The organism is Bradyrhizobium lablabi (assembly GCF_001440475.1).
GTDB lineage: Bacteria > Pseudomonadota > Alphaproteobacteria > Rhizobiales > Xanthobacteraceae > Bradyrhizobium > Bradyrhizobium lablabi.
The window spans coordinates 74666-127368 of sequence record NZ_LLYB01000065.1 but is presented as its reverse complement, the minus strand read 5'-3'; the positions used below and the strand labels follow the sequence as shown (position 1 = coordinate 127368).

The 52703-nt window shown below is 63.7% G+C and carries 50 protein-coding genes, 1 pseudogene and 1 riboswitch; of the genes and pseudogenes, 23 read left to right on the top strand and 28 right to left on the bottom strand.

Annotated features, from left to right (window positions below; all coding sequences use genetic code 11):
• Positions 1–231 (bottom strand): hypothetical protein (locus CQ14_RS45285; protein ID WP_210183161.1); only part of this gene is annotated, 231 nt, incomplete at its 3' end.
• Positions 232–1266: 1035 nt separating this feature from the next.
• Positions 1267–2130 carry a TIGR02594 family protein gene (locus CQ14_RS15555; RefSeq protein ID WP_057858735.1) on the bottom strand — a complete coding sequence of 288 codons (864 nt, stop codon included), beginning with the start codon at positions 2128–2130 and terminating at the stop codon, positions 1267–1269.
• A gap of 259 nt (positions 2131–2389) precedes the next feature.
• On the opposite strand from CQ14_RS15555, the gene CQ14_RS15550 reads away from it, so the two are divergent.
• Positions 2390–3262, top strand: coding sequence for an alpha/beta fold hydrolase (locus CQ14_RS15550; protein WP_057858807.1), 873 nt, complete (start codon positions 2390–2392; stop codon positions 3260–3262).
• Between the two features lie 96 nt (positions 3263–3358).
• Here the strand turns inward: CQ14_RS15550 and metW are convergent, their stop codons facing one another.
• Entirely contained in the window at positions 3359–4027 is a 669-nt protein-coding gene (metW, locus tag CQ14_RS15545; protein WP_057858734.1) for a methionine biosynthesis protein MetW, read from the bottom strand.
• Between the two features lie 8 nt (positions 4028–4035).
• Entirely contained in the window at positions 4036–5289 is a 1254-nt protein-coding gene (metX, locus tag CQ14_RS15540; RefSeq protein ID WP_057858733.1) for a homoserine O-acetyltransferase MetX, read from the bottom strand.
• Between the two features lie 81 nt (positions 5290–5370).
• Positions 5371–5450: riboswitch (SAM riboswitch) on the bottom strand.
• Between the two features lie 163 nt (positions 5451–5613).
• Here metX and CQ14_RS15535 point away from each other — a divergent pair.
• The 4 genes from CQ14_RS15535 to CQ14_RS15520 all read left to right on the top strand — a co-directional run bounded on the left by CQ14_RS15535 (position 5614) and on the right by CQ14_RS15520 (position 9035).
• The gene (locus CQ14_RS15535; RefSeq protein ID WP_057858732.1) at positions 5614–6462 is read left to right on the top strand and encodes a chorismate mutase; all 849 of its coding nucleotides are present in this window, start codon (positions 5614–5616) and stop codon (positions 6460–6462) included.
• A gap of 27 nt (positions 6463–6489) precedes the next feature.
• Positions 6490–7587: a histidinol-phosphate transaminase gene (hisC, locus tag CQ14_RS15530; protein WP_057858731.1), complete on the top strand. Its 1098-nt coding sequence runs from the start codon at positions 6490–6492 to the stop codon at positions 7585–7587.
• Positions 7584–8522, top strand: a complete 939-nt coding sequence (locus CQ14_RS15525; RefSeq protein ID WP_057858730.1) for a prephenate/arogenate dehydrogenase family protein — start codon at positions 7584–7586, stop codon at positions 8520–8522. The genes hisC and CQ14_RS15525 overlap by 4 nt, the downstream gene beginning before the upstream one ends.
• Positions 8523–8621: 99 nt before the next feature.
• A complete protein-coding gene (locus tag CQ14_RS15520) occupies positions 8622–9035 on the top strand; it encodes a hypothetical protein (protein ID WP_057858729.1) in 414 nt (137 codons plus the stop codon).
• Positions 9036–9250: 215 nt separating this feature from the next.
• On the opposite strand, the gene CQ14_RS43595 is transcribed toward CQ14_RS15520, so the two are convergent.
• Complete coding sequence (locus CQ14_RS43595; RefSeq protein WP_156435014.1) at positions 9251–9475, bottom strand: hypothetical protein; 225 nt, start codon at positions 9473–9475, stop codon at positions 9251–9253.
• A gap of 324 nt (positions 9476–9799) precedes the next feature.
• Here CQ14_RS43595 and CQ14_RS15515 point away from each other — a divergent pair, with 324 nt between their 5' ends.
• The gene (locus tag CQ14_RS15515; RefSeq protein ID WP_057858728.1) at positions 9800–10381 is read left to right on the top strand and encodes a hypothetical protein; all 582 of its coding nucleotides are present in this window, start codon (positions 9800–9802) and stop codon (positions 10379–10381) included.
• Between the two features lie 9 nt (positions 10382–10390).
• A complete protein-coding gene (locus CQ14_RS15510; RefSeq protein WP_057858727.1) occupies positions 10391–10948 on the top strand; it encodes a hypothetical protein in 558 nt (185 codons plus the stop codon).
• Between the two features lie 70 nt (positions 10949–11018).
• On the opposite strand, the gene CQ14_RS15505 is transcribed toward CQ14_RS15510, so the two are convergent.
• Positions 11019–12206, bottom strand: a complete 1188-nt coding sequence (locus tag CQ14_RS15505) for a DUF2125 domain-containing protein (protein WP_057858726.1) — start codon at positions 12204–12206, stop codon at positions 11019–11021.
• Positions 12207–12316: 110 nt separating this feature from the next.
• On the opposite strand from CQ14_RS15505, the gene CQ14_RS15500 reads away from it, so the two are divergent.
• Positions 12317–12916: a gamma-glutamylcyclotransferase gene (locus CQ14_RS15500; protein WP_057858725.1), complete on the top strand. Its 600-nt coding sequence runs from the start codon at positions 12317–12319 to the stop codon at positions 12914–12916.
• 1 nt (position 12917) lies between these two features.
• Here the strand turns inward: CQ14_RS15500 and CQ14_RS15495 are convergent, their stop codons facing one another.
• The 3 genes from CQ14_RS15495 to ftsE all read right to left on the bottom strand — a co-directional run bounded on the left by CQ14_RS15495 (position 12918) and on the right by ftsE (position 15343).
• Positions 12918–13631 carry a YdcF family protein gene (locus CQ14_RS15495; RefSeq protein WP_057858724.1) on the bottom strand — a complete coding sequence of 238 codons (714 nt, stop codon included), beginning with the start codon at positions 13629–13631 and terminating at the stop codon, positions 12918–12920.
• An 88-nt stretch (positions 13632–13719) separates the two neighbouring features.
• The gene (locus CQ14_RS15490; protein ID WP_057858723.1) at positions 13720–14691 is read right to left on the bottom strand and encodes a cell division protein FtsX; all 972 of its coding nucleotides are present in this window, start codon (positions 14689–14691) and stop codon (positions 13720–13722) included.
• The gene (ftsE, locus tag CQ14_RS15485) at positions 14684–15343 is read right to left on the bottom strand and encodes a cell division ATP-binding protein FtsE (RefSeq protein ID WP_057858722.1); all 660 of its coding nucleotides are present in this window, start codon (positions 15341–15343) and stop codon (positions 14684–14686) included. Before ftsE ends, CQ14_RS15490 begins: the two co-directional genes overlap by 8 nt.
• 198 nt (positions 15344–15541) lie before the next feature.
• Between ftsE and CQ14_RS15480 the strand changes: the two genes are divergently transcribed.
• Positions 15542–16438 (top strand): MJ0042-type zinc finger domain-containing protein, encoded by an 897-nt coding sequence (locus CQ14_RS15480; RefSeq protein ID WP_057858806.1) that lies wholly within the window; start codon positions 15542–15544, stop codon positions 16436–16438.
• 41 nt (positions 16439–16479) lie between these two features.
• Entirely contained in the window at positions 16480–16857 is a 378-nt protein-coding gene (locus CQ14_RS15475) for a response regulator (RefSeq protein WP_057858721.1), read from the top strand.
• A 159-nt stretch (positions 16858–17016) separates the two neighbouring features.
• On the opposite strand, the gene CQ14_RS15470 is transcribed toward CQ14_RS15475, so the two are convergent.
• Positions 17017–19620 (bottom strand): TIGR02302 family protein, encoded by a 2604-nt coding sequence (locus CQ14_RS15470; RefSeq protein ID WP_057858720.1) that lies wholly within the window; start codon positions 19618–19620, stop codon positions 17017–17019.
• Positions 19621–19785: 165 nt separating this feature from the next.
• Here CQ14_RS15470 and CQ14_RS15465 point away from each other — a divergent pair, with 165 nt between their 5' ends.
• From CQ14_RS15465 to CQ14_RS15455, 3 genes are all read left to right on the top strand, one after another.
• Positions 19786–20166, top strand: a complete 381-nt coding sequence (locus CQ14_RS15465) for a carboxymuconolactone decarboxylase family protein (protein WP_057858719.1) — start codon at positions 19786–19788, stop codon at positions 20164–20166.
• Between the two features lie 47 nt (positions 20167–20213).
• Positions 20214–21122, top strand: a complete 909-nt coding sequence (locus CQ14_RS15460) for an NAD(P)-dependent oxidoreductase (protein WP_057858718.1) — start codon at positions 20214–20216, stop codon at positions 21120–21122.
• Between the two features lie 123 nt (positions 21123–21245).
• Entirely contained in the window at positions 21246–22751 is a 1506-nt protein-coding gene (locus CQ14_RS15455) for a L,D-transpeptidase family protein (RefSeq protein WP_082649886.1), read from the top strand.
• 418 nt (positions 22752–23169) lie between these two features.
• Here CQ14_RS15455 and CQ14_RS47835 read toward each other — a convergent pair whose 3' ends face one another.
• Positions 23170–23550, bottom strand: a complete 381-nt coding sequence (locus CQ14_RS47835) for a hypothetical protein (RefSeq protein WP_347337138.1) — start codon at positions 23548–23550, stop codon at positions 23170–23172.
• Positions 23551–24354: 804 nt separating this feature from the next.
• On the opposite strand from CQ14_RS47835, the gene CQ14_RS15445 reads away from it, so the two are divergent.
• Both CQ14_RS15445 and CQ14_RS15440 read left to right on the top strand, forming a co-directional pair.
• Positions 24355–25674, top strand: a complete 1320-nt coding sequence (locus CQ14_RS15445) for a hypothetical protein (RefSeq protein WP_057858716.1) — start codon at positions 24355–24357, stop codon at positions 25672–25674.
• A complete protein-coding gene (locus tag CQ14_RS15440; protein WP_057858715.1) occupies positions 25671–27923 on the top strand; it encodes a caspase family protein in 2253 nt (750 codons plus the stop codon). The genes CQ14_RS15445 and CQ14_RS15440 overlap by 4 nt, the downstream gene beginning before the upstream one ends.
• A gap of 129 nt (positions 27924–28052) precedes the next feature.
• On the opposite strand, the gene CQ14_RS15435 is transcribed toward CQ14_RS15440, so the two are convergent.
• Positions 28053–29645 (bottom strand): L,D-transpeptidase, encoded by a 1593-nt coding sequence (locus CQ14_RS15435; protein WP_057858714.1) that lies wholly within the window; start codon positions 29643–29645, stop codon positions 28053–28055.
• A 375-nt stretch (positions 29646–30020) separates the two neighbouring features.
• On the opposite strand from CQ14_RS15435, the gene CQ14_RS15430 reads away from it, so the two are divergent.
• Positions 30021–31052, top strand: coding sequence for an N-acetylmuramoyl-L-alanine amidase family protein (locus CQ14_RS15430; RefSeq protein WP_347337137.1), 1032 nt, complete (start codon positions 30021–30023; stop codon positions 31050–31052).
• A 42-nt stretch (positions 31053–31094) separates the two neighbouring features.
• Here the strand turns inward: CQ14_RS15430 and CQ14_RS15425 are convergent, their stop codons facing one another.
• The 6 genes from CQ14_RS15425 to argH form a co-directional block, all read right to left on the bottom strand.
• Positions 31095–32120, bottom strand: a complete 1026-nt coding sequence (locus tag CQ14_RS15425) for a hypothetical protein (protein WP_199805539.1) — start codon at positions 32118–32120, stop codon at positions 31095–31097.
• A 205-nt stretch (positions 32121–32325) separates the two neighbouring features.
• Entirely contained in the window at positions 32326–33966 is a 1641-nt protein-coding gene (locus CQ14_RS15420) for an acetolactate synthase large subunit (RefSeq protein WP_057858712.1), read from the bottom strand.
• Entirely contained in the window at positions 33963–34508 is a 546-nt protein-coding gene (gene msrA / locus CQ14_RS15415) for a peptide-methionine (S)-S-oxide reductase MsrA (RefSeq protein WP_057858711.1), read from the bottom strand. The genes CQ14_RS15420 and msrA overlap by 4 nt, the downstream gene beginning before the upstream one ends.
• 182 nt (positions 34509–34690) lie before the next feature.
• Entirely contained in the window at positions 34691–35956 is a 1266-nt protein-coding gene (gene lysA, locus CQ14_RS15410; RefSeq protein WP_057858710.1) for a diaminopimelate decarboxylase, read from the bottom strand.
• A 13-nt stretch (positions 35957–35969) separates the two neighbouring features.
• On the bottom strand, positions 35970–36236 hold the full coding sequence (gene lptM, locus CQ14_RS15405) for an LPS translocon maturation chaperone LptM (RefSeq protein ID WP_057858803.1): 267 nt from the start codon (positions 36234–36236) through the stop codon (positions 35970–35972).
• A 107-nt stretch (positions 36237–36343) separates the two neighbouring features.
• On the bottom strand, positions 36344–37735 hold the full coding sequence (gene argH, locus CQ14_RS15400) for an argininosuccinate lyase (protein WP_057858709.1): 1392 nt from the start codon (positions 37733–37735) through the stop codon (positions 36344–36346).
• A 124-nt stretch (positions 37736–37859) separates the two neighbouring features.
• Here argH and tlpA point away from each other — a divergent pair, with 124 nt between their 5' ends.
• Positions 37860–38534: a thiol:disulfide interchange protein TlpA gene (gene tlpA, locus CQ14_RS15395; protein WP_430650183.1), complete on the top strand. Its 675-nt coding sequence runs from the start codon at positions 37860–37862 to the stop codon at positions 38532–38534.
• 185 nt (positions 38535–38719) lie between these two features.
• Here tlpA and CQ14_RS15390 read toward each other — a convergent pair whose 3' ends face one another.
• The 6 genes from CQ14_RS15390 to CQ14_RS15365 form a co-directional block, all read right to left on the bottom strand.
• Positions 38720–38908, bottom strand: a complete 189-nt coding sequence (locus CQ14_RS15390; protein ID WP_057858708.1) for a putative motility protein — start codon at positions 38906–38908, stop codon at positions 38720–38722.
• 233 nt (positions 38909–39141) lie between these two features.
• Entirely contained in the window at positions 39142–40023 is an 882-nt protein-coding gene (locus tag CQ14_RS15385) for a 3-hydroxybutyryl-CoA dehydrogenase (protein WP_057858801.1), read from the bottom strand.
• Between the two features lie 197 nt (positions 40024–40220).
• Complete coding sequence (locus tag CQ14_RS15380) at positions 40221–41165, bottom strand: electron transfer flavoprotein subunit alpha/FixB family protein (protein ID WP_057858707.1); 945 nt, start codon at positions 41163–41165, stop codon at positions 40221–40223.
• Positions 41165–41914 (bottom strand): electron transfer flavoprotein subunit beta/FixA family protein, encoded by a 750-nt coding sequence (locus CQ14_RS15375; protein WP_057858706.1) that lies wholly within the window; start codon positions 41912–41914, stop codon positions 41165–41167. Before CQ14_RS15375 ends, CQ14_RS15380 begins: the two co-directional genes overlap by 1 nt.
• Positions 41915–42050: 136 nt before the next feature.
• Positions 42051–42623, bottom strand: coding sequence for a cob(I)yrinic acid a,c-diamide adenosyltransferase (locus CQ14_RS15370; protein WP_057858705.1), 573 nt, complete (start codon positions 42621–42623; stop codon positions 42051–42053).
• 22 nt (positions 42624–42645) lie between these two features.
• On the bottom strand, positions 42646–42840 hold the full coding sequence (locus CQ14_RS15365; RefSeq protein WP_057858704.1) for a twin transmembrane helix small protein: 195 nt from the start codon (positions 42838–42840) through the stop codon (positions 42646–42648).
• Positions 42841–43018: 178 nt separating this feature from the next.
• Here CQ14_RS15365 and CQ14_RS15360 point away from each other — a divergent pair, with 178 nt between their 5' ends.
• Positions 43019–43879 carry a YihY/virulence factor BrkB family protein gene (locus CQ14_RS15360; protein ID WP_430650186.1) on the top strand — a complete coding sequence of 287 codons (861 nt, stop codon included), beginning with the start codon at positions 43019–43021 and terminating at the stop codon, positions 43877–43879.
• Here the strand turns inward: CQ14_RS15360 and CQ14_RS15355 are convergent.
• The 3 genes from CQ14_RS15355 to CQ14_RS15345 all read right to left on the bottom strand — a co-directional run bounded on the left by CQ14_RS15355 (position 43803) and on the right by CQ14_RS15345 (position 46858).
• On the bottom strand, positions 43803–45062 hold the full coding sequence (locus CQ14_RS15355; protein WP_057858702.1) for an ATP-binding protein: 1260 nt from the start codon (positions 45060–45062) through the stop codon (positions 43803–43805). The genes CQ14_RS15360 and CQ14_RS15355 overlap by 77 nt on opposite strands.
• 90 nt (positions 45063–45152) lie before the next feature.
• Positions 45153–46028, bottom strand: a complete 876-nt coding sequence (gene gluQRS / locus CQ14_RS15350) for a tRNA glutamyl-Q(34) synthetase GluQRS (protein ID WP_057858800.1) — start codon at positions 46026–46028, stop codon at positions 45153–45155.
• Positions 46028–46858 carry a nucleotidyltransferase domain-containing protein gene (locus CQ14_RS15345; RefSeq protein WP_057858701.1) on the bottom strand — a complete coding sequence of 277 codons (831 nt, stop codon included), beginning with the start codon at positions 46856–46858 and terminating at the stop codon, positions 46028–46030. Before CQ14_RS15345 ends, gluQRS begins: the two co-directional genes overlap by 1 nt.
• 160 nt (positions 46859–47018) lie before the next feature.
• Here CQ14_RS15345 and CQ14_RS15340 point away from each other — a divergent pair, with 160 nt between their 5' ends.
• Positions 47019–47666 carry a DNA-3-methyladenine glycosylase family protein gene (locus tag CQ14_RS15340; RefSeq protein ID WP_057858799.1) on the top strand — a complete coding sequence of 216 codons (648 nt, stop codon included), beginning with the start codon at positions 47019–47021 and terminating at the stop codon, positions 47664–47666.
• Between the two features lie 111 nt (positions 47667–47777).
• Here the strand turns inward: CQ14_RS15340 and CQ14_RS15335 are convergent, their stop codons facing one another.
• On the bottom strand, positions 47778–48665 hold the full coding sequence (locus tag CQ14_RS15335) for a LysR family transcriptional regulator (protein ID WP_057858798.1): 888 nt from the start codon (positions 48663–48665) through the stop codon (positions 47778–47780).
• A 204-nt stretch (positions 48666–48869) separates the two neighbouring features.
• Here CQ14_RS15335 and CQ14_RS15330 point away from each other — a divergent pair, with 204 nt between their 5' ends.
• From CQ14_RS15330 to CQ14_RS46280, 4 genes and pseudogenes are all read left to right on the top strand, one after another.
• Positions 48870–49844, top strand: a complete 975-nt coding sequence (locus tag CQ14_RS15330) for an NAD(P)H-dependent flavin oxidoreductase (RefSeq protein WP_057858700.1) — start codon at positions 48870–48872, stop codon at positions 49842–49844.
• 44 nt (positions 49845–49888) lie between these two features.
• Positions 49889–51091, top strand: a complete 1203-nt coding sequence (locus CQ14_RS15325; RefSeq protein ID WP_156435012.1) for an ABC transporter substrate-binding protein — start codon at positions 49889–49891, stop codon at positions 51089–51091.
• An 18-nt stretch (positions 51092–51109) separates the two neighbouring features.
• Positions 51110–52294 (top strand): annotated as a pseudogene (locus CQ14_RS15320) (AMP-binding protein); the annotation flags it as partial.
• A 1-nt stretch (position 52295) separates the two neighbouring features.
• Positions 52296–52625, top strand: a 330-nt coding sequence (locus tag CQ14_RS46280; protein ID WP_430650180.1) for an AMP-binding enzyme, incomplete at its 5' end; no start/stop codon positions are given.
• Positions 52626–52703 lie beyond the last annotated feature (78 nt).

Here is a 52703-nt window from a genome sequence, read left to right as displayed (position 1 = left end):
TACGCCCCTCTTGCCGGGACGAGACGCGCGGAAATTGCCGCTGATTTGGGTCGGATGAAAAGCGGAATATTTTCGCGCGGATAACTGGACGACCCAAATCAGTTTGAATCTGCTCAGAAAATTAGATTTTGCGCGCAGCGGGTTTTTGGTCCGTAAGCGATCCGAAACAGTTCCGTCGCAGCAGATCATGTTGCGGGCAGCAACGCGCGTGCAGCAATCAATCGATGGCATCTTCACGCCAGGCACGGCGCAAGGCCGGACATTTCATCGCAGGCTCAGCTTGCAAGCGCCACGAGGCCCGTACAAACCACAATCAAACTCACGATGATAACGGCAAGGAAACTGGACGAAGCAAAATCTTCGCGCATGACGGCACCTATGCCTCAATCAAAAATCTCTGGCAGGCCAGAACCTCGACACCCAAAGTTTCAACTACATAGCGCTCGCTCCACGGCCCATAAACCAGGCTGATATCTCAACTAGCCACCCACGGTTTTGGGCTGAACGCTATTAAACCATCGGTTCGTTTCAGCATGTCTTCGTCGACTTGCGAAAACGACTTCATCGACGCGGTTCCATCGTTACATGCCGCGTTGTGCATGAAGCATCCTCACGAAACCGAGAGGCCGGGCGCGCAAGGACCCGCCTCGACCACCCTCGCTCGAATGAGACAAAGCTTCAGTGATGTGGCGCACTTCACATACGGCGGCCACGCCCTGGCGCCCGATGACAGGCTCCGCGAGATGCGGGGGCCCTCTCGACATGGCCCCCTACGCTTGCTGCCTCGTGTCGCATTTGCGCGAAAGCTGCCGTTTCGGAATTCTTGGAGTAAGGTCCGCTTTTTCGGCCCTCAGACGCGCGGGATTTCTGTTCGGAGGATTGAGCTCATGCGCAAAACACCTGGATCGTTACTCCTGGCTATCGCTGCTGTCCTTTTCAGCCCGCAGGTGCGGGCGCAACAGGTTGCGGGCGAAACGCCGCAGTCAATGCTGTCGGCTCAGATTCGTACGCAGGGGTTCACCTGCGATAAAGCGCTCGGCGCCACGAGGGACAGAAAGCGCTCACGGCCGGACCGTGCCGTCTGGGTCCTCAAATGCAGCAACGCGACATACCGCGTTACACGCGCCCCGGATATGGCGGCGAAGGTCGAACCGCTCCCATGAGCGAATGACCTTCGCTTGGATCTGGCACCGTCGGATATCCTTTGACCGCGGCTGCCTCTCCCCGTCAGGAACGGAGAGAGGACGTATCTGTCCGCAATCCGCCTCAGCTCGTCGGCATGACGTAGGCGTAGATCCGGCCGCGCGAGACCGGGGCTTCGCGGACGCGGTTGCCATTGTTGCCGGAGATCATGATCGGATTACCCTTGGCGTCGACGCCGGTGATGATGCCGACATGGCCGCCGCGGCGGCCGCGCGTCATCACCGCGATGGCGCCGACCTGCGGGCCAGAAACGCGCTGGCCGTATTTGGCGAACGAGCTCGCCATGTCGGAGCCGGTGCCGCGATAGCCGGAATGCTGCAGGACCATGTTCATGAAGCGCGCGCACCACAGGCTGCCGCGCCCGGTCGGATTGCCGCCGAGATATTTGCGCGCTTCGGCGACGACGTTCGACGAGGTGTAGCCAGAGGCCATCGCGCCGCCGGTCGGCGTCACCGTTGCATTCGAAGCAACGCCTGCATCGGGCGCAACGCTCGCGTTGGCGTCGGCAAGACCGCGCGCATTCATGTGCGCGACGGCGCGATCCCAGCGCGATGTGCGCTCGGCATGCCGGAGCCGGGCCCCACGGCGGCTGGTGCGGAGGTTGCGCGCTTCGGCATCAGCGTTGGCATAGCCGAAGCCGCCGGGCGCGGCCATCTGAGGGGCGCCTGCCGTGTAGCTCGGGTTGAAATCCGAAAAGCCGCCGGTCTGCGTCTGTGCGACCTGGCGCTCCCAGCGCGACATCCGCGCTGCGTGGCGATAGGTATGGTGATGCTTGGCATGATGGCCGGCGTGATAGGCCCGGGCGTGCCGCCCTGCGCCATGGTGAGGTCTTGCCGAAGCCGGAGTGACAAATACGACGATAGAAGCCGAACACAATGCCAGCGCGATGAAACGGAGCGACCGGCGAAACGCAAACAACTGACGCATACTTAGTCCTCTGTAGAACCCCCACTTCCCCTTTGCGTTCGTCTACGAACGAACGCGGGCGGCGTTTTGCGTTGCGGGATGTGGCGAGAGGAAGATTTCATGTGACCGTGGGATAACGATTCCGGGGTAATTCCACGCCGATTCGATGGCGAAAATGGAACGATTCCGCCGCATTGCAGCCCCGAAAATTAATTGCAATTTTGTCCGCGCATCGCGCAAGGAAGTTACGCAAAAGCAAGAAAATCGAGAGGAATCCGAAATGCCCTATGCCGTCACCAAGGACAGCGTTCGTCTGCACTATGAAGAGGCGGGAAGCGGGACGCCCATCATCTTCCTGCACGAGTTCGCGGCCGACCACACCAACTGGGAGCCGCAGATGCGTTACTTCTCGCGCGGCCACCGCTGCATCGCCTATTCGGCGCGCGGCTATACGCCTTCCGACGTGCCGCCATCGGCCGATGTCTACACCTACGAATATTTCTACACCGACGCCCTCGCGGTGCTGGATCACCTCGGCATCGCAAGAGCGCATTTTGTCGGCCTGTCGATGGGCTCCTATTCCTCGCTGCAGGTCGGCCTCAACGTCCCGGATCGGGCGCTGTCGATGACACTCGCCGCCGTCGGCTCCGGCTCGGGATTGGAAAACCTCGACGCCTTCCGCGCCCAATGCGTCGCCAATGCCGAGCAGTATGAGGCGATCGGATCGGTCGAGGTCGCCAAGGTGACGCGGGAGGCGCCGAGCCGGATTCCGTTTCTGCTGAAGGACCCGCGCGGCCACGCCGATTTCTACGCCGCGCTGGCGCGGCACGACGCCAAAGGCTCGGCCAACACCATGCGCAGCTTTCAGGGCAAGCGGCCGTCGATCTACACCATGACGGAGGCGATCCGGCGCGTGCCGACGCCGGCGCTGATCCTGTGCGGCGACGAAGACGACAATTGCATCGGGCCGAGCCTGTTTTTGAAACAGCATCTGCCGGCGGCGGGGCTTTCGTTCTTTCCGAAGTCGGGCCACGTGCTCAATCTCGAGGAGCCGGCGCTGTTCAACGAGATGGTGGAGCGGTTCATCGCGCTGGTGGAGGCCGGCCGATGGCCGGTGCGGGATGCGAGGTCGCTGGTGAAGGCGGTGGTGTAACGCCGTCATTGCGAGCGAAGCGAAGCAATCCATGCCTCAACGCGGCGATAGATGGATTGCTTCGTCGCTTCGCTCCTCGCAATGACGCCTGTGGCCTCACTTCCCCGCCCCACCCCTGCTCAGCAGAAACACGCCCTGCTCGCCGAACATGTTCCAGACCCACCAGGGCAAGTTCAGCGGCACCGGGCGGCCATAGAGATCGAGGGCGACGGCGCGCTCCATCTTGACGTTGATCTCGTCGCAGAGCTCGACGAAATCCTTGATGGTGCAGAAATGGATGTTCGGCGTGTCGTACCAGGTGGCGGGCAGATGTTCAGTGCGCGGCATGTGGCCGCCGACGAGCAGTTGCAGCCGCATCTTCCAGAACCCGAAGTTCGGGAACGATACGATCGCGCGCCGGCCGATGCGCAACAGGTTCTCCAGCACGGTCTTCGGCTGCCGCGTCGCCTGCAGCGTCTGCGACAGAATCACGTAGTCGAAAGCGTCGTCCGGATAGTTGACGAGGTCGGTGTCGGCGTCGCCCTGCACCACGGCGAGCCCCTTCGCGACGCAGCGGTTGACGCCCTCGCGCGACAGTTCGATCCCGCGCCCATCGATGCCGCGGCTTTCGAGAAGCTGCAGCAATTCGCCGTCGCCGCAGCCCACGTCGAGCACTTTTGAGCCGGCCGCAATCATTTCGGCGACGAGAAGGTGATCGGTGCGATATTTGCCGGTGCGATCGGGCGTTACACCGCCGAGCGGAAGACTCTGTTCCTGCAACGCCATTTCAGCCTCTATGTCTTTTTTGACGCGTCTTCTTCACGCGAACCGGCATCCACTTCGCTCGAAAACGCTTTGCTATCAAGGCCGCGCGCCTTGCCTGCGGATTCCAGGAAGGCGCGGGAGATGTCGAAGAACTCGGGCACGTCGAGCAGGAAGGCGTCGTGGCCGCGATCGGTCTCGATCTCGGCAAACGACACCCGCGCGCTCGATGCATTCAGCGCATGCACCAACGCCCGCGATTCCGACGTCGGGAACAGCCAGTCTGACGTGAACGACACCACGCAGAAGCGGGTCTTGATGCCGCGAAACGCCTGCGCCAGCACGCCGTTGTGGTCGGCGGCGATATCGAAATAGTCCATCGCCCGCGTCAGGTAGAGGTAGCTGTTGGCATCGAAGCGCTCGACGAAGGACGAGCCCTGATAACGCAGATAGCTCTCGACCTGGAAATCCGCGTCGAACGAGAAGGTCGGCAGCTCGCGATCCTGCATCCGCCGTCCGAACTTGCGATGCAGCGCGGCGTCGGAAAGATAGGTGATGTGCCCTGCCATCCGCGCCACCGCGAGCCCGCGATGCGGATGGGTGTTGCGCTCGAAATAGCGCCCGTGATGCCAGTCCGGATCGGCCATCACGGCCTGCCGGCCGAGTTCGTGAAACGCGATGTTCTGCGCCGAATGGCGCGTCGAGCACGCCACCGGCAGCGCCGAAAACACCCGCTCCGGATACGCGGCGGTCCATTGCAGCACCTGCATGCCGCCCATGGAGCCGCCGATCACGCAGAGCAGCGTTTCGATGCCCAGCCGATCCAGCAGCATCGCCTGCGCGCGGACCATGTCGGGGATGGTGATGAGCGGGAAATCCAGTCCCCATGCCTTGCCGGTCGCCGGATTGGTCGAGGCCGGACCGGTCGATCCCATGCAGCCGCCGATCACGTTCGAGCAGATGATGAAGTATTTGTCGGTATCGAGCGGACGGCCGGGGCCAACCATGATTTCCCACCAGCCAGCCTTGCCGGTCAGCGGATGCACATTGGCGACATGCTGATCGAGCGTCAGCGCGTGGCAGATCAGGATCGCATTGGAGCGATCGGCGTTCAGCTCGCCATAGGTCTGATAGGCGATCTGGATCGGCGCGAGATCAATGCCGCAATCGAGCTTCAAGGGCTGCTCAACGCCGAACTTCGCTACCGTCGAGGTCGGATGATCGGCCTCGTGGGCGCGATCCTCGCTGTGAATCGACGGACTGGATACCGACTGCAAATTTGTCATCGACGACCACCCCCCTTGCGGAGGCTCCAGACAGAAGTCAGGCCATAAAAAACCCGGCCTGAACGAAAGGTTCGGCCGGGATCACTTCTGTCCCCGGCCTGTTTAGCGAGTTGTTTAACGTGGCTGCAAGCCGGCCGGCTCAAATGACCACGGAATGGCGAAAAACTAGTCCGAAGCGGGCTTTCCGTCAAGGCAGGGCCATGGTTAACCGGGTAGCTGCCATGCCGTTACAGACGTTTCTCTTTGCTTTCAGCGGCCGTCTTTTCTAATCAATGACCATGATTGCCGGTGATTTCGGATCGATCCGGCGCTGAAGGTTGTGACATGTCCAAAGCTCCCCCGGCTCCCCCCTCGCTGCAGGAACTGCGCAAGGAGATCGACGCGATCGACGAGCAGATCCATCGCCTCTTGATGGCGCGCGGCGACATCATCGACCGGCTGATCCAGGTGAAGCAGAGCCAGGAGGTCGGCTCGGCATTCCGGCCCGCGCGCGAGGCCAGCATGATGCGCGAGCTCGTCCGGCGCCATCGCGGCATCCTGCCGCTCGACACCATCGAGAGTATCTGGCGCGTCATCATCTCGACCTTCACCTACGTGCAGGCGCCGTTCTCGGTGCATGCGGACGTCTCGGTCGGCGAACCTGCGATGCGGGATTCGGCGCGGTTTCATTTCGGCTTTGTCGTGCCCTATGTCGGCCATTTCAGTGCGCAGGCGGCGGTCGAAGCGGTGGCGAAATCGAAGGGCGATCTGGCGCTGGTCTCGGCGACCTCGAGCCGCACGCCTTGGTGGATCGCGCTGGAAGCCAGCGGTGCACCCAAGATCAATGCTCGCCTCCCGTTCCTCGAACGCGCCGATCATCCGGCCGCCCTGCCCGTCTTCGTGATCTCGCGGGTGGCCGACGACGCCATGGTGACGGAAGTGCAGGTGTGGAGCGTCCGCGTCTCGGGGTGGAGCGCCGATATCGCCCGCGCGGTGGCGCCGCTCGCCGAAATCGTCGCGGTGCCCGATACCGCCTTCGACGGCGCAGCGCTCTTGGTATCGGATGCCGGCACCGGCTTCGAAAAGATCAAGGCCGCCCTGATCCATGCCGGCGCCTCCGTGCGCTCCTCGGCCCTCGTCGGCAGCCACGCAACGCGCTATACGGTGCCCCCGAACGGGTCGGCGAAGCCTTGAACGCTGCCTGAAATTCCGGAGTTGAAGATGAACCGCCCCGTGCCGAATCCCGGCATTCTCGATATTGCGCCCTACACGCCCGGCAAGACGCCGGTGCCGGAGCCGGGCCGCAAGGTATTCAAGCTGTCCGCCAACGAGACCCCGTTCGGGCCGTCGCCGAAGGCGATGGACGTCTACAAGGACGCCGTCGGACATCTGGAAGATTATCCGGAAGGAACTTCAAAGGTGCTGCGCGAAGCGATCGGCCGCGCCTATGGCCTCGATCCCAACCGCATCATCTGCGGCGCCGGCTCGGACGAAATCCTCAATCTGCTCGCGCACACCTATCTCAGCCAAGGCGACGAGGCGATCTCCACCGCCCACGGTTTTCTGGTGTACCCGATCGCCACGATGGCGAACGGCGCGAAAAACGTCGTCGCGCCCGAGACCAACTTTACCGCCGACGTCGACGCGATTCTCGCGCGCGTGACGCCGAAGACCAAACTGGTGTGGCTCGCCAACCCGAACAACCCGACCGGCACCTATCTGCCGTTTGACGAGGTCAAGCGGCTGCGCGCCGGCCTGCCCCCGCATGTGCTGCTGGTGCTGGATGCTGCGTACGCCGACTACGTGTCGCGCAACGACTACGAGCTCGGCCTGGAGCTGGTGGCGACCACCGAAAACACCGTGATGACGCACACCTTCTCCAAGATTCACGGGCTGGCGGCGTTGCGTATCGGCTGGATGTTCGGCCCGGCCAACATCGTCGACGCCGTCAACCGGATCCGCGGGCCCTTCAACGTCTCGACGCCGGCGATGCTGGCGGCGGTGGCCGCGATCGAGGACACCGCACATGTCCAGATGTCGAAGGCATTCACCGAGCAATGGCGCAACTGGCTGACGGAAGAGATCGGCAAGCTCGGCTTGAAGGTGACGCCGAGCGTCGCGAACTTCGTGTTGATCCACTTCCCGACCGAGAAGGGCAAGACCTCGGTCGACGCTGACGTGTTCCTGACCAAACGTGGCCTGGTGCTGCGGGCGCTGAACAATTACGGCCTGCCGCATTCCCTACGCATGACCATCGGCACCGAGGAGGCCAACCGCCTCGTCGTCGAGGCCTTGCGCGACTTCATGGCGGCGAAATGAACGCGGCACCGATCTTCCGACGCGTCGCGCTGATCGGCTTCGGCCTGATCGGCGGTTCGATCGCGCGCGCCGTGCGGGCCCAGGGGCTCGCCAGTGAAATCGTCACCACCGCGCGCTCGGAAAAAACCCGCGCGCGGGTCAGCGAACTCGGCATCGTCGATCGCGTGCTGGAGACCAACGCGGAGGCCGTCAGGGACGCCGACCTCGTGATCCTCTGCATTCCCGTCGGCGCCTGCGGCCCGGTCGCGCAGGAGATCGCGCCGCACCTGAAAGCGGGCGCGATCGTTTCCGACGTCGGTTCGGTCAAGGGCGCCATCGTCCGCGAAATGGCGCCGCATTTGCCGGGCAACGTGCATTTCGTGCCGGCGCATCCGGTCGCCGGCACCGAACATTCGGGGCCTGACTCCGGCTTCGCCGAACTCTTCATCAACCGCTGGTGCATTCTGACCCCGCCCGACGGCGCCGATCCGATGGCGGTCGAAACGCTGCGCGCGTTCTGGGCCGGCATGGGCGCCAGGGTCGAGATCATGACGCCGGATCATCACGACCTGGTGCTGGCGATCACCAGCCATCTGCCGCATCTGATCGCCTACACCATCGTCGGCACCGCCGACGAACTGGCGCAGGTGACGTCGTCGGAAGTGATCAAGTTTTCCGCCGGCGGTTTTCGCGACTTCACCCGCATCGCGGCCTCGGACCCGACGATGTGGCGCGACGTGTTCCTCAACAACAAGGAAGCCGTGCTGGAAATGCTCGGCACCTTCAACGAGGACCTGTCAAAGCTCACCCGCGCCATCCGACGCAATGACGGCGAAGCGCTGTTCGAGCACTTCACCCGCACCCGCGCCATCCGCCGCGGCATTGTCGAGATCGGACAGGACTCGGCCGCCGCCGATTTCGGCCGGCCGCATCCGCCGCTGGAGAAGAAGGAGTGAGCCCGCGCGCTCGCAGCAGTCATTGCGAGCGCAGCGAAGCAATCCACGCCTGAGCACGGGCAAACTAGCGAAATCTGGCGTGCACGGTGAGATCACACGATGGCGTCTGGTTCAAAGCAACTTTCGATCGTGTGTCTTCCGAAACAGCGGCAGGCATATCTTCTTGATGCCGTAACCATTGAGGGGGCTTCGGTTGGAATAGCCGGGACAACATTTCGAGACAGCGGCACCGGAGACTGGCTCGGATTCTATGATTGGCTACGCGCATCAGACGATGCCGTTATCGGCGTACGTCAGTACGTCGATCCGGGCCCGATGGTCGATCGAATTCTGCTAGAACTTTCAAGAGATGACGTCATCGTCGACAAGAAGGCGCGCTCGGTAGAGATATTTTTCTCAAGTGGCCGGGACTATGATGTGTTGAGGTCTTCCGATCAGGACTTCGGCGATAATCGTTTGTTCGTTGGCGACGATGGATCCGTTTTATTAACATTCCTTCCGCGTGCTTCGTAGCCTTCGCCGACGCGCACACGTTGTTGGGGGATTCCAGTGCGCAGCCCGGATGAGCGTAGTGCCCCCCATTTCGTCATTGCGGGCGAAGCGAAGCAATCCATAGCGCGGCATAACGGATAGATGGATTGCTTCGTCGCCACTCTCCTCGCATGACGGGGAGAGATTTTACGGACGATGTCAGCTTGACGACCGCATCGCCGGCGCCGCAGGGAAACCTATTTCAGCGGCTTCGCGCGTCTCGCGATCATCGGGTGTCGCATGATAAGTCGTGGCGCCATGGCTTGAGCGTCGAGCGGCCGTGTTGATCCGATGCCGAGATCGCCATTGGGATGATAGAACGCATACATCCCTGGCTCATCTATCATGTGCTGCGCCGATGCTGGAGCAGCGACCAGCGCAGACAAAGCGCTAATCGCGCCGAGCAATTTGATTTTTGTCATTTGTCTTCTCCTCGTGATCGATCCACGGACATCAATGGATCTTCAGAGAGCAAGACTGTCTTTCATGGAGCGGCATTCCCGGATGCCGATCACGCTTCGGCGACCGTGATTTTACCGGCGCGCGCATCCGAAGCCATGTAGCCCGGATGAGCGCAGCGATATCCGGGGCGGTGTTGGAGCGGTCCCGGATATCGCTGCGCTCATCCGGGCTACGAAGCTTATCAATTCGGAAACTACACGTAAGGCATCCCGCGTGATGTTTGACACCGGATATTAATCGTCCACACGGTAGAACGATGAATAAATTCTACCGGAGATTTTGTCATGATTGGCTACCGACTTGTCGCCATCACGATTGTAGTCGCTTTCATTTCGTGTGCAGCCGTACTGGAGTTGTTTCGTGTGCGGCAGGTGATGCCTAACCCGAACCTGCCGACGTTTCACCGTGTCGGCACCAGTGACGACCCGCGTGACAACAAGGCGGATGCCTACGAAAGTGACCACGACGTGGTTCGCGACCGCTTGCGACAGGGGGTGCAAAGTACGGCCAACAATCTCCTCGCAAGTCCATGCAACGCCTATTTGAGGGATCAATATATCACCGCGGCAACCAACTACGCGCGCGCATGGCTGAGTATTGCTCCATGTCTGCAGAAGTGCGGCTCGAAGGAAAGAGCTCAGATGGAGCTTGCAATCAAGGCATTCAACACCCCCTTCGACAAAACGGTGCGCGACCTCATGCGCCAGGTGCACAATACCGATACGATACGCGAGGGCGATTTCGGTCAGGACGTCGTCGTCAAGGTCGCTGGAATGGCTAGCGATTGGGCCCTCGATCCAACAGCAGATCCGGCTGCACGCAAGACCATGAAAGAGAACCGCCGGCAACTGAGCTGCCGCCCCTAAGAAAAACGGATGGGCACGCTTCGTACCTTGCTGGCGCTGGCCACGGTTTCGGCGGTATTGTTCTTCTCGGGTGAGCACAACCAACTCTTGGGCCCCCGCGATCCGATTGCGGCAGACGGGTCGCTTCGGGCCGGGCGCGCGCTGACGATTTCCGACTTAAAGCCGGTAGCCGAACGGCCGATGTCGGATCTGGACGATCCCAGCAAGTTCGAGGAACGTTTTTCCAAAAGTCCGGTTGAGCGAGTTCGAGACGCGGTCCTCGAATTTGAACCGCCGGGTCCAGCTATCTGCGAACCTGCCCGACGCGCGCAAATCATTGCGGCGATCCAAAACTATTACAGCACCAAGAAATACCTGAACACCGAATTTCACTTTCGCGGCCCGCGCGCGAGCAAATTCATCGATGAAGCATGGACCACTCCAAAAGACCGGCAAATAGAGGCGTTCGTGCGACAGTTGCTGGAACAAGGATATCTGCGGGCACGCGAGATTTCGCCGCGAGATCATTCGTTCTTGCTCGATGTTTTTACCCAGGAATTCGGTACGAACGCTTGCTCCCGGTCGTGAGTGTTCAACGCAGAGATGGATGGACGGGTGGAGAGAAAGCGAAACCCACCCTACGATTTACAGTCACAACTCAAAACAGCGGCGGCACCTGGCCGACCTTGAGCGGGCCGAAAAACACCGTGCCGTCGACGAAGCGCAGCGGGAAGGCGCGCGCTTTCTTCCCTTCCAGCTCCGCCGCTTTGCCGAGCGCGTTGATGCCGGCCGTGACGCCGGCATTGGCGTTCTGCTTGACGACCTTGCCGAGCCCCGGGACGGCCCTGTCGAGCGCGCCGAACAGATTGTTGAGGTCCTGGCTCTTCACGCCCGGCGCGACGCGGTCGAGGGTGGCCTGCGGCACGCCCTCCTCCAGTATCTTTTCGATGCCGAGCAGCGGGATCACCTTCTCGATTCCCGCCACCGTCATCTGCAATTCGCCGTCGATCCGCCCCTGCGCATTGAGGCTGAGCGTGCCGGCGGCGACCGAGATCAGATCGCCCTGCTGAATGCGCGAGCGCACGATCTCGACATGGCCGCCCGCTGCCTGCAATTCCCTGAACCGCTCGGGCCACGGTTTCGGCGCCAAATCCTTCAGTCCGGTGAGCCTCGTCTGGATGTCGGCGTCGAACGGCTGTGCGAGCACGGGATGCACCTCCTGAATATTGCCGCCGGATATCTGCAGCACGGCTTCGATCACCGGATGATCCTTCGCCGAGCCCTCGGCGAGGCGGCCGTGCAGCTCGACATGACTCGCCCGCGCGAGCGGCGTCTCGACCGGGCCGTTGATGCGGTCGATCGAGGGATTGTCGAACACGATGGAAGCGCGCTGCAGATCATTCGGCAGTCCGATGACGCTGCTGCGGCCCAACGTCCAGTTCACCTTCATCGACGGCGGCTGGCCGCGATCGGCGAGCGTGGCCGGCGCCTTGAATTCGGCGATCAGGAGTTTCGGCTGGTAGATCTGCGCGATCACCATGATCTCGCCGAGCCGCGCGGTGAACGGGGCCTGTGCGCCGGCGGTCTGCGAGATCAGCGACACGCGGGCATCGTCGCAGCGGACCTCGAGGCGGAACGGATAGCCGGCCACCGAGCGCTTGCCGCATTCATAGACGCGCCCCGACTTCGCCTCCCGCGCGGCCCACGCATCGGCGCGCACGCCGACCTCGGAGGCGGCGTAGAACCAGAACGCGCTCCATGCCGCCGCGGCGACAAGCAGAAGTGCGGGCATGATGAACAGGCGCCACAGCGGGCGCCGGCGCGGCGCGGGGGTCATGTCAGGCATGCGGCGTCCTTTGGCTAGCGATTGGGGCGAATGTAAGCATCCGCTTCCCACAACAAAAGGTATTGAAATCACTTCGCTTTGCCGGTCCGTTCTGGTAGCGGTGCGGGAGCATGTCCGCGATTACACTCAACGATACCGAATTCTCGACAGGCGACCTCTGGGTGTTCGGTTACGGCTCCCTGATGTGGCGCCCGGGCTTCGACTTCATCGAACGGGTGCCGGCGCGGCTGATCGGGGAACACCGTGCGCTCTGCGTCTATTCCTTCGTCCATCGCGGCACGCCGGAGAAGCCGGGCCTCGTGCTCGGGCTCGACCGCGGCGGCGCCTGCCGGGGCATCGCGTTCCGCGTTGCGGAAAAGCACAGCGCCGCGACCATCGCCTATTTGCGCGAGCGCGAGCAGGTCACTTCGGTGTATCGCGAGGTGAAACGATCGGTCTGGCTGGAGAACGAGGCGCGCGAACGCGTCAGCGCGCTGGTCTACGTAGTCGACCGCGGCCACACGCAATATGCCGGGCGGCTGTCGCTCGCCGAGCAGTTGCGCCACGTGCTGCAGGGGCACGGCCAGTCCGGCGTCAACCGCGACTATGTTCTGGCCACCGTGAAGGCGATCGAGGCGGAAGGTTTCCGCGATTCCCAACTGCACCAGCTCGCGGCGATGCTGCACAGTCAGCATCCGCTGGCTCTTCCTGCAGAGAACAGCGACCGTTGACCTAGTTGGCTTGCGCCGTCGCCGGCCGGCGCAGCGCCGGCACAGGCTGATCGGAGGGATCGGACATCAGTTCGAGGCCGACATCGGCCAGCAGCACGCGCACCTCGGCGGCGACGTATTTCGCATATTCCGACAGCAACAGACGCAGCGTCGCGCCGCTGGTCCACCACGGCTCGTCGCGCCATCTGTCGCCGATCACCGCGAACGGAATCAGCGTCACATCCGGCATCGCATGCGACAATTCCAGGATGGCCCGCGGCATGTGGTAGTTCGACGTCACCACGATCAGCGACTTGAAGCCGCGCTCGCGAGCCCAGCGCCGCGTCTCTGCGGCATTGCTGCGCGTGTTGACGGCGGAGCGGTCGAGGTCGACGCAACAGCCGAGCAGCGCGTGATTGTCGGGCAGCGAGCGTGAAATGTCGCTGACGGCATTGGTCGGATGCACGCCGGAGATCAACAGCCGCTTGCCGTAGCCCGCGGCCAGCAATTCCATTGCATCCGACACCCGCGACGAGCCGCCGGTGAACACCACGATCCCGTCGGCATTGCGCGCCGGCTTGATCTCGACGCCGCGCAATTGCGAGAGAAAGGCAACAAAACCCACGGCCGCGCCGACGAAGAGGATCGCCATGCCGCCGACGATGACCGCGCGCAGCCACCCGCGCGGCCGTGCGGCCGGCGCCCTCGGCGTGCTGTCGTCGTGCTGCAAACCCATGTGGTCCGGCGATCCCCTTCCTGTTTGTAATTCTAGAACGTTTTCATGCGAAGTGGAGTCCCGGTCCACCCCGGACAGGTGGCCCGGATCAATCGATATCGTCCAGCGTGGCAAACAGCGTTCGCCGCGAGGCCCAAGCGGTGATGGCGGCAATCGCCACGGCCTGCACCGCGAGCGCCAGATAACCCGAGGGCGGCAGCGAAAACGTCCCCAGCAGCGCTGCGAACTGATCGCCTACGGGGGTACCCGAAAACCAGCTCGCGATCGATTCGGAGAAGCCGAAACCCAGCATCGCGGCGCCGCCGCCGATTACCCCGCCCTCCAGCCCGAGCCTGAGAAAATGCCGCAAGAAGTGGTTGGCGATGTAGCGGTCGCCGGCGCCGACGAAATGCAGCACTTCGACGATCGGGCGGTTAGCCGCCATTGCGCCGCGGGTTGCGAACGAAACCGAGATGATCGTCGCCACGATCACCAGCGCAAGAATTCCGATGCCGGCAAACACCGTCGCCCCGGTCATCGAGCGCATGCGCTCGATCCAGGCACGGTGGTCATCGACGCTCGCCGATGGGGCCACCTGCGTCACCGCCTTGCGCAGGCCTGCGAGGTCGAGCGTGGTGCCGGGCTGTACGCGCGCGACGACGACGCGCGGCACCGGCAGTTGCTCGATCGAGAGCCCGCTGCCGAGCCACGGCTCGAGCAATTTCGCCGATTCGTCCTTGCTGAACGACTTGACCTGGACGATGCCGGGCTGCGCTCGCATCGCCTCCGCCGCCGCGGTCACGTCGCGCTCGAGGTCGCGGCCTCCTTGCGGTCGCACCTGAACGGTGATTTCGCTGGCGACTTCCGACTGCCATTCCGCCGCGGATGCGCTGATCAGAAACACCGTGCCGGTGGTGATGGACGCGAGGAACGTCATGATGGCGACGACGGCGACCAGCGCGCGACCCGAGATCGAGGCCCGCGGCACGATCGGCGACATGTTGCGCGCCTGCGCCGGCACCTGCGGGCGCTCGTTGCCGAGGTCCACCAGCGGACCATGCTCGTCGCCAACCCTACTCATAGATGTGCAGCCGTCCCTGATGCAGCACCAGCCGCCGCGCCTCGTACTGATCCATCAGCGTGATGTCGTGGGTCGCGATGATGACCGCGGTGCCCAGCCGGTTCAATTCGATGAACAGCCGCAACAGGCGCCGGCCGAGCGTCGGGTCGACGCTGCCGGTCGGCTCGTCCGCCAGCAGCAATTGCGGCCGCGAGATCACCGCGCGCGCGATCGCGGCGCGCTGCTTCTCACCACCCGACAGGATCGGCGGCAGCGCATCCATGCGCTCGCCGAGGCCGACCCACCGCAACAGGTCGATCACCTCGCGGCGATAGCTGGATTCGTCGCGACCCATCACGCGGAACGGCAGCGCCACATTCTCGTAGGTCGTCATGTGGTCGAGCAGGCGAAAGTCCTGCAGCACGATGCCGATCTTCTGGCGCATGTTCGCAATCTGATCCTTGCCGAGCAGCGAGACGTCTTCGCCGAACAGATTGACGAGGCCGCGCGTCGGCCGCAGCGACAGGAACAACAGCCGCAGCAGCGACGTCTTGCCGGCGCCGGAGGGTCCGGTGAGAAACTGGAAGGAATGCGCCGGAATCATGAAGGAGAGGTCGCGCAAAATCTCCGGGCCGAGCCCGTAGCGCAAACCGACATTTTCGAACCGAACCAAGCTCAGCTCCGCTCGATATGGACCGTGCCCGGAGACCCCGGACTTGAACCTGAACCTGGGCCCGAACCTGAACTTTGGGCTCGTAGCCCGCCGGTTTGGGTACTAACCGGACAAAACGGTTTTGCGACCGTTATGGTTTCCGATTCGTTAACAGTCGCTATGTAGCATCCGGGCAAAGACACTGGTGAGATGGGCTCCATGCATATCGTTTGCCCCCATTGTACAACATCTTACGCGATCAATCCGGCCACCCTGGGGGCCGGTGGACGCACCGTCCGCTGCTCCCGGTGCAAGGAAACCTGGCTGGCGCGGCCCGAGGACGCGATCGAACTGGCGGAAACCGCGCCGGCCGCCGTGCCAAGCCCTCCTCCGGGTCCGGGGCAATCGAGCCGGCCGGCTGCGGACGATGCCGCGGCCGAATGGGAGGCGATGGCGCGCGAGGACGAGGCACAGGACACCCCGGTGGTCGACAGTCCCTCTATTTCGGCCGGCTGGCCGGCCGAGGGCGAAGGCGCGCCGCAGGGCGACGGCAGCGACTGGCCATCGGCCGCCCGGCGGGAGGCGGAGGACCATGAAGAAATTCCGGTCACCACGCACCGCGAGCGGCTGGCCCGGCTGTTCCGGCTCCCCTCCCTGCCCCGCATTCCGTTCCTGCCGGTCGTCGGCCTGCCGACCGCCTGCGCCGCGATGGGCGCGCTGGTCCTGGCGCTGATGATCTGGCGCAGCGATGTCGTGCGGCTGCTGCCGCAGACCGCGACGTTCTACAGGATGGTCGGGCTGGATGTGAACCTGCGCGGGCTGTCGTTCAAGGACATCAAGGTCAGCAACGAGACCGTTGACGGCAAGCCGGTGCTGGTCATCGAGGGCGTGATCGTCGGCGAGACCAAAAAGCCGGTCGAATTGCCGCGGCTGCGCTTCTCCGTCCGCGACGCGCAGGGCACCGAGATCTACGCCTGGAACGCGGTATTGGAGCAGCCGGTGCTCAAGCCCGGCGAGCGCGCCTATTTCAAGTCGCGCCTGGCCTCTCCGCCGCCTGAAGGCCGCAATATTGACGTACGTTTTTTCAACAAGCGGGATCTGGCCGGTCACGCCTGAACGCGGCCGCCTGTTCCGCTGAGGCGAGAGATCAAGGGTTCATGCCGCGCGTCCTGATTGCCGACGACGAAGATTCAATGCGCTCGCTGGTGGCGCGCGCCATCGCCATGGACGGCCACGAGACCGTCACCGCCGAGGACGGCGCCGAAGCGCTCGATATCCTGACCCGCGAACAAGGCATGTTCGACCTGCTCCTGACCGACATCCAGATGCCGGTCATGGACGGCATTGCGCTGGCGCTGACCGCGGCGCGCGATTTTCCCGACCTGAAGATCCTGTTGATGACCGGCTTTGCCGACCAGCGCGAACGCGCCTCCGGCCTCAACGCCATCGTGCACGACGTGGTGACGAAGCCGTTTTCGGTGCACGACATCCGCACGGCGGTGGCGGACGCGCTGGCGGCGAAGAAGAACGGATAGTCGAGGAAGTGGTCAGCGGTTTCGCCATACCCCCGCTCGTCATCCCCGCGAATGCGCGGATCTAGTACGCCGCGGCTTCTCGATTCAATCGTTAACGTCTCTGGAATACTGGATCACCGCTTTCGCGGGTGACGACAGCGGCGTGCTCCGCAAAAGCGCTTAATAATCCTTCAGCAGCCGCTCGATATAGTCGAGTTCGATCTGCGGGCGGGACGGATCGGCGAGACGGCGGCGCAGTTCTTCCAGAATCCGGCGCACCCGCTGCACATCGATCTCGCCGGGGATCTTCACGGTATAGTCGTCGGTGAATTCGTTGTTGCGCATTGGCCGTCCGAGCGGATCGGTCGAGTTGTTGGCGCCCTGCTGGCGGCCTCTGGGATTGCCGGGGCCATCGCCCGGCTGGTCGCCGTCGCCCTGCTGCATGGCCTCGGCAAGGCTCTGGGCGCCCTTGCGCAGCGCATCCAGCGCGCGTCCCTGCGAGTCCACCGCGCCATCCGCGTTGCCCTCGCCGAGCCGGCTGCCGGCATCGCCCATGGCGTTATCGGCCTGTTCGAGCCCGTCCTCGCCGTCGCCCTGATCGCCGCCCTGCCCCTGCTGCATGCCCTGCTGGTCGCCGCGCTGGCCCTGCTGGCCGCGCTGGCCCGGCCCCATGCCGCGCTTGGCGAGTTCTTCCTGCAATTTCTTCAGCCGGTCGCGCAGGCCCTGCTGGTCCTGCTGCAGGTCGCCCATGCTTTGGTCGCCCTGCTTGCCGCGCATGCGGTCGCGCCTCGAATCCTGGCCCTGCTTGTAGGTCTTGTCGCGCAACTGCTGCTGCTTGCGGATCATGTCGCTGAGTTCGTTCAGCGCCTGCTCCATGTCGTTGTCGCCGCCCTGGCCGGGCTGCGCCATCTGCAGATTTTCCAGCATCTGCTGTAACTGTTCGAGCAATTGCTTGGCGGCCTCCTTGTCGCCGGAACGCGACATCCGCTCCAGCCGGTCGAGCATGCTCTTGAGATCCTGCTGGCTCAGCATCTTGGTATTGGGATCGAGCGGACGCGCCAGCTGCTGCGGATTGTTGCGGAACTGCTCGGCGAGCTGGCGCAGGAAATTATCCAGCGCGGCGCGCAGATTGTCCGTCAGCTTCTTGATCTCCTCGTCGCTGGCGCCGCGCTCCAGCGCCTGCTTGAGCGCCTCCTGGGCGGCGCGCAGCGCCTTGTCGACATCGGTGATGTTGCCGTCCTCGATGGTCACCGCCAGCGCCCACAGGCTGGCGACGACCTCGCGCAGCGCGTCGTCGGTGCGCGCCGCCTCGAGCTGGTGCTTCACGCTGAAGAGACCGAGATAATGACCGGATTCCGGCGTGAACAGTTCCGGCGCGATCATCAGCGCATCGAGTGCGGTATAAACCAGCGCATTCTGGTTGGCGTCGAGCGCCAGGATGCGGCGCTGCTCGATCAGGGCGCGTGCCAACGGCTTAGTGAACAGCCGCTCCGGCAGCCGCATGTTGTGCGGCTCGCTCTTACCCTCATTGCCGGCCTCGTCCTTGGCCGTGAGCGTCAGTGTCACGTCGGCGCCGGCGTAAGGATCCTCGCTGAGATCCTTCACCGTCTGGCCGACACCGTTGCGGGTGCGCGCATTCGGCAGCACCAGCGCAAACTGCGGTGCATCGAACAGCGGCCGCGGTGCGGCCTTGCCTGCCTCCTTGCTTCCTTCCTTGCCCGCCTCATCCTTGGCCGCATCGGGCTTGCGGGCGGCGAATTGCGCGCGGGCTTCGGTGACGCCGTAATCGTCCTCCAGCTTGTAGGACATCTGCAGCGAGCCGCGGGCCTGGCGTTCCGGATCCTTGGCCAGCGAAATGCTCGGCGCACGGTCGGGCGTGGCCGCAAAGCGCCACAGCGGCTGGCCGGACGGCGCACGAACATGCGCGCTGCCGTCACCGGTAATCTTGAAATGCCGTTCGTTGGTGCCCTTTGGCGCCTGCTCGCTCGGCGCAACCTCGGTCACGCCGCCGCCGACCACGACATCGATGGCGCCGCCGCTGGAACGCACCAGGAGCGTGCTGCCGGCAGGCACCGGCAACGGGGCGCCGCTATCGGGGGAAGCTGCATCCCGGTTGGCGGCGGACAGAATGACCGGCGGCTTGCCGGTATAGAGCGGCGGGGTCACCCAGGCATCGACGCGGACATTGGCCGGCGCCAGCACGCCGTTCCAGTCGAACGCGGCGGCTATGCGCAGCGCGCGCTCGTCGCCGGCGGCGACATAGGCCGCAACCAGCATCACCATGACCAGCGCGCGCAGCGCCCAGGGGTCGTGGATCGGCAGCCGCGGCGAAGGCAGGCCGGCGCGGATCCGCTTGATCGAGGCCAGCGTGCGCTCGCGCTGCTCGCGCCACAGCGCCTGCGCGATCGGATCCTTGGATTGAAGCGTATCGGTCAGCGCGGTCGCCGGGCGGTGGCGGATGCCGGTACCGCGGTCGAGCCGGTTCAAGCCCTCTTCGCGGCTCGGCCAGCGAAACCGCGCCAGCGGGAACAGCGCGGCCAGGCCTGCGAGGGCGAACAGGCCGATGCCGATCGCGCGGGCCAGGAACGGCAGCGCCAGCCACAGCCCGGCCCAGGACGCCACCAGAAACAGTCCGACGACGCACAAGAACCGGGCGAGACCCGGCCAGGCGCGCTCCCACGCAATCGCATACTGAGCCCGTTGCAGGGCCTGCGCCAATTGCAGCCGTGCGAGCGCATCCGGCTCGCGCGCGGATTTGGTGGGGTCGGGGGAAGCGCCGTTCAACAATCTCTCCGGGTTACCGACACGTCAGCCTAGCACAACGGCGGCAATGAGGCACCTTGTTCCGGGAGTAACCCACACCCGGAAATACGCATAACACGAAGGCGTGACTGCGGGCGCCCCGCCCCCTAACGTGCGCGCCGAACCGTAAAAATACGAGGAAACGACATGGACCAGAAGACTCACGACAAGGGCCTGGAAATTCGCAAAGCCGTGCTCGGCGAGGCCTATGTCAACAACGCCCTGAAGAACGCCGATGGCTTCAACAAGCCGTTTCAGGAACTCGTCACCGAATATTGCTGGGGCGCGGTGTGGGGACGCGACGAACTGCCGCGCAAGACCCGCAGCATGCTCAACCTCGCGATGATCTCGATCCTGAATCGGCCGCACGAATTGAAGGCGCATATCAAGGGCGCGCTGACCAACGGCGTCAGCCGCGACGAAATCCGCGAGATATTCATGCAGGTCTCGATCTATGCCGGTATTCCGGCCGGCGTCGACAGCTTTCGCATCGCGCGCGAAGTGTTCGCGGAATTGGACAAGGGCTGAGCAAAACTCGGAAATTTATCCCGTCATTGCGAATTCGGGGAGACACCATGGAAATCGGATTCATCGGCCTCGGGAAGATGGGCTTCCCGATGGCGCGCCGCCTGATCGAGGCCGGGCATCAACTCACGGTGTTCGATACGCGGAAGGAGGCCACGGACAAGCTCGTCGCGCTCGGCGCGCAGGCGGCATCATCGCCCAAGGATATCGCCGACCGCTGCGAGACCGTGCTGGCGAGCCTGCCCTCGCTGCAGGCGTCACTCGATGTCGCGACCGGCGCGGGCGGCGTGGTCGAGGGCAAGCGCGTGAAGCGATTCGTCGACCTCTCCACTGTCGGCTCGCAGATGGCGACGAAAATTCAGGGATTGTTGGCCAAGCGAAATATCGTGCAGATCGACAGCCCCGTGAGCGGCGGCGTCGGCGGCGCCGAGAAGGGAACGCTCGCCGTGATGGTCTCCGGCCCGCGCGCCGATTGCGAGACGGTGAAGCCGGCGCTGGACGTGATCGGCAAGGTGTTCTTCATCGGCGAGAAGCCGGGCTCGGCACAGACCATGAAGCTCGCCAACAATTTCCTCTCGGCGACCGCCATGGTGGCGACGTCGGAAGCCGTGGTGATGGGCGTCAAGGCGGGGCTCGATCCGGCCGTGATGATCGACGTCATCAACGCGGGTTCCGGGCTCAACACCGCGAGCCGCGACAAGTTTCCGCGCTCGGTCTTGCCGCGCAGCTTCGATTTCGGCTTCGCCACGGGGCTGATGGTCAAGGACGTGCGGCTTGCGCTGGAGGAGATGAAATCGCTGGGGCTGTCGATGGAAGTCGCCGAAGCGGTCGGGCGGCTCTGGGAGGTCATCATCCGCGACGAGGGCGCGGAGTCGGACTTTACCGCCGCGATCAAGCCGATCGAAAAGGCCGCGGGCGTCGTGGTCGGCGGCGGAAGGGGTGGCCACGCGGCGAAGTAACGAGGACGGCCGGTCCATGCGCATTTGCGCAGTTCCAGGTTGGCAAGGCCGGTCGATTGGCGTTACGTTCCGAATGTACTTCAGTACAGACTGGCGTTGACCCGATTGATCAGTTGGGGCGGCATGAGGTCTCGTTGCGTAAGCCCGGAGTGCAAACGGAGGCGGCTGCGGCCTGCATGTCTTGCCGTTGCGGCTCTGGCCATGCTGATGGCGGCGCGAGACGATGCGCCCGCCAAAAGCAGACAGAGCGAACGCCCGATCGAGTCCGTTCAGTCTCGCAGCGCCGGCGAGCCGATCATGGCGATCGTTTCGCTCCGCACCCAGCGGATCACCGTCTACGATTCCAGGGGATGGATCCTGCGGGCGCCGGTATCGAGCGGCACCAAGGGACGCGAGACGCCTGCAGGCATTTTCAGCGTCATTCAGAAGGTCGAGGAGCATTACTCGAACCTGTACGATGATGCCTTCATGCCGCACATGCAACGCATCACCTGGTCGGGCATCGCCCTCCATGGCGGCGTCCTGCCGGGGCGTCCGGCGTCCCATGGCTGTATCCGGCTGCCCTTCGACTTCGCCGAACGCCTGTTCGGCGAGACGATGATGGGCATGCGGGTGATCGTGGCGCCAACCGATGTGGCGCCGATCGAACTCGCCCATCCGCTTCTGCTCCAACCCAAGCCGGATGCCGCGGCCCTCGCCGCCGCCCGCACTGCAGAGGCGCAAGAGGCCGCGAGGAAAGTGGCCGAGGCGCGAACAGCCGCCGGGACGGCCTTGCGGGAGGCCACGCAGGCCAGGGCGCCGGTCCGCACGGCTGAAAATCTGAAACGCATCGCCGAGGCGCAATTGGCGGCTGCCGAGACCAGACTTGGCTCCAGTATCTCGGCGGAGGCAAAGGAGCAGGCCGAGGACGCCAAGGCGCAGGCGGTTGCCAAAATCGCGGAGCTGCAACTGCAATGGGACGTCGCCAACGTGAATCTGCAACTGCGGCTAGATGCCGTCACGGCCGCGCGGGAAGCCGTCGCCGCGGCGGAGACGGTGCGCGTCGCGGCCGCCGAGGCGGCGCGCGAGGTCGCACGCGAACTCCAGCCGGTATCGGTGCTGATCAGCCGCAAGACCCAGCGGCTTTATATCCGTCAGGCATTCAAGCCCATCCTTGAAAGTCCGGTCACGATCGCAGACCCGGATCGCCCGATCGGCACGCATGTCTTCACCGCCGCCGAGCGCGCGACCGACGATGCCAGGTTGCGATGGAACGTGGTGTCATTGGACGGCGGGCGTCCGCACAGCGCCACGGCAGAGCCACACAGCCGGGCGCATGGGAGTGGTGGCCGCGACGTTGAGCCGGTGCCGGTGCCGGCAAATTCGGACCGCGCAAGGGCCGCGCTCGACCGCATCGCCATTCCGCAGGATGTGTTGGATCGCATCGGCAACATCACGCCGCGATCTTCCCTGATCGTCACGGACGAAGCGCCGAGTTCGGAAATCGGCAAGGGAACCGAGTTCGTGGTGCTGTTGAGCGGCGAGCCGCAAGGCGGCATCAAGAGGCGGCGGCGCAGTCCGGGAAGCGAAGTCCGTTACGCTTACCCACGCAGTTTCTGGCGTACGCCTTTTGGCTTTCCCACCTGGTGAGCCGTCCTCGCGCGGCTGGTCCGCTTGACCGGCCCTAATATCCCTCCGGCAGTCCGACGCCCCGCAAGAGCCCGCCCGGGCCTCGAACACTGCGCGCCGCGGGTTGTACGCGCCAGCTTGTCCAACGCTTCTCGTCCGATGTGCAGTACAAGAGATATTCGCCGGGATTGCGCGACGATTCACGCCCCGCGGCCTGACTGCAGGCAGAGATTTTGTTCACCGTGAGGAAGTCCCTGACCTCTTGCGTAACTTCCAGCCAGGGACCGGGAAATTGCTCCGATAGCGCCAGCATCGGCCGAGCATCGGCCATGCCGAGCAAACACGCCAGAAGGATCGCCACACCGCAATGACAAGCCGCTCGGAGTGGCTTACGCGGAATTGCTTCCATGATCGCTGCTCCTCGTTCAGTTTCGGAAACTCAGCGACGGCCGAGCGTTGCGGCCTCGTCACCGCCGCGGACCGCCTTCGCCAAAGCGGCCTCGTTGGACCGCACGAACAGGAAGCGGGATGCGACGGGTATTTCCGCGTCAGCGCTGCCATCCTGGCCGATCAGGACCAATCCCGCTCCGCCATTGGCCACGGCCAAAATGACAGGATCGCCCTTCCACGTTCTGATCGGCTCCATTGCGATGAGAAATTCACCCATCGGCTGGTCGAAATATTGCAGCCTCAGTTGCGGAGCGACCTCCGCTGCCGCAAGTCCGAAACCCAATTGTCGAGCGCGTGCATAAACATCCGCCAGCCGCGCAGTATCGGTCTGAAATCCCAGCTCCGCGGCCGATACCGCAAATAGCTCCACGCTTGTTTTCGTCGTGCCGACGTTAAAGGCAGGTCGCGCGAGAATTTCCTCCGCCACGCTTCCGATGCCACAGCCTGCTGCGTCCAACGCGCTAAGCAGGGCGAAAGAATTTGCAAACGTTCCCACCGTAATTGTCCTCCACACCGGAGCCGCGAAGGCGGATGTGACTGGAGCCGGCGGCGCATCGGAGGGAGCTATCTTGAGCGTCAGGCGGTTCTGCAGGACGGCTCGCGCCGAACATTGCGCACTGGCTTCGCTCGCGAAGAGGACGATGCATGCGCTGCAGAGCATCGCAATGAAAGCACCGCCACTTCGTCTCCGCATCGAACGATGCGGGATGGCGTGGTAGCCGCTTTCCTTGCCGGTAATCCGGTCCATAGCGACCTGCTTGCGCATGTTGTTGCGCGCGCCAATGCAATCCGACAATTGCTTCAGTATGATCCGCCCGCTGGTTCACAGCAGGGCGAGCCTGCCATTCAAAATGTGCGTCCAGTCACCGCAACCCGCGTTTTCGAACGACCAGGTTGAGAGCAGCGCGCCGCTTTCAAAGCGGCTGCGAAGCCGACGCGATATCGGATCCAAGGATACTGCGGTGGCGCTCTGCGGTGTGTGAATTGGTTTACATCCGCTCAAAACGTTTCCTCGCCGGTATTCGCTTGCTGGCAGTTTTCGTACCTCACAGGCGATAGCAGCGGGACGAACTAAAACAGGGCGCTGTCGATTTCCGCTGCTCTTGCCGATTTCCCCGTTGCAACTAGCAATTGCCGAAGAAATAATGGCTGGCGTGCAACGGAGGGCAAGGACATGCCAATCCTCTACGTTCACGGCGTGAATACGCGCTCACGAGAAGGCTTCTTCGCGATCGAGCCATTGTTGCGCCGCCATGTGGCGCCTGAGATTTCCAAAGATCCGGACCGCGTTTTCATTGACGACTACTATTGGGGAGATCGCGGCGTAAAACTTCATTGGGACGGTGCATCACGCCCACGCACGCAACTGCTCGGAAAGGGCTTTGGTCAAACGCCCGAAGACATTCTGACGCGCAGTCTAGTGGTCGACGAAAACCGCAAGGTGCTGGAGAAATATCCTCCGCCGGCTGCAGCGGCACGGGACGACGAAGGCCTGTTATCTGCGCCCGGGGGCAGCAAGCCCGTTGCGGCCCGTGACATGCCGCCGCTGACCGCCCTCACTTCGGAGCAACTGTCCGACTTGCTGGCCGGCCTCATCGCGCCGGCCCCTGAGGACGTTGAGCCTGTCGGAGATGAGGAAGCTCGCGCACATGGCGCTGCGCGGGCCCGCCTGATGCAGGCAGCCGACGACGTTGCGCGCGATCCTGCGACGCAGGTGGCGCTGGCCGGCCAGACACCGGAGTTGCAGGTAGAGATTCTGATCCAACTTGTGCGCGACAAGACAAGCCAGGCAGACCCGCTGGCCGGAAAGGGTTTGGATGACTGGTGGAACGGGCTGAAGGAACGCCTCGACGAAGCACTCGACCGCGGCGAGGATCGGCTCGGCTACGCGGTCTCCGTGGTGCTTGCCGAGCTTCGTCCGACGCTCAATGTGCTGGTGAGCAACTTCATCGGCGATGTCTTCGTTTATCTGCACGGTCGTGACGATCCGAAGTCGCACCCGGGAGAGATCCAAAAAGGGCTTGTCGACAAGCTCAAGCTTGCGCACGCGCGCAAGCTTGAGGACGAAAACGAGCCGCTCGTCGTGCTGACCCACAGCATGGGCGGGCAACTTGTCTGGGACTCGGTGTCGTCGGTGCTTGCCAGCGATGCGGCTACCAAAGATATCCGTGTCGACTTCTGGTGTGCGAGCGCGAGCCAGGTGGGCTTCTTCGAGGAGGCAAAGCTGTTCCTGGCGAGCGACCTAAAGCATCGCACCGGGTTTCCGGTGCCGTTCCCGCACGCCAATCTGGGCGTGTGGTGGAACGTCTGGGACCATAACGATGTGCTGAGCTTCACGGCGAAGGACATCTGCGCTGGCGCGGACGATGAAGCCTATAGCAGCGGCAAGTCTTTGATTTCGGCACACGGCGGATATCTCGAACGCGCGAGCTTCTTCCGTGAACTCGGCAAAAAAATCCGCGCCGCAAAACAGACGGAGTTCAAGACCGCATGAAACTCGTGCCGCAAGACGATGCTGCCGAAGGTCCGGGCCTCTGGGCTGATCCGGACTGGAAACCCGGATTGCCCGGTACCTTCGCCGTCATTATCGGGGTCAGTCGCTATCGCCATCTCGAAAACGGCGATCTTCCGACCGATCCGCAGGGCAAACCCTGGATCAAGGAGGCGCGGAGTCTCGACCAGCTTCACGTTTCCGCCTTGACGGCATTCAGAATCTTCCGCTGGCTCTCCGCTCAGTACCGTCACGAGGCTCCGCTCGCGCGCTGCTGGCTCTTGCTGTCGCCGACGCCTGCGGAGGTCGGCCACCTTTCCCTCGGAAATGGACAACGGATCAGTTGGGGCGATCCGACACTCGCCGCTTGCAGCGCCGCCATCCGCTGGTGGTCCGCGACGATGCGCGGCCTTCCGGCCGCTGCGGCGGCGCAGTCACGAGGCCTGTTCTTCTTCTCCGGCCACGGGCTTGAAAGCACGCAGGGATGCCAGCTCCTCCTACCTTCCGATTATCTCGCGCCACCTGAGCCAAATATCAACGACGCGATCTCCACGTCCAATCTGCTCTACGGCCTCGGTTCGCTGAAGGTTACCGAGCAGCTCTTCTTCGTCGACGCCTGCCGCAACGATCACAAGGAGCTCCGCGGCAAGAACATGGTTGGCGCAAAGATACTCGTAGAAGAAGAAGCCGCCATCCTCCCGCCGGACCTGATGACACCGGTGCTCTATTCGACCGGGCCGGGCCAGCGCTCATGGGAGTTTCGCGATCCCGCAAAAGGCATATCGATCTACGGACAGGCGCTACTCGACGGACTCGCAGGGCAACCGAACATCGCGCTCAAAGGCAGCAAGCCGCCGTATCGTGTCGAGCTAAGCCCGCTCGAGCAGTTCGTCCGGGCGCGCGTTCTCGAATTGCTGAAGAATGCGCAATCGAAGGAGCGGCAATACGTCAAACTAGGTGGGCAATCCGACACCTCCATGAACGTTACCTATGTCGACCGACCAGTTGTGGCGACGGGCGGTGGCTGGCCAACGTTCGATGGTCATGAGGACATTGACGGTCTTGGAGTTCCAAAGATGCCCGGAGGAGGGCGGCTTGGCTCGCCCTTTCCGACCCCACCGAATGAGGCGAAATGGTCTTATGACCTCCCGCCTGGTGGCGGCCCCTCGGGGCCGCCGGAGGTTTCGACCATGCTCGCCGCTGAGACTCCAATCCGGGAAATGTCGTCAACACGCCGGTTCAGTCCACGTTGGTTGAAGGACTGGAATGAAGGTCACCGCATGTTCGGAAGCGAAGCTGTCACAGAATTGTGGCAGAAGCGCACAAAAGTGTGGTTGATCGGACAAAAGAAATGGCGCGGCCCTTCTGTCATCCGCATCGCGGAGGTTTCGCGCGATGAAGGCCGTGGCCGCTATCGCGTGCGTATGCAAATTACCGAGAAGGACCCGGTCGGTCATTGGCTCCAAATGACGGACGAGCTTGGCGGTGTCCATGCCTGCATGCTGCCCCGTGATCTCGGCCCGAAAAGCATGGACGAGCCCAGCCCCGTGTACGAGGTGTCCTACGATCGCTCGGAGCCGAACGACGAGAACAAACGTGAGATCGTCCGGCTTGACGCAGATCTTGACGTGCAGAGCGGCCCCCTCGGACTGGTCGCGCGTCTCTGGCGCACTTACACGACCACACACGTCGCGGCGGCGGTGAAGGAATCCGAGGCACGCGAGCTTCGGAACGTGATCGAGAACAAGATCGACTCACCGCTCGGCGCGACTGTTGCAGCTCTGGTCCTGTTGCGCGCCAACCGGCTCGACCGCTTGTCGCTCGCATGGCTGAGGAATCTTGCCAACTGGTTTATTGAGTTACCCGATGCGCCGATCCTTTATGCAGAGCGGCGGCTGCGCGAGAAGCAAGAGAGCAAGGACGATAGATCAATCGCATTCCAGGAGGCGGCGAACATTCTGCTGCTCACGACCGATCGTGGCATCCCGCGCACGAGCGAGGCGTTCGAATACGGGATGGGACTCGCCAGGCGCTTGAAGGATCGGGAAGAACTTGGCCTGGGCGTCCGCGAGAAGCTGCACGAACTGGAGCGGCGGCTCGGCAACGCTTTTGCCGTCTATCGCACCGGTGGTCTGTTCAGCAGTTTTTCCGGTCTGCGCGCAGATCTCAATGCGGACCAGCTGTGGCTGGAGGGGGTACGGAAGGTCGAAGAGGCGGAGGCCGTCACTCCGCAGGCTCGGCCTGCTGCGTGAAGAACGGTCACGCATTGAGACCTCCACCTTGCGAACGGCCTTGTGAGAAACTCGTATGCGTTGCGGGTCGCCCCTGACCGTCGCATGGCCCCGAGCTGCCATGCGGCCTGCGCCCCTGCGTACCGCTTCTCACCATCGTTGCATCGGATAGCCCGGCTGCATCGGATTGCCCTGGTCCACCGGATAGCCGCGTTGCGCCGGATAATAGGGCTGACCGCCGCGCTGACGCGCATAGCCGGTTTGGGGCTGGGAATTCCAGGGCTGAAACAAGAAGCCGGAGCTTTCGCCGCCCCAGGTGCTGCTGTCCGCAATGTCGACGGCGGGCGTGGGCTGGCGCGTAATGAAGCCGCCCTGGGGCTGGTTGCTCAGCACTGCGACGAACTCGGTGCGATAGTTGGTCTCGCGGCTCAGCGGCTCGTCCGAGACGACGATCGAGGACCGCGGCAATGCGGTCGGCGCGATGCGATCGAGCACATCCTGCGGGATGGTGATGCGGTCGAGCGCGCTCCTGGCGTCGTCCCCGCTGTCGATCGTGACCGCGCTCCAGCGCAGGCCCGCATCGTTGCGCGCCATCGCCGTGAACACATGCGTGCCGATCTTCCTGCCGGGGTCGCGGATCGCGACCGGAACCTCGATGGACGTATCGAACACCTCGCCGCCCCCGTCCGGCGCCGGCTTGTGCGTGTTGCGCCGCACATACAGCTTCTGCGTCGCGCGGCTGATGTAGATCGATACGGGTTCGAGCGCGAGCTTCGCCTCGCTCGCGGGCTTGGCCAGGTCAGCCTTCCGCTTTTCGGCCGCCTTGGCGGCGTCCTTCGCGGCCGCCGCGGCGTCGAGCTTCGACTTCGCGTCAGCCTTGGCGGTGTCAAGCTCAGTCGCAGCCTGGGCGGCCTTTGGGGCCGCCTTCTGCTTCCGGTCTTCGGCCTGCGCCCTAGCCTGGTCCGTTTTTGCGGCGGCGACCGCCTTGTCGGCAAGCGCAAGCTCGGCGTCGGCGCTCCTCTTGAGTCCTTCCAGCTTGCGCAGCGATGCCGCGAACGAAGCTGTCTCGCGCGCCGCGGTCGCAGCGGCCTTCTTCGCCTCCTCGGCCGTCCTAACGGCCTCCGCGGCCTCGCGGGCCAGCGTCTCGGCACGCGACGGAGCAGCCGCTATGGCCTCCGCCTTCGGCATGAACAGCGCCGGGTGGGAAATCTCGATCGGCGCCGCGTCGTTCGGAGAGATGATCACACGCATGCCGATCCGCGTCCTGTCGAACAGCTTCTCCGCAAAGCCAAAGGGCATGCGAATGCAGCCATGTGAGGCCGCATACCCGGGCAACGGCCCGCCGTGCAGCGCGATGCCGTTCCAGGTGATGCGCTGCATGTTCGGCATCTCGGCATCGTCATACATGGTCGAGCGATGGTCCTTGTCCTTCTCGACGATGGCGAAGACGCCGGCTGGCGTCTCGCGTCCCGTGGTGCCGGTCGAAACCGGCGCGCGCATGATCCAGCCGTCGGCGTCGTAGAAAGTGACGTGCTGGGTCTTGATCGACACGATTGCCATGATCGGCTCGCCTGCATCGCGCGGCGCCGTCGCCTCGACAGGTGACGCGGGGCGCGCCCGTTGCGCCACGGCGGGGGCGGGCAGCGTCGCAAGCAGCGCCATCGCCGCGAGCGTCACGATGGTGGGAGTCTCCCAACGCCAGATCGCCACGGTGGATTGCGCCGTCGCCAATCGACTTGCCATGCCATACCCCGGTTGAAATGCCTGTCCGCGCTTGAGTCGAATAAAGTATCAGATCGTGATTCTCGAACCTACCAACCACTGCCGGCACCACTCACGCCGCCAATCGTCGCAGGGAACCATCGGTGCGGCCCGGGGGAAATCTTTGCCGAGCAGGAAGAAAGGCGGCTCACGGCTGGTTTTGCCACAAACCTGACACGAGGATAGGGAGCATTTGCGTCGGTTGTTGGGAATGAAACGGACGCGCGCCTGGGAAGAGGAGACAAAAACAGACATCCGGCAGCGAGGGCGTCGTGTTCCGCACTGACCCGGAAGAGACATCACCGCCCCTCTTCCGGCATTGGCTTCTGATGCTATGATATTTTCAGGGGGACGAGCATGAAGCGCCGCGAGTCCATTTTTGTTCTCGGCAGTATCGCTTGGGGATTTTGGCCCGGCCGCCGCACGGTCATCGCGGCGATGGTTGCCGTGGTCCTGCTGCCGATCGACGCCGGCAATGCCGGCTGGCTGTCGGATCTCCTCAAAGGCTCCCCAAAGCAAGGCAAGTCGTCAAGACAGGCCAAGCCGCCGAAACACGTCGCTTCGCCCAAATCCGCCGCCAAGTCAGCCGCTTTGGCGAAGCGTGCAGCCTCGTCAAAGCGCCACACCGTCAAGCTTGCCGCGCTGGGTCCGGTCCAGTTGCCCGCTGCTGCCTTGAAACCAGTCGCGACGCGTTGCGAACCCTCGAAGTTCCGGATCGTTCTGGATGTGGGACATACCGCCGAATCGGAAGGCGCGATCAGCGCCCGCAATGTCTCCGAGTTTGCCTTCAATCTGCGCCTTGCGAAGCAGATCGAGCAGAAGCTGAAGGCCGAAGGCTTTACCGAGACCAGATTGCTTCTGACCGAGGGCAAGGCGAGGCGCAGCCTCTTCAAACGCGTCGCCAGCGCCAACGATCTGCGCGCGGACCTCCTGCTGTCGATCCACCATGATTCCGTGCCCAACAAATTTCTCGAGGACTGGGAATTCGAGGGAAAGAAAAGCCATTTCAGCGACCGCTTCAGCGGATACTCCGTCTTTGTCTCGCGCGAGAACCCGGACTTCAAGACAAGCCTCGCGTTCGCCGAACTGATCGGCAAGGAAATGAAGGCCCAGGGCCTCGATTACGCCAGGCAATATTCCCAGCCGATCATGGGCCGGCACCAGCGTCCGCTGCTGAACCGGGAAACCGGCGTGTATCGCTACGATGAGCTCATCGTGCTGAGAAAGACCCGGATGGCCGCCGCCCTGCTCGAGGCAGGCTCGATCATCAACCGGGACGAAGAACTCAAGATGAGTTCGCCTGAACGCCGGGACATCATCAGCAGCGGCGTCGCCGCAGCGATGAAGGAATTCTGTGAGCCTCGATGGGGAATGCTCGGTCCGCTCTGATGGCGGGGTTGCGGGCGCGCATCCCCTTCCACCGCGCCGCCTTCACCTCTTTGACTGCTTCTTGATCTCGTCGAACTTGGAAAGCGCTCGTTCAAATTTTTCGTTGAAGAGCCACATCGCATCCAGAATTTCGCGGAAGGTTGCAGATGTTTTCGCCCTGTCAGCCTGTCCAAAGGTGAACATGCTGTTGTTCCGCAGATATCCCATGATCCTCGGGTCGGAAATCCGGTAGTCGACCAGGTTGCGCGAGCCGAGTGCGGACCTGGTCGGGCTCGGAATGATCTGGATGAGTTCAAACAGCTTCATCTGATCGATCGGGTCCGGCAGCGTTTTCACGATCGCCGGTACTTGCGGAAAAATATCTGCGTGCGCGTTCATGAGGGCATCGCGCACGGCGGTCCAGTGGTTGTACCGACGATCCAGATTGCCGGCCCGCGCCTCTTCCCTGTCGTCGCGCGCGTTCAGTGCGGGATCAAAGGCGGCTATCTGTTTTTTTATCGCCGCCCATTTCCTTTGCCCGCTCTGGTCTTCTGACACGCCTGATTGCAGGCTGCCCTTGTATTTGTTCGAGCGCGCATTGCCGATGTTCTGGTTGCCGTTTGTCTCGGCAAAGAACAGCCCCAGGCTGATGCGGCCCGCGGCTTCGGCATTGGCCGCATCAAGGCCTCTGGCGCGCGCAATGGCCGTGCCCAGATCGACAACGTCCTTGAATGGCGTATCCGAGTGTTGCGCGCTGGCGGGCGGCGCCTGCATGATGTCGAACAGTCTCCTGTACTCATCGAGCAGCGGCTCATTGTCGACGCTGAAATACGCCGGAGGGATCCCGTACTTGTTGGGCCCGCCTATTCTGGACGGAAGCGCGTCGGTGAGGTCCTTATACGCGCTCATCATGTTGTTGCGCGCAAGATAGAGTGCCTGTCCCGGCAGGTTCGGCAGTTGCTTCGAAATGATCTGCGCGCGCCGCTGGGCCAGGATCTGCTCAAAATTGCTTCGCGAATTATTGTATGTATTGAGCGCATCCGACTGCTTTTTCGTAAGTGCGGCCGGCTCACCCATTGCTGGCGACATGAAGCCGAGGTTGCCGATGGCGGCCGCGGCGAGCGACGCGACGGAGAGAGTGAGAGCAAGAGCCGCCGCGGGCGCAGTTTTACGGTTTCCTATCCCCATGCGATTTCCCATGCCCAGGTTTCATCGGATCCGATTCACTGGAACGAATTCGGCCGCACGACTTGATCGAGAATGAATTTTCGCGCACAAGACCGACGCAAGGCTTTCACTTGGCCTGAACTACCGAGGGCAGCTCCTTGACGAGCACGCGCATGTTCTCACCGTAGTCGACGGGCACTACGACGAGATGCACGCCGCCTTCCTCGAAAGCCGCTTCCAGCATGGTCGATAGTTCCGAGGCCTTGCCGACGCGGGAGCCGTTGGCTCCGTATGACCTCGCATAGGCGACGAAATCAGGATTGCCGAACTCGAGGCCGAAGTCCGGAAACGCATCGACTTCCTGTTTCCATCGGATCATGCCGTAGGCGCGATCCTCGAGCACGAGCACGACGAGATTCAGTTTGAGCCGCACGGCCGTTTCCAGCTCCTGCGAATTCATCATGAAGCCGCCGTCGCCGCAGACGGCGAGCACGCGCCTGTCCGGATGAATCAGCGACGCTGCGATCGCTGAAGGAAGACCCGCACCCATGGTCGCGAGCGCGTTGTCGAGCAGCAGCGTGTTGGCGACGCTGGTGCGATAGTTGCGGGCGAACCAGATCTTGTACATGCCGTTGTCGAGGGCAACGATGCCGTCCGGCGGGATGACCTGGCGGACGTCGTGCACGATGCGCTGCGGCGTCAGAGGAAACCGGTCCTCCGTCGCCCGCTCGGCGAGGTGGCCAAGGATCCCTTCCCGCAAATCCAGCAATGCCTGACCATTGGGGAGATTGCCTTCGAGGCGATCGGCGAGCGCGGCAAGGCCCGCACCAACATCTCCGACAATCTCCGCCTGCGGAAAATATACCTGCTCCACCGTTGCGGGCGTGGCGCCGACATGGATGACCTGCGGTCCATCATGGCCCATCAGGAAAGGCGGCTTCTCGACGGTGTCGTGGCCGATCGAAATAATCAGATCGGCCTGGTCGATGGCCTCGTGAACCCAATCCCGCTCCGACAGCGCGGCCGTGCCCATATAGAGATTGGAGCCGGCATTGACCGCGCCCTTCCCCATCTGGGTATTGAAGAAGGGAATCCCGCATCGTCGCACGAACGCCGACAGCGGCTCGGCCAGATGTGGGCGGCTCGCCGCGGCGCCCAGCATGACGAGCGGCCTGCGGGCAGCCACGATCATGGCTGCGGCGCGCTCGATGGCCGCTGCAGGCGCGACCGCAAGCTCGACGAGATGCGGGGGAATGATCTCGGCCGCGGCTTCGTCGGCCGCGATATCCTCGGGCAGTTCGAGATGCACGGGGCCCGGCCGCTCCTGCTGCGCGACCCGGAAGGCGTCGCGAACCAGGGTCGGAATACTCTGCGCGGAGGCGATCTGCGTCGCCATCTTGGTCAGCGGCCGCATGGTCGCGACGATATCGACGATCTGGAAGCGTGCCTGCCGGCTGCTGCGGATCGCCTTCTGTCCGGTGATCATGACCATCGGCATCGCGCCCAGATGCGCGTAGGCCGCCGCCGTCGTCAGATTGAGCGCACCGGGACCCAGCGTCGTCAGGCAGACGCCCGCGCGCCCGGTGAGCCGCCCGTAGGTGGCCGCCATGAAACCGGCCGCCTGTTCGTGCCGCGTCAGCACCAGCTTGATCTTCGAGCGCCGCAGCGACTCCAGCACGTCGAGATTCTCCTCGCCGGGGATGGCGAAGATGTACTCGACGCCCTCGTTCTCAAGGGCGGCCACCAGCAGGTCGGAGGCTTTTGTCATGCGACTGAGGCTCCGCTCGCGCCCGTTGCAGCTTTCTCCGCCCGGTGCGGCAGCGTCCATTCCGGCCGAATGAAGTGACAGGTGTAGCCGTCAGGATATTTTTCCAGATAATCCTGATGCTCGGGCTCGGCCTCCCAGAACGGTCCGGCAGGGGCCACCTCGGTGACAACCTTGCCCGGCCAAAGGCCGGAAGCATCGACATCGGCGATGGTGTCTTCCGCGATCCGCTTCTGCGCCTCACTGGTATAGAAGATGGCTGACCGATAGCTCGCACCCCGGTCGTTGCCCTGGCGGTTCAGCGTCGAGGGATCATGGATCTGGAAAAAGAACTCCAGCAGCTTGCGATAGCTGATGGTCTGCGGATCGAAGCTGATCTCAATCGCTTCAGCGTGATTACCGTGGTTGCGATAGGTCGCGTTTGGCACTTCGCCGCCGGTGTAGCCTACCCTGGTTGAAATCACGCCGGGATAGCGGCGCAGCAGATCCTGCACACCCCAGAAGCAGCCGCCGGCAAGGACTGCCCGTTCCGCTGAAACTGTCATGTCTGTTCTCCCTGGTTCGCTGCGATCGTCGATCCCGAGTTCTATCAAGGACGCATAATGAGGCCGAACGATGCAAAAGCTGACACCGTCGCCATCGTCAAAATCGCCAAAGCCAGAATGCGCTTCGGAACCTCCTTCGAAATCGGCGCAATGTTAGCGCACGACGACAGACCGCGTATCGATCACAGCCAGGGTGCCGGCTTGTCCATCGCGATCAGGTCCTCGACCTCGATGCGCGGGCGGACGATCGCGTACTGGTCGTCCTTGACCAGGACTTCCGGCACCAGCGCGCGCGTATTGTAAAAGCCGGACTGCACCGCGCCGTAGGCGCCGGCGGTCATGATTGCCAGGAGATCGCCGGCCTTGGGCTCGGGCAAATTGCGGTCGAGCGCGAGATAGTCGCCGGTTTCGCAGACCGGCCCGACCACGTCGGCCGTGATCGTTCGCGCGCCCTTCCCCACTTCGCGAACGGGCAGGATGTCGTGATGGGCTTCGTACAGCGTCGGGCGGATCAGATCGTTCATCGCGGCGTCGATGATGACGAAGTTCTTGGCCTCGCCCGGCTTCACATAGATCACGCGCGAGACGAGGATGCCGGCATTGCCGACGATCATGCGTCCCGGCTCGAACATCAGCGTGCAGCCGAGATTATGCGTCACCCGCTTGACCATTGCGGCATAGGCCGACGGCAGCGGCGGGGCTTCGCGATCGGCGTGATAGGGAATGCCGAGCCCGCCGCCGAAATCGATATGCTCGATCTTGTGGCCGTCGGCGCGCAGCGTCTGCACGAAATCGGACAGAATCCGGAACGCGGTTTCCATCTTGGAGAGATCGGTGATCTGGCTGCCGATATGCATGTCGGTGCCGGTCACCTCGATCCCGGGCAGCTTCGCCGCGCGGGCATAGACCTCGCGGGCGCGCAGAATCGGAATGCCGAACTTGTTCTCGGACTTGCCGGTGGCGATCTTGGCGTGGGTGCCGGCATCGACGTCGGGATTGACCCGCAGCGAAATCCGCGCGGTCTTTCCGGCTTCGACCGCGAGCCTCGACAGCAATTCCAGTTCGGGCTCGGACTCGACGTTGATGCAGAGAATGTCGGCGGCGAGCGCCGCACGCAGCTCGGCCTCGGTCTTGCCGACGCCGGAAAACAGAATCTTGTTCGGTGGAATCCCCGCCGCCAGCGCCCGCTTCAATTCGCCGCCGGAGACGACGTCGGCGCCGGCGCCGAGCTTCGCCAGCGTGCGCAGCACCGACTGGTTGGAGTTCGCCTTCATGGCGTAGCACACCAGCGTCTTCTCGCCGGCAAAGGCCTCGGTGAAGACGCGGTAGTGGCGCTCCAGCGTCGCGGTCGAATAGCAATAGAACGGCGTGCCGACGGTTTCAGCCAATTCGGACAGGTTCACGGCCTCGGCGTGCAGCACGCCGTTGCGATAGTCGAAGTGATTCATGGCGCGCTCAGTCTCAGTCCAGCAGCGGATCGAGAACGAATTTCTTCTTGGCGCCTTTGGGGGCGCTGGGGCCGCCGTCGGTTCCGTAGGTCGAATTGAAGACGCCGGGCTGCGCCGCGCGCTCGGCCTCGGTATCCGAGGTGACCGGGGTTTGCGCCGATGCCGCGTTCGGCGGCAAATCGAGCCCGCCCTTGCGGCCGCAGCCGCCGAGCGCGAGCGCGGTCACGCTCAACAGGATGATGGCCCATCCCGACGAAGACGGGCGGTAGTTACTGATCACGGCGAAATCCCCAATGCGCGGCGCACCATACAAAGATTGCTTTGGTCTGGCGAGTGCCGATCGGCCACTGACAACCATGAAATTGCAGCGAAATTTCTCTTTGAAACCTATTTTCGCTCTTTTTCCAGCCGTTTCAGCCAGGCTTTGGCCTGCGAAACCACGTTCTTCGGCGCGGTGCCGCCATAGCTGGTCCGGCTTTTGACCGAGGCCTCCACCGACAGCACGCGCAGGGCATCGGCGGTGATCTTCGGCTCCACCTCCTGCATCGCCTTCAGCGGCAGTTCGTGCAGCGCCACGCCCTGCTTGGACGCCAGGCCGACGATTCGCCCGGTGACATGATGGGCGTCGCGGAACGGCATCTTCAGCGTCCGCACCAGCCAGTCGGCGAGATCGGTGGCGGTGGCGTAGCCCTCGCCGGCGGCGGCCTTCATCCTGTTCTCGTCGGGCACGAGGTCGAGGACCATGCCGGTCATGGCCCGAATCGCGAGCGAGAGCGCGGCAAACGCCTCCATCGCGCCCTGCTTGTCCTCCTGCATGTCCTTTTGATAGGCCAGCGGCAGGCCCTTCATCACGATCAGGAGAGCGTTCAGCGCGCCGATCACCCGACCGGTCTTGGCGCGCACCAGTTCGGCGGCATCCGGATTGCGCTTCTGCGGCATGATCGAGGAGCCGGTGGTGAACTTGTCCGAGAGCCGCACCAGGCCGACCAGCGGCGAGGTCCAGATCACGATTTCCTCGGCAAAGCGCGACATGTGCACGGCGGCGATCGATGCCGCCGACAGCGTCTCCAGCACGAAATCGCGATCCGAGACGGCATCGAGCGAATTGGCCATGGGGCGATCGAAGCCGAGCGCTTTGGCGGTGGCAGCGCGATCGATCGGGAACGAGGTTCCGGCGAGCGCCGCAGCACCCAACGGCGATTCGTTCAGCCGCTTGCGCGCGTCGGCAAAGCGCCCGCGGTCGCGCGCGGCCATCTCGACATAGGCGAGCAGATGATGCCCGAAGGTGACGGGCTGGGCAGTCTGCAGATGGGTAAAGCCCGGCATCACGGTCGCGGCATGTTCCACGGCCCGCTCGGCCAGCGCGTGCTGGAAGGCGGCCAGCGCCGCGTCGGTCTCGTCGATCGTGTCGCGGACGTAGAGACGGAAATCGGTCGCGACCTGGTCGTTGCGCGAGCGCGCGGTGTGCAGCCGGCCCGCGGCGGGCCCGATCAGTTCGGACAGCCGGCTCTCGACGTTCATATGGATGTCTTCGAGCGCGCGCTTGAAGTCGAAGCCGCCCTTGGCGATTTCTGACAAAATCGTGTCTAGACCCTTGCCGATATTTTTCGCATCACCCGCGGTGATAATGCCTTGCGCCGCCAGCATCGCGGCGTGGGCCTTGGACGCGGCGATGTCCTGGGCATAGAGGTGACGGTCGACGTCGATCGAGACGTTGATTTCCTCCATAATCGCATCGGGACGCTCGGTGAACCGGCCGCCCCACATCTTGTTGCTCATGACTTCCCGTGCCTTGCCATCTATATCGTCGAGCGTTCGGCGAAACGCCGGGCCGGTTTCAGCCGTAACTCGACCGTAATCTTGCGCCCTGCATAGCCGTAACTGATACAGGATGACAAACGATATGCCCGAAATGCCCCCGCCCCGCCCGGCCACGAAGCGCCGGATTCCGATCGCCATCGGCGCGGTAGTGGCCGCGGGTGTGGTCGGAATAGGCTTGTTTTACGGGCTCGGCGGCTTCAAGCGCGCCAGCGGCGATCCCACCTGTACGGGGGCGGTCGAACTGGCCCGCAAGATCGCGCCGCTGGCGCATGGCGAGGTGGCGGCGCTGACCATGGCGACGACCCCGCTGCGGCTCCCCGACCTCGCCTTCGATGATGCCGAGGGCAAGCCGAGGAAGCTGTCGGAATGGCGCGGCAAGACCGTGCTGGTGAACCTGTGGGCCACCTGGTGTGTGCCGTGCCGGAAAGAAATGCCGGCGCTGGAGAGCCTCCAGACCAAGCTGGGCGGCAAGGATTTCGAGGTGGTCGCCATCAACATCGACACCCGCGACGCCGAGAAGCCGAAAAACTTCCTGAAAGAGGCCAATCTGACCCGGCTCGGCTTTTTCGCCGATCAAAAAGCCAAGGTTTTTCAGGATCTTAAGAACGTAGGTAGAGCCCTGGGCATGCCGACTTCGGTGCTGATGGACACCCAGGGCTGCGAAATCGCCACCCTGGCCGGCCCCGCCGAATGGGCCAGCGAGGATGCCATCAAGCTGATCAAGGCCGCCATGCAGCCGATGAAGGCGGGTTCTTAGCGGTGGATCGGCTGGGAGCGCACTTCACCTGCCAGACCTCATCCTGAGGAGCCGCGCCAGCGGCGTCTCGAAGGATGAATGGCACCAGCGGGGCCACATGGTTCTCCCGGCGATGCAAAGCATCGTCTGGAGACGGCGCTAATGCGCCTCCTCACAATGAGGATCCAACAGTGAAACAGCCTCTATCAGGCCGTAATATTGAGATTGCCGCCGACGCCGGGGGCGAGATTGGCAGTCGAGGGCGTGCCGAGCAGGGTCTGGACCGCCATTTTCTCGGCGTCCGCGTTCTGCTTGATGATCGAGGTCTGGATCTGCTGCTGCGTGCCCGCCGCCTGCATGCTGAGCATGCTCGAAACCATAGCCATCATATCCATAACGCAGCACTCCCATAACTTGCGGGCACCCTACCCCGGCACCGGTTAACGAATTCTGGAGATGGGAGAAAAGTTGGGCAGCTGCGCGAATGCACGCCGGGTGACACGCTGCGCGTGTCGAGAATTTGTAGGGTGGGCAAAGCGAAGCGTGCCCACCAGTTTCAAGTGACATTCTGGGAGACATGGTGGGCACGCCGCACTTTGCCCACCCTACGGCACCGAGAACGCGACTATCAGCGCGTCGGGACCGGCTTGTCGCCGCGGTAGTCGTAGAAGCCGCGCTGGGTTTTGCGCCCCAACCAGCCGGCCTCGACATATTTCACCAGCAGCGGGCACGGCCGGTACTTCGAATCCGCCAGCCCCTCATGCAACACCTGCATGATCGACAGACAGGTATCGAGGCCGATGAAATCGGCCAGTTCCAGCGGGCCCATCGGGTGATGCGCGCCGAGCTTCATGGCCGCATCGATCGCCTCGACGTTTCCGACGCCCTCATAGAGCGTGTAGATCGCCTCGTTGATCATCGGCAGCAGGATACGGTTGACGATGAAGGCCGGAAAATCCTCCGATACCGCGATCTGCTTGCCGACCTTGCCGACAAATTCCTTTGCCGTTTCGAAGGTGGAATCGTCGGTGGCGATGCCGCGGATCAGCTCGACCAGTTCCATCGCCGGCACCGGATTCATGAAATGAATGCCGATGAATTTTTCCGGACGATCGGTCGAGGCGGCGAGCCGCGTGATCGAGATCGACGAGGAGTTGGTAGCGACGATCGCTTCCGGCTTCAGCACAGCGCAGAGCTCGTGAAAGATCTTGCGCTTGACCTCTTCCTTTTCGACTGCGGTCTCGATCACGAGGTCGCAGTCCGCCAAACCATCCAGCGTCTCGGCGGAGGTGATCCGGGCGAGCGCCTTTTTGCGCGCATCCTCGGTGATGTGCTGCTTGGCGACCTGGCGCGACAAATGGCCGTTGATGGTCGCCATCGCCGATTTCAGCCGTTCGTCGGAGATATCGTTGAGCACCACGTCGAAGCCGGCGAGCGCCGCCACATGCGCGATCCCGTTGCCCATCTGGCCCGAACCGATCACGCCGACCTTCTTGATTGTCACCGCCATCTTGTCATCCACCGGAACGGCGCGCACATCGCGCCTGTTCATCTTCAAACCTCAGTTACGATATCATCAGAGGCGAGGTTTCAGTCCCACCATTGGCACGTATTCGTCACGCGAAGCTTAATCCACTTCGCCCGCAACCGCTTAAGGTAAATATCGGCCGGACGTTGCGCGTCCGGCCGATGTCTGGCCGTTTTTTCTTACTTTCCGAGCTTGCCGAGCGCCTCGGTCAGCTCAGGAACCGCCTGATAGAGGTCCGCGACCAGGCCATAATCGGCAACCTGGAAGATCGGCGCATCTTCATCCTTGTTGATCGCAACGATCACCTTGGAATCCTTCATGCCGGCGAGATGCTGGATCGCGCCGGAAATGCCGATCGCGACATAGAGTTCCGGGGCAACCACCTTGCCGGTCTGACCAACTTGCCAGTCGTTCGGCGCGTAGCCGGCATCGACCGCGGCGCGCGAGGCGCCGACGCCGGCACCGAGCTTGTCGGCGAGCGGCTCGATATATTTGGCAAAGTTCTCGCGGCTCTGCATGGCACGGCCGCCCGAGACGATGATCTTGGCCGAGGTCAGTTCGGGACGATCGCTCTTGGCGACCTCCTCGCCGACGAAGCTGGAAAGACCCGGATCGGCCACGGCTGCGGCGTTCTCGACCGGCGCGCTGCCGCCGTCACCGGCCGCGGCAAAGGTCGAGGTGCGCACCGTGATGACCTTCTTGGCGTCCTTGGACTTCACCGTCTGGATCGCGTTGCCGGCATAGATCGGCCGCTCGAAGGTGTCAGGCGAAACCACCTTGATGATTTCAGACACCTGCATCACGTCGAGCAGGGCTGCGACGCGCGGCATCACGTTCTTGAAGCGCGAGGTCGCGGGCGCGACGAACGCATCGTAGGACGGCGCCAGCGATACGATCAGCGCGGCCAGCGGCTCGGCGAGATCGTGGGCGTAAGCCGCGTTGTCCGCCAGCAGCACCTTCTTGACGCCGGCAAGCTTGGACGCGGCATCGGCCGCCGCCTTGGCGTTTTCGCCGGCGACCAGCACATGCACGTCGGCGCCGAGCGCAGCGGCAGCCGTCAGCGTCTTGTTGGTGGCGTCCTTGATCGACGCATTGTCGTGTTCGGCAATCAGAAGCGTCGTCATCAGAGAACCCCGGCTTCGGTCTTGAGTTTGGATACGAGCTCAGCGACGTCCTTGACCTTGACGCCTCCCTTGCGGCCGGGCGGCTCCGCCGTCTTCAGCACTTCGAGATGCGGCGTGAGATCGACGCCGTAATCGGACGCGTTCTTGTCGTCGATCGGCTTCTTCTTCGCCTTCATGATGTTGGGCAGCGACGCGTAGCGCGGCTCGTTCAGGCGAAGGTCGGTGGTGACGATCGCCGGTCCCTTCAGCTGCACGGTCTGCAGGCCGCCGTCGACTTCGCGCGTGACCTTGAAGTCGCTGCCTTCGACTTCGAGCTTGGAGGCAAACGTCGCCTGCGACCAGCCCAGCAGCGCAGCCAGCATCTGGCCGGTCTGGTTGGAATCGTCGTCGATCGCCTGCTTGCCGAGAATGATGAGACCGGGCTTCTCCGCGTCGGCCACCGCCTTGAGAATCTTCGCGACCGCGAGCGGCTCGACGTTGCCTTCGGCCTTGACCAAGATGCCGCGGTCGGCGCCCATCGCAAGACCGGTCCGGATCGTCTCCGATGCCTGCGCCGGGCCGATTGACACCACCACCACTTCGGTCGCCTTGCCGGCTTCCTTCAGGCGCAGTGCTTCCTCGACGGCGATTTCGTCGAACGGATTCATCGACATCTTGACGTTGGCCAGTTCTACGCCCGTTCCGTCGCTCTTGACGCGGACCTTGACGTTGTAATCGACCACCCGCTTTACCGGCACAAGAACCTTCATCGATCCTCTTTCGCTTCAATTCTGGGGTTTATTGGCTCGCTATTAGCTAGCTATCGGCTTGGGCGCGGAACCTAAAGGTCCCGCTATCGGCGGTCAACGCGCGAAAGGCAAAAATCGGCCCCGGATCAGGCCTACCTTAGCGGTTCTGACCCGGCACCCACAACACGTCTCCGGCCCCATTATCGTTCATGGCACGGCTGGCGACGAACAGAAAATCCGATAGTCGGTTCATATACTGAATGGCCGCCGCGCTGACCGGCTCCGCGGGGTTGGCGGCGAGTTCCACCATGATCCGTTCCGCCCTGCGGCATATGGTGCGGGCGAGATGCAGGTATGCGGCAGCGGGGGTGCCGCCGGGCAGGACGAACGAGGTCAGGGGCGCGAGGTGCTCGTTCAGCGCATCGATGTCGCGCTCGAGCCGCTCGACCTGGCTCGCCAGCATCCTCAAGCGCTCGGCCTTGCCGTCGCGCTGGGGCACCGCCAGATCAGCCCCGAGATCGAACAGGTCGTTCTGGATCCGGCCCAGCATCGCGTCGAGTTCGCTGAAATCGCCGAGATGCAGCCGCACCACGCCGATGGCGGCGTTGGTTTCGTCCACGGTGCCGTAGGCACTGATGCGCAGATCGTATTTCGGGCGGCGTTCGCCGCTGCCGAGCGCGGTGGTGCCGTCGTCCCCGGTCTTCGTGTAGATGCGGTTGAGCACGACCATCGGCCTCTCCCCTTCCTTGCCTTTATCTGCCCATCGCCCAGACCACCGCCATGGTGATGACGATGGCGACGAACTGCAGCAACACACGAAGCCGCATCAGATGCTGCGAACGGCTCGGCGGGCCGCCCCGCATCATGTTGATGAGGCCGAGCAGCAGCACGATAGCCACGGCCGCAACCGCGATGGGGAGGACGATCGAACTCAGAAAGGATGTCATCGGCGCTACATAACACCGCCAAGCGCCGACTTCCACATGTCCAACCCCCTCGCACAGCCGCTCGACGATCTGGCCTTTGGTCCAGTATTGTCAGATGCTGGCCCAGGTTCTGGGACCGCGTCGCCGCACCTGATCGAGGTGAGATGTGAGGTTCATTCGCTACGTCTACCTCGTCGTGATGGAGGCGTTTTATACGTTCCTTGCCGATGACGGCTGGGCGATCGCAAGCCACATCGCGCTGTCGATCTTGATGGCGCTGTTTCCGTTCCTGATCGTGCTGACGGCGCTGGCCGGCTTTTTCGGCTCCAAGGAACTCGCCGACGGCGCCGTCGGGCTGTTGCTGCAGACCTGGCCGCAGCAGGTCGCGGACGCGCTGTCGGGCGAAATTCACGACGTGCTGACCACCGCGCGCGGCGACATCCTGACGGTCGGCGCCGTGCTGGCGGTCTATTTCGCCTCCAACGGCGTCGAGGCGCTGCGGGTGGCGCTGAACCGCGCCTATTCGGTGGTCGAGCCGCGGGCCTGGTACTGGCTGCGGCTGGAATCGATCGGCTACACGTTGGTCGCTGCCGTCACGTCGCTCCTGATGGCGTTCCTGATCGTGCTCGGTCCGCTGATCCTGGAGACGGCGCGTCGCCACATCCCGTTCTTCGTCGAGAGCAACGAGAGGGTTCTGTTCTTCGCCCGCTACGGCATCACCATCACGGCGATGATCGTGGCGCTGTTCGTGCTGCATGCGTGGCTGCCCTGCGGCCGGCGGCGCTTTCTGCAGATCCTTCCCGGCATCGTGTTTACGATGGTGGCCTCGCTGATCTCAGGCATTGTGTTCGGCCAGTATCTGGCGCGCTTCGCCAGCAACTACGTGACGATGTATGCGGGGCTCGCCTCGGTCATCATCGCGCTGGTGTTTCTGTATTTCATTTCGGCGATTTTCGTCTTTGGCGGCGAACTGAACGCGGCGATCATGAAGTCGCAATTGCCGAAGGGGCTGTCGCTTCATGCAGCGCAGTCGCCAAGGCGCGCGGGGACACAGGCTTGACCAGGAAGATATCGGCGCCGGCGGCGCGCGACGCAGCCTCGTCCTCGCCGCGGCCGGATATGCCGATGATCGGAATACGCCCGAGCGGGGCTTGCAGCGCGCGAATGCGCCGGATGGCCTCGACGCCGTCGATCCCCGGCAGGATCATGTCCATCAGCACCGCATCGAAGGCGCCTTGCGCAAGGCGTTCGGGCGCTGCCTCGCCCTGGCCGATGAACTCGGCCTGGTGACCGAGTTCGGTCAGGATCGAATTGAGCACGACGCGGCCGAACGGATTGTCTTCGACGCTGAGCAGGCGCAGCGGCCGCGGCGAATCGATCGATCCTTCGCCGTTGGCGCCGGATGCCGCGGTCATGGCGTCGTCTGCGGATGACATCACCACGTTGAGGGTGAACGTGGTGCCGCCGCCGCGCCGTTGCGCCACGGTGATGTCGCCGCCCATGGCGCGCGCCAATTGCTTGACCGACGACAGACCGAGCCCGGCGCCGCCGAAGCGCGACGCTATAGAGACATTGGCCTGCGAAAACGGCCGGAACAGGCGCTTGATTTCGCCGAGCGTGAGGCCGATCCCGCTGTCGGAGACCGCGAACGCAACCGCGACCCGCCCCTTTGAGGCGCGCAGGGGCGTGACCTGGAGCGCGACGCTGCCCTGTTCGGTGAATTTCACGGCGTTGTCGATCAGGTTTTCCACCGCGGCGCGCAGGCGGACGGCATCGCCGATCGCAAATCCCGGAAGTTTGTCGGAGAGGATAACCGACGACTGCAGGCCCTTCGCCGCCGCGCGCCCGGTCAGCGAATCGCCGGCATTGCGGGCGAGCGTGCGCAGGTCGAAGAAGTCCTGCCGGACCTTCAGGCCGGGACCGCCGCTGCGCGCGGCGTCGACAAACAGGGTCGCCAGGCTCGCCAGATGTTCGGCACCCGCCTTGATGGTGTCGACCCAGCGCCGTTCGCGCTCGTCGAGTTCAGAGGTCGCCAGGAGGTTGCTGATCGCCAGAATGCCTGTAAGCGGCGTGCGGACCTCGTGCGCGAAGGCGGCCAGCGCGGTCTCGACCATGCCGGAGGCGGTTACGGCAGACTTGCGCGCACCGCGCATTTTTGCCGCGGCGCTGGATACGCGTTTTTTCTTCGCGCGCCGCTTCTTAACCGTTGTCGTGGTGCCTGGTAAGCGCCGCTTTGCCGCCATGATCCCCCTTCCTCTGCCGCGACCAGCATGGCACGCGAACGAGGGCAAAGTCACGGAGACCTTTGCAGCAACCCCCAGTAGAAGTACGGACTATTCCGACAATCCGACGATGCGCCTGATATCGGCCGGCGTGGCGCCCTCCCCGCGCAATTCGCGCAACCCGGTGGCAGCAGTCGATTTCGACAGCTTTTGCCCCGACGAATCGGCAACGAGCCGATGATGCCGATAGGCCGGTTGCGGGATACCGAGCAGCCGCTGCAACAAAAGATGCACGCTGGTCGACCAGAACAGGTCCTGCCCCCGCACCACAGAGGTCACGCCCTGCAGGGCATCGTCGATCACGACGGACAAATGATAGCTCGTCGGCGTCTCCTTGCGCGCCAGGATGACGTCGCCCCACGCCTCCGGGTGCGCGGCAACGATGCCGCTCTCGCCGCCGGGGCCTGAGCCGTCTTCCTGCCAGGCCAGTTCCTCCGTGCGCGCGAGCGCTTTTGGCATGTCGAGCCGCAGCGCGTAAGGCACGCCCTCCGCGATCAACTGCTGGCGCCGGTCCGGCGGCAGCGATTTCGCGTCCCCCGGATAGAGCGGCGCCCCATCGGGATCGCGCGGCCAGGGCGCGCCGGCTTCGCGCTGAGCGACCAGGCGGGCGATTTCCGCACGGCTCTCGAAACTCGGGTAGATCAGGCCGAGGCCTGCCAAGGTCTCGACCGCTTCCCGGTAGCGCGCAAAATGCTCCGATTGACGCCGCACGGGCGTTTCCCAGGAAATCCCGAGCCAGGCGAGGTCCTCATAGATAGCAGCCTCGAATTCCGGCCGGCACCTGGCCGCATCGATATCCTCGATCCGCAGCAGGAACCGACCGCCATTCGCCCGCGCGAGATCGAAACTCAGCAGCGCCGAATAGGCGTGGCCGAGATGGAGGTAGCCGTTCGGGCTGGGGGCAAATCGGAAAACGGGTGGCGGCATCAGGCGGGCCTCGCCATAGCCGGACCGCCGTCGCACTCCCGCTCCAGGCGTTCGACGACCGCCCGGTAGAATCGTTCGGCCTGCGCGACGACTTCTTCGGACGCCCGCGCGCGACCGCCCTCAAACGATGCCCTCGCCAATTGGAATTCCGAATCGATGAAGCTCGCGACGACGGGAGGCAGCGGAGCTGCCCCAAGCTCGCGCGTGACCAGCTTGCGGCTCATGAGTTCGGCAACCTCCCTCTCCAACGCGGCCGGCGGATCGCATTCCGCCATGAGCGTGGGAAAGTGCATCGGTGCGATGGCTTCGCGCGGCCGCATCCGCAGCCAGCGCAGCGTCGCCGCCGGGCGCAAGGCGTAGAAGATCTTCTTCTGCGCCACGCGCGTCCCATCGCCAAAGTAGACCCGCCTCTGGCGTTCACCAAGATGGAGATAGTGGCGACCAATGGCTTCGCGGGTCGCGGCATGCCGGGCGAACTCCAGGAAGCCGTCGCGGAACCAGGCTTGCCCGCGATAGACAACCGGCGAGCGCAACCACTCCACGATCACCGCATTGCCCTTCAGCAGCAGCCGGAGCGCCTTGCCAAGATCCCAACCGTTCGCATCGAGGTCGTCTTCGGGCGGGAACTCGATCACATCCCGTGCAGGCCAGGGCGTGACGTGCTCCGCAATACGCCGCACAAAGACGAAGCGACAATCATAGTCGCTGTCGGGCGAGGAAAAGCCCCATGCGCGGCTTCCGCTCTCAATGGCAAGCGGCAGAAATACGCCATGTTCGTCCGCGATGCGGTCGAGCAGCGCATCGATAAGCGCGACCTTCTCGCCATCCATTTCGCCTGGGATGCTTCTCAAACTCATCTTTCCAGCTCAGAGCGGGCCATGACCTGTCCGCCGAGGCAGAAAGATATCGACAGCCTGATATCGCAGACGGCTATTCGCAGTCTGCGCAAGGCAGATTACCATGCCCGGCCGTGACCAAGAAGATTCCATCATGACCGTTCACCTCAACAGCCAGTCCGACCTCGAAGACGCCGTTCACGCGCTGGTCAAGCAGGATGGGCGGCTGAAGCCGATCCTCGAACTGACCGGCATGCCGGCGCTGCGGCAGCGCGAGCCGGGATTCGCCGGGCTGGCGGCGATCGTCTGCGGGCAGCAATTGTCTACCGCGAGCGCGGGCGCGATCTGGGCGCGGCTGACGGCCGCGTTCGATCCGTTCGATCATCACGCCATCGGCAAGGCGCGCGCCGACCGGCTCGGCCGTCTCGGGCTTTCGGCCGCCAAGATCAAGACCCTGAAGAATATCGCGCGCGAACTCGCCGCCGAACGGCTGAACCTCGAGGTGCTGGCCGAGGAAGATGCGGATGCCGCGCATCATACCCTGATCGCGCTGCACGGCATCGGGCCGTGGACCGCCGACGTCTATCTGCTGTTCTGCCTCGGCCATGGCGATGCCTGGCCGGCCGGCGATATCGCCATACAGGAAGCGGTCAAGGTCGGGCTCGGCCTGCAGGCCCGTCCGACGGCCAAGCAGATGGCGCCGCTGGCCGAGCCCTGGCGTCCCTTACGCGGCGCCGCGGCGCATCTGTGGTGGAGCTATTATCGCGTGCTGAAGAAGCGCGAGGGCGTGCTGGCGAAGTAGGCCGCACGTCTCGCGACGGCGCCTGGACACAAAATCTCGAAAACAACCCCATGCAAAGTAGAATTGGGGCCGCTCGTTGCTACGCTCCGGCGCATCGTTTTCATTCCGCCTCTACCCCCGTAACTTCACCCGGTCCTCGCGCGCGCAAGCCGTGACGAAATCGATCACGGCGCGCACCGCGGGGAGATCGACGAGATCGGGATGCGCCAGCAGCCAGAGATCGGCCACGCTGACGAGTTTCTGCGGCGCGACGCGAACGAGTTCGGGATAGGCGGCGGCGACAAAGCAGGACAGCGTCGATATCCCGAGACCCGCGCGGGCGGCGGCGAGCATGTCGCCTTGCGAGGAACATCGCATCACCATCGAGCCCTGCCGCGTGATTGCGTCGCTCCAGCGCGCCAGACGTTCGTTGGACAACCGGTCGGCGAAGCCGATGACGCTGTGGCCCTTCCATTCGTCGCGCCGTTCGGGCAGGCGCCGCAGCGCCGCGTAATCGCGCGAGGCGTAGAAGCCGGTGCCGAGCCGGCCGATCTTGCGGCCGATCAAATTCTCTTCACCGCTGTCCACCGGCCGCAGCACGACGTCGGCCTCGCGGCGGCGAACGCTGGCCGGATAGGGATGGGTGATGATCTCGAGCTGGATATGGTCATGCGCGCGCAGGAACGGACCGAGCTTCGGCATCAGCCAGTGCGAGGCAAGCGTCGAACCAATCGACAGTTTGACGACGCCGCGCGCCTGCGCCCCCGTCGCCGACACCGCGGCTTCCGCACGCAGCGCCGCCGCCGCCATTGCCTCGACATGCTCGCGAAATTTGCGGCCCTGCGCCGTCAGCGAAAGACCATCATTCGAGCGCGCGAACAGGGGAATGCCGAGCTGGCCTTCCAGCTCGGCGATCTTGCGGCCGACCGTCGGATGACTGGAGCGCAATCGGCGCGCGGCGGCGGCGAAGCTGCGGGTCTCGGCCACGGCGACGAAGGTCTTGCACAGGTCCCAGTCCATCGGCTCCTCGTTCTTCGGCGCTCTGTTCATTCCTGACTGATTGCCTGTTCAATATTGAACGGCCGGGACGTGCCGTCCAGCCCTATAATGGGACCCAATAGATAGCGCCCCGGCCAGCGGCTCCGCCCGGCCCGGCGTCCTCAAATCAACATTGATCGACGCGTGCCGGCACCGCCGGCTTGGCGTTGCAAAGGGAGAGACCGAATGCCGTTGCCCGCTTCGCTTGCCAATTCGCTCGAACTGCCGGTGGTCGGCTCGCCGCTGTTCATCGTCTCCGGGCCCGAGCTCGTGATCGCCCAGTGCAAGGCCGGCATCGTCGGCTCGTTCCCGGCGCTGAACGCGCGACCGGTCGAAAGACTCGGCGAATGGCTGACCCGCATCGAGAACGAACTCGGCGAGTACAAGGTGCTGCATCCGGAGAAGAAGGTCGCGCCCTACGCGGTCAACCAGATCTGTCACGCTTCCAACGACCGGCTGATGAAAGACATGGAGACCTGCGTAAAGCACAAGGTTCCGATCATCATCACCTCGCTGCGCCCGCCGGTCGAAATCGTCGAGGCCGCGCATTCCTATGGCGGCGTCGTGTTCCACGATGTGATTAACGTCAAGCATGCGCGCAAAGCGGCCGAGCATGGGGTCGATGGCCTGATCCTGGTTTGCGCCGGCGCCGGCGGCCATGCCGGCACGCTGTCGCCATTCGCGCTGCTGCGCGAGGTGAAGCAGTGGTTCAAGGGCACCGTGCTGCTGTCAGGCGCAATCTCGGACGGCTGGGGCATTGCATCGGCGCTCGCGCTCGGCGCTGATGCGGCCTACATGGGCACGCGCTTCATCGCGACCGCCGAAGCCAACGCCGACCCGGCCTACAAGGCCGCGCTGGTCGAACACGCCGCACACGACATCGTCTATTCCAACCTGTTCACCGGCGTGCACGGCAATTATCTCGGCCCCTCGATCGTGGCCGCGGGCCTCGATCCCGACAATCTGCCGCTCAGCGACAAGTCGAAAATGAATTTCGGCTCCGGCGGCAACACCAAGGCCAAGGCCTGGCGCGACATCTGGGGCTCCGGCCAGGGCATCGGCCAGATCGCGGATGCGCCGCCGGTTGCCGAGCTGGTGGAGCGGTTGAAGGCCGAATTCGCAGACGCCAGCGGCGACTTCCTCAAGCGAGCGCGTGCGTAAGACACGCCGGCTTCAACAAACAACCAAACAAAACAGGGAGTGAGATGATGAGAGCCATTGCGATGTGTTGCGTCGGGCTTCTGGCGTTCGCGGCCAGCACGGCCCGCGCCGACAACGGCGTTACTGCTGACGAAATCCTGATCGGCCAGACCATGCCCTATAGCGGTCCGCTGTCGAGCTATTCCGGCCTTGGCAAGGTTGCCCAAGCCTATTTCGACAAGGTGAATGCCGAAGGCGGCATCGGCGGCCGCAAACTCAAGCTGCACAGCCTCGACGACGCCTATTCGCCGCCCAAGACCGTCGAACAGACCCGCCGGCTGGTCGAGCAGGACGAGGTGCTGCTGGTGTTCGGGTCGCTCGGCACGGCGACCAACAGCGCGGTCCACCGCTACCTGAACGGCAAGAAGGTGCCGCAGCTCTTCATCACCACCGGCGCCAGCAAATGGGCCGATCCGAAGCATTTCCCATGGACGATGGGCGGGATGGCCTCGTACCATTCTGAAGGCGTCATCTATGCCAAGCATGTGCTGCGCACCAAGCCCGACGCGAAGATCGCGATCCTGTCGCAGAACGACGATTTCGGCCGCGACTATGTCTCCGCGTTCAAGCGCGGCCTCGGCGACAAGGCGGCCAGCATGATCGTGGCCGAAGCGGTCTACGAGGCCACGCAGCCGACGATCGATTCGCAACTCGCCACGCTGAAGGCCTCCGGCGCCAACGTGTTCTTTGGCGTCGCGATCGGCAAGTTCGGCTCGCAGATGATCCGCCGGAGCGCCGAGATGGGCTTTAAGCCGGACCTGTTCCTGGTGCCGACGTCAGTGACCTCGATCGCGACGATCCTGACGCCCGCAGGGCTGGAAAACGCGACCGGACTGGTCTCAGCGGCCTATCTGAAGAACATCAACGATCCGCAATGGGCCGACGATGCCGACGTGAAGGAGTATTTCGCCTTCATGAAGCAGTACATGCCTTCGGCCGATCCGCACGACACCACCTATGCCAGCGGCTACACCAGCCTGACGTTGCTGGCGCACGTGCTGCGCGCGTGCGGCGACGATCTGAGCCGTGCTAACGTCTTGAAAAAGGCGACCTCGCTGAACAAGGTCTCGCTGCCGCTGCTGCTGCCCGGTATCACCGTGACGACCGGCCCTGACGACTATTTGCTGTTCCAGCAGCTTCGGATGCAACGCTTCGACGGCAAGAGCTGGGTTGGCTTTGGCGATCTGATCGAAGACCAGGAACCGTAAGAATTGGAGAAGTCTGCCATGATTATCGGCGGCGAACGCCAGATCAGCTATCCCGAAATCCACGCCCGCATCGCGCGGGCGGCGACGGGGTTCAGGGCGCTCGGCATCAGTGGCGGCACGCCCGTTGGCATGATGCTGCGTAATGATTTTGCGTTCTTCGAAGTCTCGGGCGCGGCGGCAGCACTGGGCAGCCCGGTGGTGCCTATCAACTGGCATCTGAAGGCCGAGGAGGTCGCCTACATCCTGGCCGACAGCGGCGCGAAAATCCTGGTCTGCCATGCCGACCTGCTGCCGCAGATCAGGGGCGGCCTGCCCGCCGATATCAGGCTTCTGGTGGTGGCAACGCCACCGGAAATCGCCGCAGCGTTCAATGTCGCACCCGCGCTGACGCACGTTCCCGATGGCATGACGGATTGGGACCAGTGGCGCGACACGCATGCGCCGTCGCGAGAACCGCCGATCGGCAGCGCGCCAATGTTCTATACCTCGGGCACGACGGGCCTGCCCAAGGGCGTGCGCCGCAAGCCGATGGCGCCGGAACAGGTCGCGGCCTCCGCGCGGGTCGGCGGCATCGCCTATGGCGTCAAGCCGAACGAGGATCAGGTCATCCTGATGAACGGCCCGATGTACCATTCGGCGCCGAACTCCTACGGCATGCTGGCGTTCCGCAGCGGCTGCACCATCGTGCTCGAGCCGCGCTTCGATCCCGAGGACATGCTGCAGCTGATCGAGCGCCATCGCGTCACCCACATGCACATGGTGCCGACGATGTTCGTCCGCCTGCTGCGGCTGCCGGATGAGGTGAAGCGACGTTACGATCTGTCGTCGCTGCGCTTCATCGTGCATGGCGCCGCGCCCTGCCCGCCGCAGGTCAAGCGCGCCATGATCGAGTGGTGGGGGCCGGTCATCAACGAATATTTCGGCTCGACCGAAACCGGCATTCCGGTATGGCATTCTGCCGAAGAGGCGTTGGCAAAACCCGGCACCGTCGGCCGCGCCATCGAAGGCGGTGTGGTAAAAATCTTCCGGCCGGACGGCGAGCTATGCGACGTCAACGAGCCCGGCGAAATCTTCATGCGGCAGATGTCGGTTCCGGATTTCGACTACCACGGTAAGGCCGAGGCGCGCACTGAGGCCGGCCGCGACGGCCTCGTCAGCGTCGGCGACGTCGGCTACCTCGACAAGGACGGCTATCTGTTCCTGNCGCGACATGGTGATCTCGGGCGGCGTCAACATCTATCCGGCCGAGATCGAGAACGCGCTGATCGGCATGGACGGCGTGCGCGACTGCGCGGTGTTCGGCGTCCCCGACGACGAATTCGGCGAGCGGCTGTTCGCCTGCGTCGAACCGGAGGCGGATGCTGCGCTGTCCCCCGCCGCGGTGCAGGAGTTTCTGCGCGGCAAGCTGGCGAACTTCAAGGTGCCGAAGGACATCCAGTTCATGGACGCCATGCCGCGCGAAGCCACCGGCAAGATCTTCAAGCGCAAGCTGCGGGATTTGTATACCGAAGGCAGACTGCGCGCGATTGGGTGAGAGGTCACGCTCCGCACCCTCCGCGTCATTGCGAGGAGCGAAGCGACGAAGCAATCCATCTCTCCCCGTGCGGAGAGG

Coding starts and splice junctions, on each gene's coding strand:
- CQ14_RS15555 (WP_057858735.1), bottom strand. CDS start 2,130: ATGCGTCAGTTGTTTGCGTTTCGCCGGTCGCTCCGTTTCATCGCGCTG.
- CQ14_RS15550 (WP_057858807.1), top strand. CDS start 2,390: ATGCCCTATGCCGTCACCAAGGACAGCGTTCGTCTGCACTATGAAGAG.
- metW (WP_057858734.1), bottom strand. CDS start 4,027: ATGGCGTTGCAGGAACAGAGTCTTCCGCTCGGCGGTGTAACGCCCGAT.
- metX (WP_057858733.1), bottom strand. CDS start 5,289: ATGACAAATTTGCAGTCGGTATCCAGTCCGTCGATTCACAGCGAGGAT.
- CQ14_RS15535 (WP_057858732.1), top strand. CDS start 5,614: ATGTCCAAAGCTCCCCCGGCTCCCCCCTCGCTGCAGGAACTGCGCAAG.
- hisC (WP_057858731.1), top strand. CDS start 6,490: ATGAACCGCCCCGTGCCGAATCCCGGCATTCTCGATATTGCGCCCTAC.
- CQ14_RS15525 (WP_057858730.1), top strand. CDS start 7,584: ATGAACGCGGCACCGATCTTCCGACGCGTCGCGCTGATCGGCTTCGGC.
- CQ14_RS15520 (WP_057858729.1), top strand. CDS start 8,622: ATGGCGTCTGGTTCAAAGCAACTTTCGATCGTGTGTCTTCCGAAACAG.
- CQ14_RS43595 (WP_156435014.1), bottom strand. CDS start 9,475: ATGACAAAAATCAAATTGCTCGGCGCGATTAGCGCTTTGTCTGCGCTG.
- CQ14_RS15515 (WP_057858728.1), top strand. CDS start 9,800: ATGATTGGCTACCGACTTGTCGCCATCACGATTGTAGTCGCTTTCATT.
- CQ14_RS15510 (WP_057858727.1), top strand. CDS start 10,391: ATGGGCACGCTTCGTACCTTGCTGGCGCTGGCCACGGTTTCGGCGGTA.
- CQ14_RS15505 (WP_057858726.1), bottom strand. CDS start 12,206: ATGCCTGACATGACCCCCGCGCCGCGCCGGCGCCCGCTGTGGCGCCTG.
- CQ14_RS15500 (WP_057858725.1), top strand. CDS start 12,317: ATGTCCGCGATTACACTCAACGATACCGAATTCTCGACAGGCGACCTC.
- CQ14_RS15495 (WP_057858724.1), bottom strand. CDS start 13,631: ATGGGTTTGCAGCACGACGACAGCACGCCGAGGGCGCCGGCCGCACGG.
- CQ14_RS15490 (WP_057858723.1), bottom strand. CDS start 14,691: ATGAGTAGGGTTGGCGACGAGCATGGTCCGCTGGTGGACCTCGGCAAC.
- CQ14_RS15480 (WP_057858806.1), top strand. CDS start 15,542: ATGCATATCGTTTGCCCCCATTGTACAACATCTTACGCGATCAATCCG.
- CQ14_RS15475 (WP_057858721.1), top strand. CDS start 16,480: ATGCCGCGCGTCCTGATTGCCGACGACGAAGATTCAATGCGCTCGCTG.
- CQ14_RS15465 (WP_057858719.1), top strand. CDS start 19,786: ATGGACCAGAAGACTCACGACAAGGGCCTGGAAATTCGCAAAGCCGTG.
- CQ14_RS15460 (WP_057858718.1), top strand. CDS start 20,214: ATGGAAATCGGATTCATCGGCCTCGGGAAGATGGGCTTCCCGATGGCG.
- CQ14_RS15455 (WP_082649886.1), top strand. CDS start 21,246: ATGAGGTCTCGTTGCGTAAGCCCGGAGTGCAAACGGAGGCGGCTGCGG.
- CQ14_RS15445 (WP_057858716.1), top strand. CDS start 24,355: ATGCCAATCCTCTACGTTCACGGCGTGAATACGCGCTCACGAGAAGGC.
- CQ14_RS15440 (WP_057858715.1), top strand. CDS start 25,671: ATGAAACTCGTGCCGCAAGACGATGCTGCCGAAGGTCCGGGCCTCTGG.
- CQ14_RS15435 (WP_057858714.1), bottom strand. CDS start 29,645: ATGGCAAGTCGATTGGCGACGGCGCAATCCACCGTGGCGATCTGGCGT.
- CQ14_RS15430 (WP_347337137.1), top strand. CDS start 30,021: ATGAAGCGCCGCGAGTCCATTTTTGTTCTCGGCAGTATCGCTTGGGGA.
- CQ14_RS15425 (WP_199805539.1), bottom strand. CDS start 32,120: ATGTCGCCAGCAATGGGTGAGCCGGCCGCACTTACGAAAAAGCAGTCG.
- CQ14_RS15420 (WP_057858712.1), bottom strand. CDS start 33,966: ATGACAAAAGCCTCCGACCTGCTGGTGGCCGCCCTTGAGAACGAGGGC.
- msrA (WP_057858711.1), bottom strand. CDS start 34,508: ATGACAGTTTCAGCGGAACGGGCAGTCCTTGCCGGCGGCTGCTTCTGG.
- lysA (WP_057858710.1), bottom strand. CDS start 35,956: ATGAATCACTTCGACTATCGCAACGGCGTGCTGCACGCCGAGGCCGTG.
- argH (WP_057858709.1), bottom strand. CDS start 37,735: ATGAGCAACAAGATGTGGGGCGGCCGGTTCACCGAGCGTCCCGATGCG.
- tlpA (WP_430650183.1), top strand. CDS start 37,860: ATGCCCGAAATGCCCCCGCCCCGCCCGGCCACGAAGCGCCGGATTCCG.
- CQ14_RS15390 (WP_057858708.1), bottom strand. CDS start 38,908: ATGGATATGATGGCTATGGTTTCGAGCATGCTCAGCATGCAGGCGGCG.
- CQ14_RS15385 (WP_057858801.1), bottom strand. CDS start 40,023: ATGGCGGTGACAATCAAGAAGGTCGGCGTGATCGGTTCGGGCCAGATG.
- CQ14_RS15380 (WP_057858707.1), bottom strand. CDS start 41,165: ATGACGACGCTTCTGATTGCCGAACACGACAATGCGTCGATCAAGGAC.
- CQ14_RS15375 (WP_057858706.1), bottom strand. CDS start 41,914: ATGAAGGTTCTTGTGCCGGTAAAGCGGGTGGTCGATTACAACGTCAAG.
- CQ14_RS15370 (WP_057858705.1), bottom strand. CDS start 42,623: ATGGTCGTGCTCAACCGCATCTACACGAAGACCGGGGACGACGGCACC.
- CQ14_RS15365 (WP_057858704.1), bottom strand. CDS start 42,840: ATGACATCCTTTCTGAGTTCGATCGTCCTCCCCATCGCGGTTGCGGCC.
- CQ14_RS15360 (WP_430650186.1), top strand. CDS start 43,019: ATGGAGGCGTTTTATACGTTCCTTGCCGATGACGGCTGGGCGATCGCA.
- CQ14_RS15355 (WP_057858702.1), bottom strand. CDS start 45,062: ATGGCGGCAAAGCGGCGCTTACCAGGCACCACGACAACGGTTAAGAAG.
- gluQRS (WP_057858800.1), bottom strand. CDS start 46,028: ATGCCGCCACCCGTTTTCCGATTTGCCCCCAGCCCGAACGGCTACCTC.
- CQ14_RS15345 (WP_057858701.1), bottom strand. CDS start 46,858: ATGGATGGCGAGAAGGTCGCGCTTATCGATGCGCTGCTCGACCGCATC.
- CQ14_RS15340 (WP_057858799.1), top strand. CDS start 47,019: ATGACCGTTCACCTCAACAGCCAGTCCGACCTCGAAGACGCCGTTCAC.
- CQ14_RS15335 (WP_057858798.1), bottom strand. CDS start 48,665: ATGGACTGGGACCTGTGCAAGACCTTCGTCGCCGTGGCCGAGACCCGC.
- CQ14_RS15330 (WP_057858700.1), top strand. CDS start 48,870: ATGCCGTTGCCCGCTTCGCTTGCCAATTCGCTCGAACTGCCGGTGGTC.
- CQ14_RS15325 (WP_156435012.1), top strand. CDS start 49,889: ATGATGAGAGCCATTGCGATGTGTTGCGTCGGGCTTCTGGCGTTCGCG.